General features: G+C 69.2%; 54 protein-coding genes and 1 tRNA gene. 31 read left to right on the top strand and 24 right to left on the bottom strand.

The features are described from left to right. The first annotated feature begins 128 nt into the window (after nt 1-128). On the top strand, nt 129-1532 hold the full coding sequence (locus tag ABZ824_RS28955; RefSeq protein WP_356966747.1) for a class II fumarate hydratase: 1404 nt from the start codon (nt 129-131) through the stop codon (nt 1530-1532). 79 nt (nt 1533-1611) lie between these two features. On the opposite strand, the gene ABZ824_RS28960 is transcribed toward ABZ824_RS28955, so the two are convergent. From ABZ824_RS28960 to ABZ824_RS28975, 4 genes are all read right to left on the bottom strand, one after another. After that, on the bottom strand, nt 1612-2469 hold the full coding sequence (locus ABZ824_RS28960; RefSeq protein ID WP_355078608.1) for an acyl-ACP desaturase: 858 nt from the start codon (nt 2467-2469) through the stop codon (nt 1612-1614). A 100-nt stretch (nt 2470-2569) separates the two neighbouring features. Next, nucleotides 2570-3151 (bottom strand): esterase, encoded by a 582-nt coding sequence (locus ABZ824_RS28965; protein WP_356966749.1) that lies wholly within the window; start codon nt 3149-3151, stop codon nt 2570-2572. Between the two features lie 188 nt (nt 3152-3339). Continuing rightward, nucleotides 3340-4725, bottom strand: coding sequence for a PhoH family protein (locus ABZ824_RS28970; RefSeq protein ID WP_355078606.1), 1386 nt, complete (start codon nt 4723-4725; stop codon nt 3340-3342). A gap of 266 nt (nt 4726-4991) precedes the next feature. After that, complete coding sequence (locus ABZ824_RS28975) at nt 4992-5360, bottom strand: DUF488 family protein (protein WP_355078605.1); 369 nt, start codon at nt 5358-5360, stop codon at nt 4992-4994. Nucleotides 5361-5446: 86 nt separating this feature from the next. Between ABZ824_RS28975 and ABZ824_RS28980 the strand changes: the two genes are divergently transcribed. Then, on the top strand, nt 5447-5719 hold the full coding sequence (locus ABZ824_RS28980; protein WP_039800723.1) for a hypothetical protein: 273 nt from the start codon (nt 5447-5449) through the stop codon (nt 5717-5719). A 7-nt stretch (nt 5720-5726) separates the two neighbouring features. On the opposite strand, the gene ABZ824_RS28985 is transcribed toward ABZ824_RS28980, so the two are convergent. Beyond that, on the bottom strand, nt 5727-6149 hold the full coding sequence (locus tag ABZ824_RS28985; RefSeq protein WP_355078604.1) for a limonene-1,2-epoxide hydrolase family protein: 423 nt from the start codon (nt 6147-6149) through the stop codon (nt 5727-5729). Nucleotides 6150-6172: 23 nt separating this feature from the next. Further along, the gene (locus tag ABZ824_RS28990) at nt 6173-6889 is read right to left on the bottom strand and encodes a TetR/AcrR family transcriptional regulator (RefSeq protein ID WP_356966752.1); all 717 of its coding nucleotides are present in this window, start codon (nt 6887-6889) and stop codon (nt 6173-6175) included. Between the two features lie 113 nt (nt 6890-7002). On the opposite strand from ABZ824_RS28990, the gene ABZ824_RS28995 reads away from it, so the two are divergent. The 5 genes from ABZ824_RS28995 to ABZ824_RS29015 all read left to right on the top strand — a co-directional run bounded on the left by ABZ824_RS28995 (nt 7003) and on the right by ABZ824_RS29015 (nt 11312). Next, entirely contained in the window at nt 7003-8199 is a 1197-nt protein-coding gene (locus ABZ824_RS28995; RefSeq protein ID WP_355078602.1) for an FAD-dependent monooxygenase, read from the top strand. A 199-nt stretch (nt 8200-8398) separates the two neighbouring features. Further along, nucleotides 8399-8785, top strand: a complete 387-nt coding sequence (locus ABZ824_RS29000; protein WP_356966754.1) for a hypothetical protein — start codon at nt 8399-8401, stop codon at nt 8783-8785. Continuing rightward, a complete protein-coding gene (locus tag ABZ824_RS29005; RefSeq protein ID WP_356966756.1) occupies nt 8782-9360 on the top strand; it encodes a DUF3558 domain-containing protein in 579 nt (192 codons plus the stop codon). The genes ABZ824_RS29000 and ABZ824_RS29005 overlap by 4 nt, the downstream gene beginning before the upstream one ends. Nucleotides 9361-9378: 18 nt before the next feature. Further along, the gene (locus ABZ824_RS29010) at nt 9379-10575 is read left to right on the top strand and encodes a hypothetical protein (protein WP_356966757.1); all 1197 of its coding nucleotides are present in this window, start codon (nt 9379-9381) and stop codon (nt 10573-10575) included. Then, nucleotides 10572-11312 carry an ESX secretion-associated protein EspG gene (locus ABZ824_RS29015; protein WP_356966759.1) on the top strand — a complete coding sequence of 247 codons (741 nt, stop codon included), beginning with the start codon at nt 10572-10574 and terminating at the stop codon, nt 11310-11312. The genes ABZ824_RS29010 and ABZ824_RS29015 overlap by 4 nt, the downstream gene beginning before the upstream one ends. Nucleotides 11313-11319: 7 nt before the next feature. On the opposite strand, the gene ABZ824_RS29020 is transcribed toward ABZ824_RS29015, so the two are convergent. Then, nucleotides 11320-11904 (bottom strand): TetR/AcrR family transcriptional regulator, encoded by a 585-nt coding sequence (locus ABZ824_RS29020; RefSeq protein WP_356966761.1) that lies wholly within the window; start codon nt 11902-11904, stop codon nt 11320-11322. Between the two features lie 69 nt (nt 11905-11973). Between ABZ824_RS29020 and ABZ824_RS29025 the strand changes: the two genes are divergently transcribed. Further along, on the top strand, nt 11974-12726 hold the full coding sequence (locus ABZ824_RS29025; protein WP_356966763.1) for an MBL fold metallo-hydrolase: 753 nt from the start codon (nt 11974-11976) through the stop codon (nt 12724-12726). Between the two features lie 12 nt (nt 12727-12738). Here the strand turns inward: ABZ824_RS29025 and glyA are convergent, their stop codons facing one another. After that, nucleotides 12739-14034, bottom strand: coding sequence for a serine hydroxymethyltransferase (glyA, locus tag ABZ824_RS29030; RefSeq protein ID WP_355078595.1), 1296 nt, complete (start codon nt 14032-14034; stop codon nt 12739-12741). Nucleotides 14035-14149: 115 nt separating this feature from the next. Beyond that, complete coding sequence (locus ABZ824_RS29035) at nt 14150-14728, bottom strand: TetR/AcrR family transcriptional regulator (protein WP_356966765.1); 579 nt, start codon at nt 14726-14728, stop codon at nt 14150-14152. A 93-nt stretch (nt 14729-14821) separates the two neighbouring features. Between ABZ824_RS29035 and ABZ824_RS29040 the strand changes: the two genes are divergently transcribed. Beyond that, entirely contained in the window at nt 14822-15283 is a 462-nt protein-coding gene (locus tag ABZ824_RS29040; protein WP_356966767.1) for a PaaI family thioesterase, read from the top strand. Nucleotides 15284-15294: 11 nt separating this feature from the next. Beyond that, complete coding sequence (locus ABZ824_RS29045) at nt 15295-15744, top strand: nitroreductase/quinone reductase family protein (protein WP_355078592.1); 450 nt, start codon at nt 15295-15297, stop codon at nt 15742-15744. A gap of 161 nt (nt 15745-15905) precedes the next feature. On the opposite strand, the gene ABZ824_RS29050 is transcribed toward ABZ824_RS29045, so the two are convergent. Beyond that, nucleotides 15906-17105 (bottom strand): DUF885 domain-containing protein, encoded by a 1200-nt coding sequence (locus ABZ824_RS29050; protein WP_356966769.1) that lies wholly within the window; start codon nt 17103-17105, stop codon nt 15906-15908. 181 nt (nt 17106-17286) lie between these two features. On the opposite strand from ABZ824_RS29050, the gene coaA reads away from it, so the two are divergent. After that, a complete protein-coding gene (gene coaA / locus ABZ824_RS29055) occupies nt 17287-18219 on the top strand; it encodes a type I pantothenate kinase (RefSeq protein WP_355078590.1) in 933 nt (310 codons plus the stop codon). Nucleotides 18220-18225: 6 nt separating this feature from the next. On the opposite strand, the gene ABZ824_RS29060 is transcribed toward coaA, so the two are convergent. Then, nucleotides 18226-18816: a hypothetical protein gene (locus ABZ824_RS29060; protein ID WP_356966771.1), complete on the bottom strand. Its 591-nt coding sequence runs from the start codon at nt 18814-18816 to the stop codon at nt 18226-18228. Nucleotides 18817-18877: 61 nt separating this feature from the next. After that, nucleotides 18878-19657: an isoprenyl transferase gene (locus tag ABZ824_RS29065; protein ID WP_355078588.1), complete on the bottom strand. Its 780-nt coding sequence runs from the start codon at nt 19655-19657 to the stop codon at nt 18878-18880. Nucleotides 19658-19952: 295 nt separating this feature from the next. Here ABZ824_RS29065 and ABZ824_RS29070 point away from each other — a divergent pair, with 295 nt between their 5' ends. Both ABZ824_RS29070 and ABZ824_RS29075 read left to right on the top strand, forming a co-directional pair. Further along, nucleotides 19953-20576, top strand: a complete 624-nt coding sequence (locus ABZ824_RS29070; protein ID WP_356966860.1) for a hemolysin III family protein — start codon at nt 19953-19955, stop codon at nt 20574-20576. A gap of 75 nt (nt 20577-20651) precedes the next feature. After that, complete coding sequence (locus ABZ824_RS29075) at nt 20652-22289, top strand: adenylate/guanylate cyclase domain-containing protein (protein ID WP_356966773.1); 1638 nt, start codon at nt 20652-20654, stop codon at nt 22287-22289. A 358-nt stretch (nt 22290-22647) separates the two neighbouring features. Here ABZ824_RS29075 and ABZ824_RS29080 read toward each other — a convergent pair whose 3' ends face one another. After that, a complete protein-coding gene (locus ABZ824_RS29080; RefSeq protein ID WP_356966775.1) occupies nt 22648-24699 on the bottom strand; it encodes a thioredoxin domain-containing protein in 2052 nt (683 codons plus the stop codon). 83 nt (nt 24700-24782) lie between these two features. On the opposite strand from ABZ824_RS29080, the gene ABZ824_RS29085 reads away from it, so the two are divergent. Beyond that, nucleotides 24783-25349 (top strand): GyrI-like domain-containing protein, encoded by a 567-nt coding sequence (locus tag ABZ824_RS29085; protein ID WP_356966777.1) that lies wholly within the window; start codon nt 24783-24785, stop codon nt 25347-25349. Here ABZ824_RS29085 and ABZ824_RS29090 read toward each other — a convergent pair. Then, complete coding sequence (locus ABZ824_RS29090) at nt 25343-26089, bottom strand: hypothetical protein (RefSeq protein ID WP_356966778.1); 747 nt, start codon at nt 26087-26089, stop codon at nt 25343-25345. The two genes, ABZ824_RS29085 and ABZ824_RS29090, sit on opposite strands and share 7 nt — an antisense overlap. Nucleotides 26090-26586: 497 nt before the next feature. Further along, nucleotides 26587-27162 carry a TIGR03086 family metal-binding protein gene (locus ABZ824_RS29095; protein ID WP_356966779.1) on the bottom strand — a complete coding sequence of 192 codons (576 nt, stop codon included), beginning with the start codon at nt 27160-27162 and terminating at the stop codon, nt 26587-26589. A 158-nt stretch (nt 27163-27320) separates the two neighbouring features. Here ABZ824_RS29095 and ABZ824_RS29100 point away from each other — a divergent pair. From ABZ824_RS29100 to ABZ824_RS29110, 3 genes are all read left to right on the top strand, one after another. After that, a tRNA-Arg gene (locus ABZ824_RS29100) sits at nt 27321-27390 on the top strand. A 269-nt stretch (nt 27391-27659) separates the two neighbouring features. Continuing rightward, a complete protein-coding gene (locus ABZ824_RS29105) occupies nt 27660-27812 on the top strand; it encodes a hypothetical protein (RefSeq protein ID WP_356966781.1) in 153 nt (50 codons plus the stop codon). A 38-nt stretch (nt 27813-27850) separates the two neighbouring features. After that, on the top strand, nt 27851-27982 hold the full coding sequence (locus ABZ824_RS29110) for a hypothetical protein (RefSeq protein ID WP_356966782.1): 132 nt from the start codon (nt 27851-27853) through the stop codon (nt 27980-27982). Here the strand turns inward: ABZ824_RS29110 and ABZ824_RS29115 are convergent. The 3 genes from ABZ824_RS29115 to mca form a co-directional block, all read right to left on the bottom strand. Further along, nucleotides 27964-29274, bottom strand: a complete 1311-nt coding sequence (locus ABZ824_RS29115) for an FAD-binding oxidoreductase (RefSeq protein ID WP_356966783.1) — start codon at nt 29272-29274, stop codon at nt 27964-27966. The genes ABZ824_RS29110 and ABZ824_RS29115 overlap by 19 nt on opposite strands. 154 nt (nt 29275-29428) lie before the next feature. Beyond that, nucleotides 29429-29707 (bottom strand): hypothetical protein, encoded by a 279-nt coding sequence (locus ABZ824_RS29120; RefSeq protein WP_356966784.1) that lies wholly within the window; start codon nt 29705-29707, stop codon nt 29429-29431. Continuing rightward, nucleotides 29704-30588: a mycothiol conjugate amidase Mca gene (gene mca, locus ABZ824_RS29125; protein WP_356966785.1), complete on the bottom strand. Its 885-nt coding sequence runs from the start codon at nt 30586-30588 to the stop codon at nt 29704-29706. Before mca ends, ABZ824_RS29120 begins: the two co-directional genes overlap by 4 nt. Before the next feature lie 102 nt (nt 30589-30690). On the opposite strand from mca, the gene ABZ824_RS29130 reads away from it, so the two are divergent. Both ABZ824_RS29130 and greA read left to right on the top strand, forming a co-directional pair. After that, nucleotides 30691-31155, top strand: coding sequence for a DUF4307 domain-containing protein (locus ABZ824_RS29130; protein ID WP_356966786.1), 465 nt, complete (start codon nt 30691-30693; stop codon nt 31153-31155). A 297-nt stretch (nt 31156-31452) separates the two neighbouring features. Then, on the top strand, nt 31453-31947 hold the full coding sequence (gene greA / locus ABZ824_RS29135; protein WP_028477722.1) for a transcription elongation factor GreA: 495 nt from the start codon (nt 31453-31455) through the stop codon (nt 31945-31947). 97 nt (nt 31948-32044) lie between these two features. On the opposite strand, the gene ABZ824_RS29140 is transcribed toward greA, so the two are convergent. After that, nucleotides 32045-33187: a cystathionine gamma-synthase gene (locus ABZ824_RS29140; protein ID WP_355078577.1), complete on the bottom strand. Its 1143-nt coding sequence runs from the start codon at nt 33185-33187 to the stop codon at nt 32045-32047. A gap of 228 nt (nt 33188-33415) precedes the next feature. Here ABZ824_RS29140 and ABZ824_RS29145 point away from each other — a divergent pair, with 228 nt between their 5' ends. The 3 genes from ABZ824_RS29145 (at nt 33416) to ABZ824_RS29155 (ending at nt 37252) form a co-directional block, all read left to right on the top strand. Further along, the gene (locus ABZ824_RS29145; RefSeq protein ID WP_356966788.1) at nt 33416-34591 is read left to right on the top strand and encodes an acyl-CoA dehydrogenase family protein; all 1176 of its coding nucleotides are present in this window, start codon (nt 33416-33418) and stop codon (nt 34589-34591) included. Between the two features lie 277 nt (nt 34592-34868). After that, on the top strand, nt 34869-36479 hold the full coding sequence (locus tag ABZ824_RS29150) for an HD domain-containing phosphohydrolase (protein WP_356966790.1): 1611 nt from the start codon (nt 34869-34871) through the stop codon (nt 36477-36479). Between the two features lie 293 nt (nt 36480-36772). Continuing rightward, complete coding sequence (locus tag ABZ824_RS29155; protein ID WP_355078574.1) at nt 36773-37252, top strand: DUF4254 domain-containing protein; 480 nt, start codon at nt 36773-36775, stop codon at nt 37250-37252. 60 nt (nt 37253-37312) lie between these two features. Here the strand turns inward: ABZ824_RS29155 and ABZ824_RS29160 are convergent, their stop codons facing one another. After that, nucleotides 37313-38701 carry a cystathionine beta-synthase gene (locus tag ABZ824_RS29160; protein ID WP_195082524.1) on the bottom strand — a complete coding sequence of 463 codons (1389 nt, stop codon included), beginning with the start codon at nt 38699-38701 and terminating at the stop codon, nt 37313-37315. 103 nt (nt 38702-38804) lie between these two features. Here ABZ824_RS29160 and ABZ824_RS29165 point away from each other — a divergent pair, with 103 nt between their 5' ends. The 3 genes from ABZ824_RS29165 (at nt 38805) to ABZ824_RS29175 (ending at nt 41524) form a co-directional block, all read left to right on the top strand. After that, nucleotides 38805-39266, top strand: a complete 462-nt coding sequence (locus ABZ824_RS29165; RefSeq protein ID WP_356966792.1) for a hypothetical protein — start codon at nt 38805-38807, stop codon at nt 39264-39266. A gap of 108 nt (nt 39267-39374) precedes the next feature. Beyond that, nucleotides 39375-40262: an SGNH/GDSL hydrolase family protein gene (locus ABZ824_RS29170; protein ID WP_356966794.1), complete on the top strand. Its 888-nt coding sequence runs from the start codon at nt 39375-39377 to the stop codon at nt 40260-40262. Between the two features lie 41 nt (nt 40263-40303). Further along, nucleotides 40304-41524, top strand: a complete 1221-nt coding sequence (locus tag ABZ824_RS29175; RefSeq protein WP_355078571.1) for an acetyl-CoA C-acetyltransferase — start codon at nt 40304-40306, stop codon at nt 41522-41524. Nucleotides 41525-41581: 57 nt separating this feature from the next. Here ABZ824_RS29175 and ABZ824_RS29180 read toward each other — a convergent pair whose 3' ends face one another. Continuing rightward, the gene (locus ABZ824_RS29180) at nt 41582-42433 is read right to left on the bottom strand and encodes a Bax inhibitor-1/YccA family protein (protein WP_355078570.1); all 852 of its coding nucleotides are present in this window, start codon (nt 42431-42433) and stop codon (nt 41582-41584) included. A gap of 134 nt (nt 42434-42567) precedes the next feature. Further along, nucleotides 42568-43719 (bottom strand): methyltransferase, encoded by a 1152-nt coding sequence (locus ABZ824_RS29185; RefSeq protein ID WP_355078569.1) that lies wholly within the window; start codon nt 43717-43719, stop codon nt 42568-42570. Between the two features lie 398 nt (nt 43720-44117). Here ABZ824_RS29185 and ABZ824_RS29190 point away from each other — a divergent pair, with 398 nt between their 5' ends. The 5 genes from ABZ824_RS29190 (at nt 44118) to ABZ824_RS29210 (ending at nt 53225) form a co-directional block, all read left to right on the top strand. Then, nucleotides 44118-44693: a hypothetical protein gene (locus ABZ824_RS29190; protein ID WP_355078568.1), complete on the top strand. Its 576-nt coding sequence runs from the start codon at nt 44118-44120 to the stop codon at nt 44691-44693. Between the two features lie 592 nt (nt 44694-45285). Further along, nucleotides 45286-45516, top strand: coding sequence for a hypothetical protein (locus ABZ824_RS29195; RefSeq protein WP_355078567.1), 231 nt, complete (start codon nt 45286-45288; stop codon nt 45514-45516). Nucleotides 45517-45603: 87 nt separating this feature from the next. After that, complete coding sequence (locus ABZ824_RS29200) at nt 45604-46215, top strand: DUF305 domain-containing protein (RefSeq protein WP_356966797.1); 612 nt, start codon at nt 45604-45606, stop codon at nt 46213-46215. Nucleotides 46216-46355: 140 nt separating this feature from the next. Further along, entirely contained in the window at nt 46356-46907 is a 552-nt protein-coding gene (locus tag ABZ824_RS29205) for a hypothetical protein (protein ID WP_356966799.1), read from the top strand. Nucleotides 46908-47057: 150 nt separating this feature from the next. Beyond that, complete coding sequence (locus ABZ824_RS29210; RefSeq protein ID WP_356966801.1) at nt 47058-53225, top strand: amino acid adenylation domain-containing protein; 6168 nt, start codon at nt 47058-47060, stop codon at nt 53223-53225. A 6-nt stretch (nt 53226-53231) separates the two neighbouring features. On the opposite strand, the gene ABZ824_RS29215 is transcribed toward ABZ824_RS29210, so the two are convergent. Together ABZ824_RS29215 and ABZ824_RS29220 are read right to left on the bottom strand one after the other, a co-directional pair. Then, complete coding sequence (locus tag ABZ824_RS29215; protein ID WP_356966803.1) at nt 53232-53555, bottom strand: hypothetical protein; 324 nt, start codon at nt 53553-53555, stop codon at nt 53232-53234. A gap of 104 nt (nt 53556-53659) precedes the next feature. After that, nucleotides 53660-55063 carry a three-helix bundle dimerization domain-containing protein gene (locus ABZ824_RS29220; protein ID WP_356966805.1) on the bottom strand — a complete coding sequence of 468 codons (1404 nt, stop codon included), beginning with the start codon at nt 55061-55063 and terminating at the stop codon, nt 53660-53662. A 448-nt stretch (nt 55064-55511) separates the two neighbouring features. On the opposite strand from ABZ824_RS29220, the gene ABZ824_RS29225 reads away from it, so the two are divergent. Continuing rightward, nucleotides 55512-56315 (top strand): SDR family oxidoreductase, encoded by an 804-nt coding sequence (locus ABZ824_RS29225; RefSeq protein ID WP_356966807.1) that lies wholly within the window; start codon nt 55512-55514, stop codon nt 56313-56315. The last annotated feature ends 14 nt before the right edge of the window (nt 56316-56329 follow it).

Below are 56329 nucleotides of genomic sequence, written 5' to 3' on the forward strand. Positions count from 1 at the left end.
GCTTTGAGCCGTGTGGGGCGGGGAACCGGACAACAGTTCGTATTCCCGAGCGAAGGCCTGCCGAGGTGTGCGAATGACCTCAGGCGTGGCTGCCCCACGGGCCGCTGCCGCGGCATAGGGTCGGGATCATGAGCGAGGAGACGCAGTACCGCATCGAGCACGACACCATGGGCGAGGTCCGGGTTCCGGTGGACGCTTTGTGGCGGGCGCAGACCCAGCGGGCCGTGGAGAACTTCCCGATCAGCGGACGCGGCTTGGAGCGGGCGCAGATTCGCGCGCTCGGCTTGCTGAAGGCCGCGTGTGCCACGGTCAACCGCGACCTGGGGCTGCTCGATCCCGTGAAGGCCGATGCCATCATCGCCGCGGCGAACGAGATCGCGCGTGGCGAACACGACGATCAGTTCCCGATCGACGTGTTCCAAACCGGTTCCGGCACCAGCTCGAACATGAACGCCAACGAGGTGATCGCCTCGCTCGCCAAGGCGAAGGGCGTCACCGTCCACCCGAACGACGACGTGAACATGTCCCAGTCGTCCAACGACACCTTCCCCACCGCAACGCATCTCGCCGCCACCGAAGCGGTCATCACCGATCTGGTTCCCGCGCTGGAGCATCTGCGGCTGGCGCTGCTGGACAAGTCGACGGAATGGCGCACCGTGGTGAAGTCCGGCCGCACGCACCTGATGGACGCCGTCCCGGTGACCCTCGGCCAGGAGTTCGGCGGCTACACCCGGCAGATCGCCGCGGGCATCGACCGCATCATGGCCACGCTCCCGCGGCTCGGCGAGCTGCCCATCGGCGGCACGGCGGTCGGCACCGGGCTGAACGCGCCCGAGGGTTTCGGCGCGAAGGTCGTCACGGAACTCGTGCGCGCCACCGACATCGATGCGCTGCGCGAGGCCGAGGACCACTTCGAGGCGCAGGCCGCGCGCGACGGTCTGGTCGAGGCGTCCGGCGCGCTCCGCACGATCGCGGTGAGCCTGACCAAGATCGCCAACGACATTCGCTGGATGGGCTCGGGGCCGCTCACCGGCCTGGCCGAAATCCAGCTGCCGGATCTGCAACCGGGCAGCTCGATCATGCCCGGCAAAGTGAACCCGGTGCTGCCCGAGGCGGTGACCCAGGTGGGCGCGCAGGTGATCGGCAACGATGCCGCGGTGGCGTTCGCGGGCGCGAACGGTGCATTCGAGCTGAACGTGTACATCCCGGTGATGGCGCGCAACCTGCTGGAGTCGATCCGCCTGCTGGCCAACGTCTCCCGGCTGTTCGCCGACAAGTGCGTGCGCGGCCTGGTCGCCAATGTCGAGCACCTGCGCACGCTCGCCGAGTCGTCGCCTTCGATCGTGACGCCCCTGAACTCGGCGATCGGCTACGAGGAGGCGGCGGCGGTCGCGAAGGAAGCGCTGCGGGAGAAGAAGACCATCCGCCAGACGGTCATCGACCGCGGCCTGCTGGACGAGAAGCTGACCGAGGAGGAACTCGACCGCCGCCTCGACGTGCTCGCCATGGCGAAGGTGAAGGAGCAGGACTGACCCGCGCCGAAACGAACGCCACCTCGGTAGCCGGAAGGCTGTCGAGGTGGCGTTCGTGCGCTGCGCCCGGGGATGCGGATCAGTCGCGCAAGTGCGCGAGCTCCTCGCGCGCCTGCTCCCCTTCCGGACCGAAATCGGTGCGAGTGAAGATGTTCCACCGCTTCAGCAGTGGGGCGAACACCAACTCACCCTCCTTGGCGCGGTCGTAGATGCCCGCCTCGGCGAGCACCACATCGCTGTCGCGGCCGTCCGGCAACGTCACCGTCGGGACCTCGAAGCCCGCGACCCGGTCGGCGATGGCCCGCACGGTCTGGTCCGGCGCCAGATCGAGCGCGGCGGAGACCAGGTCGGCGAAGAACACCGACTGCAGTTCGTCGTCCAGCGCGATGCGCTCGGCGATGGCGGTGACCAGGGGGTTCTCCTCGAGCGCCGCGATGTTGCGGTGCCGGATCGCGCTGGCGGCCTCTTCGAACGCGCAGGTCGCCAGCACGTCGAGCAAGTGCATCGCCGGGCGGCGGAAACCCTTGGTCATGTGCTCCATGCGCAGCCGCTCCAGCTCCACCGGATCGACGGACCTGGTCACCATGAGGTAGTTGCGGATGGTGATCTCGTGGCGGTTCTCCTCGGCCGTCCAGCGGCCGACCCAGCGCCACCACGCGCCGGTGCGCAGGTATTTGCCGATCTCGCGGTGATACGAGGGCAGGTTGTCGGCGATCAGCACCGAAACGGTCAACGCCAGCTTGGCGGTTTCGCCGAGCTCGGACTGCTCCGCCGCCCAGTCGGTACCGCCGAGGAAGGCGAAGTTGCGCCCGTCGTCCCACGGCACGAAATCGTGCGGCTGCCACCCATCGGCGGCGTCCACGTGCTTACGCAGCAGCAGTTCTACGTCCACCGCGAGCGATTCGAGCAATTCGCGATCGGTCAGGAGAGTTTGCACCGAGATAACCTAGCGGCTTGGCCCGCGGAGCGGGGCGGATGGATGGGATTCACAGGCAACCGAGACCACACCGCGATCCCGGACGCCGAGTATCTGGTTCCTACTTCGGCGTGACCGTGATAGTACCGTTCACCCAGGTGATGGTGCCGCCGGTGAAGTCGCTCTGCTTGCCGCCGGGGATGTCCTTCTCGTCGCTGATCGGGTAGCCGAGCTGTCCCTGCGCGCCGCCGTTGTCTTCCCAGGCCTTGCGGATCTCACCCCAGACGACGTGCGCTTCGCCCTCCTTGGGTTCGTAGATCGTGCCGCCCGTGAAGTCCTGGTAGTGCCCCTCGTCGGGTGCGTCCTCTTCGGCCTGCAGCGGTGCGCCGAGCGGACCGGTCGGGCCGCCGAGCTGCACATACTTGTCGTAGATGGCGCCGGAGACGGCGATCTCCCCCGCCGGGGTCGCGATCTTGGTCGTCGCCTCGGCCGCGCCCGTGGTCGTCGGGCTGGCGCCGGTGTGCGTGGTCATCCCGGCGGTGGTGGTGGGGCTCGCGATCGAGGTGACCATACCGGTCATGCTGGCCATACCGGTCTTGGCGCCGTTGTCTTTGTTGTCGTCGCCGCCGCAGCCGGCCAGGACCAGCCCTGCCGCGGCGAGTACTGCGGTGAATCCAGCCGTTCGTCGAGCGAAGTGGTGCATGTCCATCCTCTCGCTGTGGGCTGCCGGCGCACCACGGATTCCGTGACGACGCCGCGCATAGCCTCGGCCGTTGGTCAGACGATGACCCGGTGACCGACGAGCGGCCACCGGGTCATATCGAACTGCTATCGCGGCCGATGATACCCACCGGACATGCGGTGAAACACGCCGTCGGCCGCGTCGCGGGATCAGGCGTTGGGGCCGTACTCCTCCAGCATCTCGGTGACCAGCGCCGCGATCGGCGAGCGCTCGCTACGGGTCAGCGTGATGTGCGCGAAGAGCGGATGGCCCTTGAGCTTCTCGACCACCGCCGCGACCCCGTCGTGCCTGCCGACGCGCAAGTTGTCGCGCTGGGCCACGTCGTGGGTGAGCACCACCCGCGAGCCGGTTCCCAGACGGCTGAGCACCGTGAGCAGCACATTCCGCTCCAACGACTGGGCTTCGTCCACGATCACGAAGGAGTCGTGCAGCGACCGCCCGCGAATGTGGGTCAGCGGCAACACCTCCAGCATGTCGCGGCTGAGCACCTCCTCCATCACCTCGCGGCTGGCCAGCCCGTCGAGCGTGTCGAAGACCGCTTGTGCCCAGGGGCCCATCTTCTCGCTCTCGGTGCCGGGCAGATAGCCCAGGTCCTGGCCGCCCACCGCGTACAGCGGGCGGAAGACCACCACCTTGCGCTGCGTGCGCCGTTCCAGCACCGCCTCCAGGCCCGCCGTCAACGCCAGCGCCGACTTGCCGGTCCCGGCCCGGCCACCGAGCGAGACGATGCCGACGCTCTCGTCCAGCAGCAGGTCGAGCGCGATGCGCTGCTCGGCGGAACGCCCGTGCAGCCCGAACGCCTCGCGCTCGCGGACCAATTGCACCCGCTTGTCCGGCGTGATCCGGCCCAGCGCACTCGAGCTGACGCCGAGCAGCCGGACGCCGGTGTGGCAGGGCAGTTCTCGCGCTTCGTCGAGATCGATCACCGACTCGGCGTAGAGCTGATCGATGCGCGCCGTGCTGACGTCGAGCTCGACCATGCCGGACCAGCCCGAGGTCACCACGTCCTGCGCGTGGTACTCGTCGGCGTGCAAGCCCACCGCACTGGCCTTGACCCGCAGCGGAATGTCCTTGGACACCAACACCACTTCGCGGCCCTCGGCCGCGAGATTGAGCGCACAGGCCAGGATCCGCGAGTCGTTGGTGTCGGTGCGGAAGCCGACCGGAAGGACCGCGGGATCGGTGTGGTTCAGTTCCACCTGCAACGTTCCGCCCTCGGTGCCGATCGGCACCTGCTGATCCAGCCTGCCGTGTTGCAGGCGCAGATCGTCCAGATTGCGCAAAGCTTCTCGCGCGAACCAGCCCAGCTCGTGGTGGTGCCGTTTGGCTTCGAGTTCACTGATGACCACCAGGGGTAACACCACGTCGTGTTCGCCGAACCGCGTGAAGGAACCGGGATCCGACAGCAGGACGGAGGTGTCGATGACGAAGGTTTTGCCGGGTAATTGCGAGGGGCGGGCCCCCTTCGCGGCGGCTCCGCCTTTCGCGGAGCGGGAGTTCGCCGAGGGAGCGGAAACGGAGCGTGCAGCAGTCACGGTGGGCTCCTCTGTGTTCATGCGGCAGTCGCACGAACGATCTCGCTGGACCGGTCCGTCCTGATGGACCCGACGTTGCCGTCAGATGCCACGAGGGCCGGGCTCCGGCCCCCTCGTACTGAGTAGCTCAGTCACGGTCAGGACCTCCCGTACGAGCCACACCGCCGCGGCCCGCACACCCGACGCTACCTCCGATTACGGTGTCCGCGCTCGGGGACTGCGAGGCGTGTCCGTGAACATGTCGTAAACCCGCACGTCGCGAGGGTTCAGCGCAGCACGTCGAGCAACACCGGAACATGGCTGTGCGCCGGATCCTGTACGGCCGTGAGCAATGTCACCGGAGCTTCGGCTGCCAGGGCGCGTAAATCCCGCAAATCTTGCTGAACCTCCGGCGCGGCGAGTTCGGCACGGTAGCGGCGGGCGAATTCCGGGCCGCGCGCGTCCCGGTCGGCGTGGAACCAGCGCCGCAATTCGGTGGTCGGGGTGAGCGCCTTGGGCCAGCGATCGACCCGCGCTTGCGCTTTGGTGATGCCCCTCGGCCAGAGCCGGTCGACCAGCACCCGGGTGCCGTCGTCGGGGTCGGGATCGTCGTAGACGCGCTTGATCCGGAAGCCGGGCCGGGGTTGCGGTGTCATAGCGGTTATCGCAGCACGACGTCCGGGCCGGGACGGGATTCGCCACGCGGTCGCTGTCGCCCGATTCGGCGGATAGAGTCGCTGGTATGTCCGGTAACGAGGATTTGGAGAAGCTGTCGTCGAAGGAACTGCACGACCGGGCGATGAAGCTCGCCGTGCGGCGGGGGGATGTGAAGTTCCTGTGGCGGCTGCTCACGTCGATCCCGGCCGCGGAGGCCGCCGCGGGCAATGTCGGCGAAAGCGAGGCGGACATCAAGTACGTGCTGCCCATGCTCGACGACTACGTCCACGCCGGTGACGGCGCGGTCGCCGAGGTGCTGCGACCGGTCTATCTGGACTACCTGGCCCAGCACTCCTGAGACCAGGTCAGCGGCGGGTGAGCGCCGCGCGCCAGAGGCCGACAGCCGTGCCGCGCAGGAAGTTCGCCCAACCGAAGTGGTCGTGCCACAAGATGATTCGGCCGTCGCGTAGCCGGAAGGTGCCGGTCACCCAGAACCCGACGCGCACCGGACCGAAGCGCAGGTAGTCGGTGCGGTCGGTGAGCACGACCTCGCCGTCGGCGGCGATGTGGTGCATGTCCACTCCGAAGCCGAGCCAGTCGCGGCGCAGGCCGCGCAGCACGCCGCCGACCCGGCGGATGCCCTTCACATCGGGCAGCGAGGTGTTCTTCCAGACGATGTCGGGGTGCAACAGGTCGATCGCCTCCTCCGAGGCGCCCATTTCCAGCGCGGCGAAGAACTCCCGCACCGTGGTGGTCGAGTCCTGTTTCAGGTCGGGTTCGTCGGTCATGGTCCGAGCGTAGGCCGCTGCGGTCACCCGCGGCGCGCGATGAGCACGGCCAGTCCGTCGAGGATGCGCTCGATGCCGAACTTCAGCGCGCCGTCCCCGCCCGCGGCCGCGCCGCCCTCCGCGAACGCGGCGACCGCGGCCGGATATCGATCGGCCGCGGCGGCCACCATTTCGGCGAACTGAGCCGCTATCTGCTTCTCGAATTCGTCGGCGTCCGCCAGTCGCACCTGCTGCGCCAGGCTGCGGGCATGCCCGGTCAGCAGGACGATCGTGTCCAGCCGTTCGGCGGCGGTGAGCCCGGTCCCGGCGAGTGCGCCGAGCGCGGACTCCATCCATGCGACTTCATTCGGGCCGACCGGCCGCAAACCGACCGACACCTCCATCGACCAGGGGTGGGCGCTGAAGCGCGCGTAGATCGTCTCGCACCACACGCGCAGCAGGTCGCGCCAGTCGTTCTCCGACGCCTCCTCGCCCGCGCTCAGTTCCGGCGGCGCGCCCAGCGCCGTGTCCAGCATCAGTGCGACTAGTTCGGCCTTGCCCGGCACGTAGCGGTACAGCGACATCTTGGTGAAGCCGAGGCGCTCGGCCAGCCGCTGCATGGACAAGTTCGCCAGCCCTTCGGCGTCGGCCAGCGCGAGGGCCTCCGCGACGATCCGCTCCAGCGACAGCGCGGGCTTCGGTCCGCGCTTGGGCCGCTGACCGGTCCCCCAGAGCAGTTCCAGTGTGGTCGGTGTCGGCATGCCCGAAATCCTTCCGGAGAACGTCTTGACGTGAAACTGTGTCTACCATACGCTAATCAGCGTCCATCGGATACAGTTTCCATTGGACACAGATTTGAGACGAGGAGAACTCCATGCGCAACACCACCGTGCTCATCTCCGGCGCGAGCGTCGCCGGACCCGCGCTGGCCTACTGGCTGCACCGCTACGGCTTCGCGGTCACCGTCGTCGAGCGCGCTCCGGCGTTGCGCCCCGGCGGTCAGGCGATCGACTTCAAGGGCAGCACCCACCGCACCGTGCTGGAACGGATGGGCGTGCTGGACGACATCGAGCAGCGCAAGACGGGCACGACCGACACCGTCTTCGTGGACGAGCGGGGCGCCGAGCTGGCGCTGATGTCGGGTGATTTCACCGGCGGCGATGTGGAGATCCTGCGCGGCGACCTTGCCGAGATCTTCTACCGGCGCACCGCCGACCGTTGCGAATACCTGTTCGGCGATTCGATCACCGCGCTCACCGAGACCTCGGCCGGCGTGCACGTCGAGTTCGAGCACGCGGCCGCCCGCACCTTCGATCTGGTCTTCGGCGCCGACGGCATCCACTCCCGGGTTCGCAGGTTGGCGTTCGGTCCCGAGCGGGACTTCGTGAAGCACCTGGGCTACTACTACGCCGTCGCGGGCGCCAGCCCGTGGAGCGGCAAGACCACCGGACCGCGCGAGCGGGTGGTCGCCCGCGGCCACAACGCTCCCGGCCGACTCGCGGTCAGCGGCGGACCGAAGGCACAGCAGATGTACATGTTCGCCGCGCCCGAGCTCGACTACGCCCGCGACGACATCGCCGCTCAGCAGCGCATCCTCGCCGAGACCTTCGCCGGAGTCGGGTGGGAGGTGCCGCGAATGCTCGCCGAGCTCACCGAATTCGGCGACTTCTACATGGACTCGATCAGCCAGGTCCAGATGCCCGACGGTTACACCAAAGGACGTGTCGCGCTGGTCGGCGACTCCGGGTACGGGAACACCCTCGGCGGCTTCGGCACCGGGCTCGCCGTGGTCGGCGCGTACGTCATCGCGGGGGAACTGGCCTTGGCGGGCGGCGACCATACTGTCGCCTTCGCTCGCTACGACGAGCACATGAAGCGCTACGCGAAGATCGCGGGCAACAGCAACGCCGGTCGCTTCCTGGCCCCGAAGACCGCGCGGGGCATCAAGATGCGCAACTGGTTCCTCGGTTCCCGGATGTTCGCGCTGATGGCGAAATTCGGCGACAACGCCGCCAACGACATCGATCTGCGGGACTACCCCGCGCTGGTCGCCGCGGCGAACGCGCGCTGATCGCTCGTCAGCGGCCTTGACAGCGATCGGCCCCGCCGCACCCGCCGGAGCCCGGCACAACATCCCAGTTGGGAACCGTCGCGCGGCCGACGACGAGCGGCGCGACGGGGCGACCAGAGGATTCGGCTGTGCTTCGATGGAACCGGAGCGAGACGGGTTGCGTCTATAAGGTCAGACGGCACTGACGGAAGGGGCGGCAATGGCGGACAGCCCGTTTCCCGGGTACATCGAAGCTGCGAAAACCGGGGCGTTGCGGGTGCGGATGCACCCGCAAGCGTTCGTGGACATCGACCGGGCCTGCCAGGAGTTGATCGACACGCTCGTCGCGGCACAAACCGACGCGCGCGAGCTCGGTGAGCGGCAGCACTGGGGGCTGGGCGAAGGCAATCCGAAGCTGACCTCCGCCCTCGAACTGGTGCGGCTGTTCCGCGAAAAGGCCTTCGGTGGCCCGAACAACGCCTTCGACACCCTCACCGAGTACATCTCCGTGGCGCAAGAGATCAAATCCATGTTCGAAGCCATCCGCGACGGCTACGTTCGGACCGATACGGAATTCGCGGCGGCACTGCGGGAGCTCAGCGTATGAAGGCCGGAACAGCCTTTCGGGCAATCGGATTCGTCGCGGGAGCGGCGAGCTCGGTCCTGCTCTCCGGATGCGGCGGGACGACATCGAACGATCCGGCCACATCGGCCACCGGCGCGACCGAGTCCCGTTCGAGCGCATCACCACAGACGAACGCACAGCCCGCGTTCGATCCCTGCACCGCACTGACACCCCATTTGCTCGCGCAGCGCCAGTGGGACTCGAGACCCCCGGAACCCAAACAGGACAGCCAGGGCGGCGTCACCTGGCGGGGGTGCCGGTACGTCGCGCGGGCCGGGTACGGATTCGTCGTCGAGACCACCAACGGCACCATCGAACAGGTACGCAGCAAATACCCTGCTGCCGTGGATATCTCGGCGGGCGATCGGAAAGCCGTCCGCTACGAAGCCCGTCCGGACGTACCGGGCGGCTGCACGATCAACGTCGAAATGAGATCCGGCTCGCTCTACATCCTGACGAATGTGCCGCAGACGTCGGCGAACAAGCACCTCGTCGCCTGCGATATCGCCACCGATATCGCCAGAGCAGTCGCACCGCTGCTGCCCGCGGGCAGCTGAACACCGGGGGAAGCGATCATGAGACAGACCGACGGACGCGCGATCACCGATCCGGAGAACGCGCAGAGTTTCTCGCACGCGGAGATCAAACAGGCTGCCGAGGCGATGAATCCGGCCGCGCTCGACGGTGCGTTCGCCGCGTGGTCGGCCATCGCCGCTGCGGTGACGAACGCGGGCCAGCGCTTCGAGGACGCGATCAAGAACGCGGTGGAGCAGCACTGGGAGGGGGCGGCGGCCGACAGCGCGGTCCGCGGCGTGCGAGATTACGCGGCGCGGGTGGGCGAACTCGGTGACGCACTCGGCGCGCAGAGTCTGCCGCTGTCGGCGGCGGCGGACGCCGCGGCGAAGTTCAAGCTGTCGGTGCCGGATCTGCTGGACACCTCGACTGGCACGGCCGATCCGGCACAGCGCAATTCGCGGGAGGAGCAGGCCCGCGACGAGATGAACACCCAGTACATCCAGCCGTACGTGGCCACCGCTCCGGCTATCCCGACGCTCCCGCCCCCGGTCGCTCCGGCCGCCGCGGCGCCGATCGGTGCCGAAACCGGCACGGGCGTGGAGACGAGCGCGGACGTCGGCTCGCAGGCCGTGGCGGGCGCCCGGTCCACGGACAACTCCCCATCCGGCAGCGCGCCTTCGGCCGCGGACACCGCCTCCCCCGCCGGTTCGGCGGACGACGGCGAGCAGGCGGGCCAAGCGCAGCCGGAAGCCGAGAACACACCGCAAACCGTCACCTCTCAGGCGGTTTCCCAGAGCCAGGACGCCACGCCGACCACTCCGGCATCCACCGCCGCGAGGACGCCGACGTCCACTTCGGCCACATCGGTCGCGCCCTCCTCCTCGCCGCCGCAAACGACGCCCACCACCGTCGTCCCGACCTCGTTCAACGGCAGACCGAACGGCACGCCGAGCAAGCCGGCCACCCCGGGCACGACCGGAACCCCGAACGCCTCGGACAACCAAGCGCGCCCGGGCACCTCTCGGCCCGCCCAGCCCACCGTCCCCGCCGCGGCGAACGGGCAACCCGCCGCACCGGGGCGCCCGGGAGCGACGGGCGCTTCGGGGTACCCGGGCATGATGCCGCCGGGGATGCGCGGCAGGCGCACGGACGACGACGAGCACAAGTCGCCGAAGTACCTGCGCACCGAGGAGCACGCGAAAGAGTTGCTCGGCGAGGTGAAACCGACGGTGCCGCCGGTACTCGGTGAGCAATGACGGCGCAGTGGTCACTGTCGGCCGAGCAGTTCGCCGCGGCGTGGTTCGCAACGGGCTTGGACCGCATGCCGTTTCCGTTCCGGTTCACCAGCCGCTTCCCCGGTCTCAACGAGTACCAGGCGTATCAGCAGCAGTTCCGCGCCGAGCTCGGGCGAGACGAACGGCTGCCACTGCGCAGCGCGATCAGCACGCTGGCCGTTCCGGACTGGCGTATCGAGCTGTTCGGCTACGACAACACGCGTGCGGGCGTCGAACTGCGCGCCGTCGCCTGCGGCACCCGTTCCGGCTCCGGCCTGCTCGCCGTGCAGTCGCCCGCGCCGGACGGCGGCCGAGTCCGGTTGCGCCGCTGCCGGGTCGATCAGCTCGCCACCGAAGTGGTGCGCTTGCTCCCGGACGCCACGGCGGGAACGGTGGGTGAGAAGAGCTTCCTGCTCGACGATCTCAACGACGAGCGCCCCGATGTGTTCGGCAACGCGCCCGCCAGCCAGGCGAAAGAGCGTTACCGGCGCTTCTGGCGGCAGTCGTGCGCCACCCGCGGCACCGCCGTCGTGCTGCTCGGGCCGCGCAACGCCGAACCGCTGCGCACCGGCCGCCTCCGCTGGATCGACACGCCCGACGGCCGCTACTGCGAAGTGCCCGCGAACCGCGCCCTGATGATCCGGCCGGGTACCAGCGCCGATATCGCCCGTTACCTGGACGAGGCGATCGTGCGGGCGAAGGCGCGCATGGACAGGTAGTACCGGATCACCGCGCCGCGAGGTGGGCGGTGACGAGGGTGTCGAGCAGCACGTCGAGATCCGGCCACGGAAAGCTCGGGCGATCCTGGCGCAGCATCACCAGACCGTGCAGGGCCGCCCACAGGCAAGCCGCGGTAGCGGTGGGATCGGCGCTGCCGGTGGCCGCCACCGCATCCACCAGGTGACGAAAAACCGGCAGGCCGGGCAATTGAGCGTCGGTCGGTTCCCAGCCCGGGGTGCCCGCGGTCGCGAACAACACGCGGTAATGGCCGGGATGGTGCAAGCCGTATGCGCAGTAGGCCCGGCAGATCTCGCGCAGCCGAGTGGCAGCATCGCCGTCCGGCAGGGCCGTCAGCACGGCGCCGAACTCGGCGAAGCGAGCCTCATAAACCGCGGTCAGCAGTTCCCGTCGATCCGCGAAGTGCAGGTAAATGCTCTGCGGCGCGATGCCCACCGCGCGCGCGACGGCGCGCATCGACAGCGACTCCTGACCGTCCAGCGTCTCCAGTAGGCCACTCGCGGCCTCGATCAAGTCCTCGCGCAGTTTGCTTCCCGCACCGCGGGGGTTTCGATTCCTCTTCGGTGGCGGCACCTTGACAGATTAACAAGACGGGTGTCCACTAACAACTGTCAGCAGACACCCGTCTAGTCAGGAAATTCGATGTCGGTCACTGTGACTCGCGTAGTGCATGCCAGCGTTCTGCTCGACTTCGGGGGAGCGAGAATTCTCACCGACCCGTGGCTGTCCGAGCGGCCCTTCTATCGACAGGGTGAGCCGCGCAGCATTGCCACCGCCGCGGACCTGCCCGAACTGTCGGGCGTCGTGATCAGCCACGGCCACTACGATCACTGCGATCTCGGCGCACTGGCGGCCTACCCCGACAAGTCCGTCCCGTTCGCGGTCGTCCGCGGCCTCGCATCCCGGGTCCGTGCCGCCGGATTCCGCAATGTCGTCGAGTTGGATCCGTGGGAGCAGACCCACCTCGGCCCGATCGAGGTCACCGCGGCGCCCGCACGCCACGGCGTACCCGAGATCACCTTCGTCCTGCGCGCCGACAACACGAGCGTCTTCTTCGGCGGCGACACTTTGCGCATCGCCGAATTGGACGAGGTGGCCGTGCGCTATCCGGAACTCGACCTGGCGCTGCTACCGGTCAACGGTTTGCGCATCCGCCCCGCGTTCAACCGGCAGGTCGTCATGGACGCCGCGCAGGCCGCCGAACTCACCCGAGCCCTGCGCCCGCGCCTTGCCGTGCCCATCCACTACGCGTTCACCAGCGGCCCGATCGGCGACCGCGTGATGACGAAGGCTCAGCGCGACCCCGGGCTCTACGTCGACGCATCCGCCGCTATCGCGCCGGAGACGTCCGTCCACGTCCTAGCCCCTGGACAACCGTTGATCGTGTCGTCCTGAGCGCTCGGCGATTCAGCCCAGCAGGCGCCAGTCCTCCAGGCCGTCGTACAGCGGGACGTCCTTGGCCAGCTTGCTCACCCGGGCGCGCAACGCGTCCAGGTCGGCGCCACCGGCCAGCGCGCTCGCGATGATGTCGGCGACCTCGGCGAACTCGGTGTCGCCGAAGCCGCGGGTGGCCAGCGCGGCGGTGCCGATGCGCAGGCCGGAGGTGACCATCGGGGGACGCGGGTCGAACGGAACGGCGTTGCGGTTCACCGTGATACCGATCTCGTGCAGCAGGTCCTCGCCCTGCTGGCCGTCGAGTTCGGAATTGCGCAGGTCGACCAACACCAAGTGCACGTCGGTGCCGCCGGTGAGCACGCTGATGCCCTTGCCCTTGACGTCGGCGGCGGTGAGCCGCTCGGCCAGGAGCTTCGCGCCGGACAGGGTGCGCTCCTGGCGATCCTTGAACTCCGCGCCCGCGGCGATCTTGAACGCGACGGCCTTGGCTGCGATGGCGTGCATGAGCGGGCCGCCCTGCTGGCCCGGGAACACCGAGCTGTTCAGCTTCTTGGCGTACTCCTGCTTGGCCAGGATCAAGCCGGAACGGGGACCGCCGAGGGTCTTGTGCACGGTCGAGGACACCACGTCGGCGTAGGGCACCGGCGAGGGGTGCAGACCGGCGGCGACCAGACCCGCGAAGTGCGCCATGTCCACCCAGAGGTAGGCGCCGACCTCGTCCGCGATCGAGCGGAACGCCGCGAAGTCCTGGTGGCGCGGGTAGGCCGACCAGCCCGCCACGATCACCTTCGGACGCGCCTGCAAGGCGATGTCGCGCACCTCGTCCATGTCGACGCGGTGGTCTTCCTTGCTCACTCCGTACGAGTGCACCTCGTAGAGCTTGCCGGAGAAGTTCAAGCGCATGCCGTGGGTGAGGTGACCGCCGTGCGCGAGGTCGAGACCGAGCAGCTTGTCGCCCGGGTCCATCAGCGACATCAGCACCGCGGCGTTCGCCTGCGCACCGGAATGCGGCTGCACGTTGGCGAATTCGGCGCCGAACAGCGCCTTGGCGCGGTCGCGCGCCAAGGTCTCCACCACGTCGACGTGCTCGCAGCCGCCGTAGTAGCGCCGCCCCGGGTAGCCCTCGGCGTACTTGTTGGTCAGCACGCTGCCCTGTGCCTGCAGCACCGCGCGCGGCACGAAGTTCTCCGAGGCGATCATCTCGAGCGTGTCGCGTTCGCGGGCGAGCTCGCCTGCCATCGCGGCAGCGAGCTCCGGATCGAGCTCACCGAGAGACTGGGAATTGACAGAGGCGGTCGTCTGCGTCACGTGCCTCAGTCTATGGGCCGTCGGCGTTGTCCTCGAGCAGGGGGTTCACCCCTCTCGGTCGGCACAGGCTCGGCACGCGGTCCGCCGGACCACACTCGATCCGGTGGACAGGCGCTCAGCGGGACGCGCCGCCCTCCGGCAAGTAGTTCTCCAACAGCACCGCGAGATGCCGCTGGGCGTCTTCCAGCGGCCGGGTGGACTTCATCGCCCGCGACTGGACGATGGCTCCCTCCAGCGCGCTGAACACGAAACTGCCGAAGGAGCGCGCCTCTTCGGCGGACATACCCGCATCGGCGAGCGCCGAGCCGAGCCGCTCGTGCCAGTCGGCGAACACTTCGCCCGCCGCGGCCTGCACTCGCGGCTCGGACTCGGCCAGCGCCGCCCCGAGGATCGGGCACCCGGCGCGGTATCCGGTCTGCTCCAGTGTGGTGACCCACCAGCCGAGCAACGAATCGAACCAGCCCGGGGGCGGCGCGGCGGTGATCTTCTCCACCACTCCGGCGATCCGGGCTCCCGCGACCCGGGTGGCGGCCTCGACCAACTCACCTTTTCCTGCGGGAAAGTGCTGGTAGAGCGAGTTGCGCGAGGCGTTGCCGCGTTCGAGTAAGGCGGCCAGTCCGGCGGCGTGCACGCCCTGCTCGCGAACGAGTTCGATGGCGCTTTCGATCAGCCTGGTGCGCGGCCCTGCGGTCATGCGAATTCCTTGCTCACTGTTGCGTGAACCGATCGGTCCATGTTGCAATCATGTCAGATGTGGACCGATCGGTTCATCGAAAGGATGCGATTCATGTCCGAAACCACCGTCGACCCGACTCAGCTGTCCGGTCTGGAACTCCTGCGTATCGCGATGACCAGAACGGATCGCCCGCCGTTCATCGGTGACTTGCTCGGCATGGAGGTCGATGAGCTCGAGCACGGCAAGGTGGTCTTCGCGCTGCGCACCCGGCCCGATTTCGCCAACCCGCTCGGCACCACACACGGCGGCATCTGCGCCACCCTGCTCGACTCGGTGATGGGCTGCGCGGTGCACACCACCCTGGAGCCAGGCGTGGGCTACACGACGCTGGAACTGAAGATCAACTACATCCGGGCCGTGCCCACCGACGGACAGCGGCTCACCGCCACCGGCACCACGATCCACCTCGGGCGCACCACCGCGACCGCCGAGGGACGCGTGGTCGACGAGCAGGGCCGCCTGGTCGCGCACGCCACCACCACCTGCGCCATTTTCCGCCCACATCGATCCTGAGGAGGACTGTCATGGCGGGACGAACACCGAGCGCCGCGGTACGCAAATTCCGGCGCGAACGCCTCATCGGCCGCTACCTGGTGAACCCGGCCGTCGGCCTGCTCGACCGGCTCGGCATCCGGTCGTCGCTGATCGCCGAACTGGAGACGGTCGGCGCGAGATCCGGTCAGCCGCGGCGGGTGCCGGTCACCGCGTCGATCGACGAGACCGGCGCGTGGCTGATCTCGCAGCACGGTTATCGGTCCGGCTGGGCCCGCAACATCGCCGCCGACCCGCACATCAGGCTGCGGCTGGGCACAGAGTGGCGCACCGGAACGGCCTCCTTCGTGCCCGAGGACGATGTGGTGGCTCGCTCGCGCACCTTCGCCAAGGGCCGCGTCTCGGCCGCCGTCGCCGAACGAACGATGAAAGCGCTGGAGAGCGATCCGATCTCGGTGCGCATCACCTTCGCCGGAGCTTGACCGCGCACCGGAAATCCGCGACCGCTCGACAGACGCGGCGGCCGTGCGCGGACGATCGCGCCGAGGCCGCGACGTACGGCCGGGCCACCGATTCGGTTTCCGTGGTGAGAGTTCGCAGCATCTCCACGGGCGGACAGGGCTGCGCGGCGATCCGGTAGCCCTCACGCCGCCGCGCGTACCGCCCCGGGAGTGAGTGGCTCGTCGAGCAGCCTGCGGAAACGGTCGGCCCGGTCCTCGGCGTCGGCCGCGCGATCGAGCCAGCCGCCCAGCAACCGGTATCCCTCGACGTAGGTGGAGATGTAGGCCCGCCACAGCGGCGAGGACAGGAAGCGCAGCGACTGGCGCGCCCGCTCCGGCGTCGTCAGGCTCCAGGTCTGCAAGAACTCCGCCACCTCGTCGTGCGACCGGCCCCGGTCGTGCAGCAGCAGCGCGGCGTCCTGGCGCACGCTCAGCAGGTCTGCCGAGGCGTTCGAAAGGCGTTCGGCACGTTCGCCATCGAAGCGCAGCCCGAGATCCGCGTAGATCTCCTGCGCCCACTTGCCCCAGCCGGGGCCGACGATCGAACGCAACGCCAGATCGGCGAGCCCCTCGGCCATCAGGCACTGCGGCGTGTTCACCAAGAACAGCGTCTGCTCGGCCTGACCGGCGGCGACCAGCCCGGCTTCCTTGCGGCAGTGCTCGGTGTGGTGCCCCGGGTAGGACTCGTGCGCGATCAGCTGCGGCAGGTGCGCCATGTGCTGCTTCAGGTCGGAGTTGATCGCGACCCGGGAGTGGTAGTTGCCCAAGTAGTAGTTGAACCCGGACCAGGGCTTGTCGCCGACCACCTCGTAGGTGACGTGCTCGTGGTCGGGTAGCGGGTAGCGAGCGCGAACCAACTCGCGCAACGCGCTGGAGAACGCCTCGACGCACACCGCCAACCGCTCCGGCGGGATCTCGTCGGCCTTGCGATGGGCGGCCACCCGCTCGGCCAGCGGACCGTCCCCGGCGAGCACCTCGTCCATCCGCCGGTGCGCGTCGCGGTAGTCGTCCACGTCACCGGGCGCGATGTCGACGTCGAAGTAGGCGCGCACCTCCTCGATGAAGCCGATGTCATCGCCCGCGAATTTCCGTCCGGAGCACTCCAGCGCGCGCAGGTGCACGTCGAGGAACTCGGCGCGCTCGGGCGCCAATCCGGCCTCCGGCACCGCGGCGCGCAACTCGGCGGCACGGCGAGCCAGCTCGCGCGGCTGCGGTGCGGGCGCGTTCCGCACCTCGCGGCGCAGCGCCGGATCACCGGTGTAGGCGTCGACGAATCCTTCCTCCAGCCGGTCGAACGCGAGGCCGAGCCGCAGGTATTCGGTCACGAGCGGATGCGCTTCCATGCCAGCCGACATTAGCGGCTCACACCTGTGTCATCGAGTCGGTTACCAGCCGGTAGTGGTACCCCGCTCGGCCCACGATGCTGACGCAGAGCAGAATTCGCCTATGCGGCGACAGCTAGACCGAATCTCACCGGATCCGCACGGTAACCGTGCGTGTTTGCTGAAACGGAGTGTCGGGTAAATGGCACGAATGAGCGAGCCGAGTCCCTACGTGGAATTCGACCGGAAACAGTGGCGGACCCTGCGTAAATCGACTCCCCTGGTGCTCACCGAGGAAGAACTGATCGGCCTGCGCGGTCTCGGGGAACAGATCGATCTCGAAGAAGTCGCGGAGGTGTATCTCCCGCTCGCTCGTCTCATCCACCTGCAGGTGGCCGCTCGTCAGCGACTGTTCGCCGCGACCGCGACATTTCTCGGCGAAACCCATCCCGACCAGCAGGTACCGTTCGTGATCGGCGTCGCGGGCAGCGTCGCGGTCGGCAAGTCCACCACCGCGCGCGTACTGCAAGCGCTGCTGGCGCGCTGGGATCACCACCCGCGGGTCGACTTGGTCACCACCGACGGATTTCTCTATCCCACCGCGGAACTCACCCGGCGCGGCCTCATGCACCGCAAGGGTTTCCCGGAGAGTTACGACCGCCGCAGCCTGCTGCGATTCGTCACCGAGGTGAAATCCGGTGCGGCCGAAGTCTGCGCCCCGGTGTATTCGCACATCTCCTACGACATCGTGCCGAGCAAGCTGCACTGCGTGCGCCAACCCGACATTCTGATCGTGGAGGGGTTGAACGTGCTGCAGACCGGTCCGCGCCTGATGGTGTCGGACTTGTTCGACTTCTCGATCTACGTCGACGCGCGTATCGAGGACATCGAGAAGTGGTACGTGCGACGGTTTCTCACCTTGCGCAAGACCGCATTCGCCGACCCGAACGCGCATTTCCACCACTACTCCGGATTCACCGACGAGCAGGCGACCGCCGCCGCGCAGGAGATCTGGAACAACACCAACCGGCCGAATCTGGTGGAGAACATTCTGCCCACCCGCCCGCGCGCGACCCTGGTGCTGCGCAAGGACGCCGACCACAGCATCAATCGGCTGCGGCTACGGAAATTGTGATTCCGATTACAATTTCCACGCCTCGTCGAGTCGCTGCGCGACATCGATATCGCGGACCGCGGCGATGTGCGGCTTACGGATCTCCGCGGAGATATAGCGGGCGACGAAACGCCTGATCTCGTGATCGACGCCGGCGAGGACGCGCAGCAGTTGCCCGCGCCGCGTGGCGGCGGCGACATCGATGTGCACGTCGGCAGGCCGCGGCTCCGCGATATCGATCACCACCCGCAGGGGCGCCGCCGTGCGTACCGTCAGGTGCAGGTGCACGGTGCCCTGTACGTGGAACCGGTGCCGGTCGACCGCCAGGTGCAGCAGCAGATCGACCTCCAGCGGGATTATCAATTCGAACGCGATGGTCTCGTCGTCGCGACGGCTCAGCCTGGACGACCCGAGCCTGACCTGGGCGGTCACCTTGGCGAGTCGGCCGGGACCGACCCCGATGGGGCCGAAATCGAATGCGCTGCCGGTCAGCTGGTCGAACGCGCCCGCGATGCGCGCTTCGGAGGCGGCGTACTCCAGGAAGCGTCTACCGAAGTCCGCATAGCTGATCGAGTCGTCCGGTTCGCCCAGCGCGGGCCGGCGGTCGAACGAGCTCATGAGACCGGACGGTACGCGAGAAGAACGATACCGGAGCGGGATTCAGCGCACCGACATCGAGTCAGACGCCGAAACGGCGATGACGCGCGGCGAAGTCGCGCAGCGCCCGCAGGAAATCCACCCGGCGGAACTCCGGCCAGTACGCCTCGGTGAACCATATCTCCGAGTATGCGCTCTGCCACAGTAGGAACCCGGACAGCCGCTGCTCGCCGGAGGTGCGAATCACCAGGTCCGGGTCCGGTTGGCCGGAGGTGTAGAGGTGCTGGCCGATGGCGTTCACGGTGATCGACTGGACCAGGTCCTCGCCGGTCTCGCCCGCGGCGATCTCCTGGCGGACCAGCGAGCGCACCGCGTCGGTGATCTCCTGCCTGCCGCCGTAGCCGACCGCGACATTGACGTGCACTCCGTTGCGGCCGTCGGTGCGCTCGGCCGCGGTGCGCATCCGCTTGGCGATCAGTTCGGGGAAGCCGTCGAGCGAGCCGACGATGCGCACGCTCCAGTTCTGCTCCGGCGCCGACAGCTCCTCGACCACGTCGGTGATGACCTCGAACAGCGTCTCCAACTCATCGGGATCACGCTGGAGATTCTCGGTGGACAGCAGGTAGACGGTCACCATCTCGATGCCCTCGGCCGCACACCAGCCGACCAGCTCGGCGATCTTCAGCGCGCCGACCCGATGGCCGTGACTGACGTCGGTGAAACCGTTCTCCCGCGCCCATCGGCGATTGCCGTCACACATCACCGCGACGTGCCGGGGATGCTGCTTGCCGGCCAGCTGCCTGGACAGCCGGGCCTCGTAGATGCGATACGGCAGACCCCGCACCTGACTCGGAAGTTCCACGCGGGCAACCCTACGCCTCGGCGACACGAACGCGGCATCGACCGCGATACGCCGGTACAGTGGCCAGGAGCACGCAAGTTACGGTTGCGTAGGTTACTGGCGGGTTCAACTACCTCGTCTCCACTCGGTCCGGCGTTGGGCCGCGGAAAGACTGCTCCGGCTGTTCCCTTAGGAGGTACTCGTGTCCGAATCGGTCGGCGCCGCCGATGCGGCAACGGTCACACCAGCCCCAGCCCCAGCCCCAGCCCCAGCCACGGCGGGCGAAGCACTCGCCGGGGCGCTGGTCAAACCGCGCATGCGGGGCTGGATCCACACCTGGGCCGTCGGCGTCGCGGCGATCGCGGCCGTCGTGCTGATCGCCACCGCCGGCACGGTCTCGGCGACCGCGGGATGGTCGACGCTGATCTATGGGCTCACCGTGTGCGGGCTGTTCGGCGTCAGCGCGGTCTACCACCGGGTGACCTGGCCGACCGCCCGCGCTCGCATCCGGATGAAGCGAGCGGACCACTCGATGATCTTCCTGTTCATCGCGGGCAGCTACACCCCCTTCGCCCTGCTCGGCCTGCCCGGACGAACCGGGCAGACGCTGCTGGTCGTGGTCTGGGCGGGCGCGCTGGCCGGAGTGGCGCTCAAACTGCTGTGGCCCGGCGCTCCCCGCTGGGTCGGCGTTCCGCTCTATCTGTTGCTGGGCTGGGCCATCGTGCCGGTGGCCGGACAACTGAACGGCCAGATCGGCATCGCACCGCTGATTTTGTTGCTGATCGGCGGCCTGTTCTACAGCGGCGGCGCGATCCTCTACGCCACGAAATGGCCGAACCCGTGGCCGGGGGTTTTCGGGCACCACGAGTTCTTCCACGCGGCCACGGTGCTCGCGGCGTTGACCCACTACGCGGCGGTCTGGCTCGTCGTCCTGCGCTGAGCGCATAGAGTCGACCCGGAGGGCGGACGAGAGGGCGGCGCAGGCGATGGAACGGTCATCGAGATCGCGAGCCCTATGATCGCGAAGCTCGTCGTCTGGGCGCTCAAAGCGCGGGGTGGCCTGGCCGCTCTGGTCACCACGGCGAATCTCAGCGGCCTCGCGGTGATCGTCACCCAGCTGTGGCTGAACGGGTTCCTCGGCAGGCTGGGCACGGATTGGCTACGGGCACTGGCCTTCGTCGGCATCTATCCGGCGGCGGGATTCCTGGCGGGCATCGTCCTGGCGGTGCGCGACCGCAAGGTGTACTTCGGCTGGCTCGACGCCGGGCGCAAGCCCACGGAGGTGGAGGCGCGGCGCTTGCTGCACCTACCCGTCGCGATCAGCATGCGCGCGATCGCGCTGTGGATTCCGGGGGTGATCGTGGCGACCGCGGTCTTCGCGCGGCTGAGCCCGGACAACGACCCCGGCGTGACGGCGTCGCTGTTCACGATCGGCGCCTTCGAGTCGGCGGCGGTCACCTTCCTGATCGTGGACCGGTTGATCCGGCCGACGATCCCGGTGGTCGCCCGGGTGCTCGGCTGGACCATGCACTGGAGTTCCTCTGTGCTGGTGCGGGTCGTGCTGACCTGGGCGGTGGCGGCCGCGCTTCCGCTGCTCATGCTGATCGTCGTGCTGGCCGACCCGGTAGCGGCCGCGCCCGACCGGGTCCGCACCGCCATCTACCTGTCCGCGGTCGGCATCGGAGTGGGTGCGCTGGCCACGGCGTTCCTCGCCCGCGCGGTCGCCGCGCCGATGCGCGTCCTGCGTCGCGCGCTGGACCGCATCGCGCAAGGCGATCTCGGCGTCCGGGTGCCGATCGGCAGCACCAGTGAGATCGGCCGGTTGGAGCATTCGGTCAACGAACTGGCGGCGAACCTGCGCGAGCGCGAGCGGATGCGTGAGGTGTTCGGCAGGCACGTCGGGGCCGAGGTGGCCGAGCGCGCGCTGGCTCGCGGGGCGGATCTCACCGGCGACGTGCGTGAGGTGTCGGCGCTGTTCGTCGACGTGACCGGGTCGGTGGAGCTGTCCACCGGGTTGCCGCCGCAGGAGTTCGTGGCCAAGCTCAATCGGTTGCTCGCGATCGTCGTCGCGGCGACCGAGGAGAACAACGGACTGGTCAACAAGTTCGAGGGCGACGCGGCACTGTGCGTCTTCGGAGCGCCGATCGCGTTGGGCGACAACGCGACTCCGGCACTGCGGGCGGCGCGCCGCATCCGGGACGAGGTGCTCGCCACCGGAGAACTCGACATCGGGATCGGCGTCGCGCGCGGCGGGGTCTTCGCGGGCGACGTCGGCTCCGACACCCGCCTGGAATTCACGGTGATCGGCGACGCCGTCAACGAGGCCGCCCGCCTCACCACGGCGGCCAAGGAGGTGCCGCGGCGAATCCTGGTGAGCCAAGCGGTGATCGAAGCCGCTACGGAACACGAGCGCGCCAAGTGGACGTTCTACGACACCATCGTGCTACGCGGCATGAAGGACCCCACGTTCTGCTGGACCGACATCGACTCCTCCGGCGCCCGGCCCGAACGCATCGAAACCCGCACCGATCAGCTGGACGGCCACGACCTGCCCGCCGACACCAACCCGGTCATCGAAATCCACACCGCCGCAGAGCCGCCCCGTGGCACCGAGTTGCCGGACGCCGAGTTCGACGCCCCGCCTCGGCGCTAGTCCACTCAGCTGGGTGAACAGCGAAGCACCCTCGGCACGGCGGTTCAGCGGCCGTCTCGATGGCGACATGACCGAACGCGCGTGCACCGACCGCATCGGGCCCGCTCGGTTGCGTTCGGCGGCACGAACGTCGTCGTGCGCCCACCTGGCATCGTGTCGCGTGGTCTCGGCCGTCTCACAGCCGCGTGATCGAGCGCCTCAGCTCCGATCGTTGTCTCCTTCCCGCACCCACCGGGCCGCCGGTGCACCGCCCGGGCCGCAAGGGCCGACCACACTCCCGGCTACGCCCTCCGTCGACGAAGCGTCCGACTCGAACCGTCTATCGCCAACCGGCCGATGGTGGCCGGAGGTGCTGTCGTCAGTTTCGCCGAAGCGCCATCAGGAGCTCGTCGGGCGTGGAGACCGGGAGGTCGCAGACGGAGCCGCGGCAGACGTACGCGGCCGCGGCGTTGCGGACCAAGGGCCGATCGGCCAGCAGCGGGACGGCGTTCGGGGCCCCGGCAAGGACGACGGAGCCGCCGGGGGCGGCCGCACGGGCCGCGGCGAGCAACTCGGTGGGCTGGGCCGCCGATTCGGCGGCGATGGCGACCTGCAGCGGGCCGCGCAAGGCCGCCTCGGCGACGGTGAGCCACTGGCCCGCCGAGCGCGGCGCGCGTGCCAGCACAATCGCGCCGCGCTCGAGGGTGCGGTCGGCCAGTTCCCGGTAGCGGGCGGCGCCTTCCGGGTCGCTCGCGGCCGCGGCGGTGAGCAGCGCTTCGGCCAGCGCGGAGGCGCCTGCGGGGGTGGCTCCGTCGATCGGGTCGCGGGGGCGGGCGACGAGGGTTTCGGCGTCGTCGGCGGTGTCGAACCAGCCGCCCGGCTGATCGGGGTCGGCGAAGTGTTCGATCGCGGTATCCAGCAGGCGTTGGGCGTCGTCCAGCCAGCCGAGGTCGCCGGTGGCCTGGTGCAGCGCTAGCAGGCCGGTGACCAGCCAGGCGTGGTCCTCCAGGATGGCGGGCGCCGCGCCGACGACGCCGCCGAGCGATGCACGTCGCAGCCGACCGTCCACCACGTGCTCGGCCAGCAGGAATCGCGCGCATCGGACGGCGGCGGCGGTCCACTCCGGTTCGTCCAGCGCGCCCGCGGCCTCGGCGAGCGCGGTGATCGCCATACCGTTCCATGCGGTGACCACTTTGTCGTCGCGTTCGGGTTGTGGGCGTCGATCGCGGGCGGCGACCAACGCGGCACGGACGTGTTCCAGCCGCGCGTGGTCCTCCGCCGTGGCGGGTTCGGCGTACCTGGTCAGCACCGAGGTGCACTGTTCGAAGTTTCCGGCGGTGGTGACGCCGAAGAACTCGGCCGCCCACGCCCCGTCGATCGGACCGAGCACGCCGGCCAGCTCGGCGGGCGTCCACACGTACGTCGCGCCTTCGACACCGGGCTTACCGGGCTCCAAGTGCGTGTCGGCGTCCAGCGCCGAGGCGAAACCGCCCTGCGGGGTCCCGAGGTCATCGAGGAGAAACCGCACGATTTCCCGGGTGACCCGGTGCGACAACGATTCCGGAAGCTCGGACCTGCTGCGGCGGGCGAGGTGCGCGTAGGCGCGTAACAGCTGCGCGTTGTCGTAGAGCATTTTCTCGAAGTGCGGCACCACCCATGCCGCGTCGACCGAATACCGCGCGAACCCGCCGCGCAGCTGGTCGTAGATGCCGCCGCGCGCCATGGCCTCGGCGGTGCGGGCGACCACCTGGAACACCGCCGGGTCACCGGTCCGCTCCCAGTGCCGCAACAGTCCCTCGAGCAGCGCCGAGGGCGGGAATTTGGGAGCGCCGCCGAATCCGCCGTGCTCGGCGTCCTCGTCGCGCAGCACGGCGGCGACGGCATGGGCGAGCAGCTCCGGGGTGATCGTCAGGTCCGCGTCGGGCAGTCCCGCCGCCTGGTCGCGCAGCGCAGCAGCCACCTGCGCGGAGGCCTGATTCACTTCGTCGCGCCTGGTGCGCCAGGTCTCCGTGACCGCCGTGAGCAGCTGGGTGAAGGACGGCATGCCGCCGCTCGGGAGCTTCGGGTAGTAGGTGCCGCAGTAGAACGGTTCGCCGTCCGGCGTCAGGAAACAGGTCATCGGCCAGCCGCCTTGCCCTGTCATCGCGACCGTCGCATTCATGTAGACCGCGTCCAGGTCTGGTCGCTCCTCCCGGTCCACCTTCACACAGACGAAGTTCTCGTTCATCTGATCGGCGGTGGCCTGGTCCTCGAACGACTCGTGCGCCATCACGTGGCACCAGTGACAGGACGCGTACCCCACCGACAGCAGAACGGGCACGTCCCGCTCCCGCGCTTCGGCCAGTGCCTCCGCATCCCACTCCCGCCAGTGCACCGGGTTGTCCGCATGCTGCCGCAGGTACGGGGACGTCGCCTCTCCGAGCCGGTTCATGGCTCCACCGTACGACCCTTCCCGCCGCCGTGTGGGTACGTCGTCCTTGACTCTCCCGCGGCGGGAGACGACACGGTCGAGGAATGAAAATCGATCTGGCCCGAACCGATGGCCACTACTACGGAGCGAGCACGCGACCTGTGGTCCGGACATTCAGCGCATACGACTACGTGACGGTCGAAGGAATCGGGGACCCTGACGGCCCGGTCTACGCGGCGGCGGTGCAAACGCTCTACCGGGCCGCGTACGGCGCGAAGAAGGCGGTGAAAGCCGCAGGGCAGGACTTCGTCGTGCCCAAACTCGAGGGCCTGTGGTGGGTCGATTCCGACGCTCCGCCACTGACGGTGCCACGCGACCAATGGCACTGGAAACTGCTGATTCGCATGCCGGAAGTGGTGACCGCCGACATGGTGACCGGCGCGTCCTTCGAACGACTCACCGAGGGCGAGGCGATCCAGGTCCTGCACCTGGGCCCGTACGCGACCGAGCCCGAGACCCTGGCTCGCATGGACGCCCTCATGGCGGTCGAGGGATGGGCGCACCACGGCCGCCACCACGAGATCTACTTGTCCGACCCGCGCCGGACACCGGACGAGAGGACGAAAACCATTCTGCGTCAACCGGTTCGCCGCACGCTCACATCTCAGTAAGGAGCCGGCGCGCTCGGCTCGGCACGCCACGGCCCCGACGGGCCGGGGCCGAACGTCAGAGCCAGGTCGAGCAGATGCCGGTCCCACGAGCGGACCGCGAGGTCGGCCAGAACGCCGGAAACCGTGATGGTGTCGCGCCTGGCCGGCGCGGCAAGCGTCTGGTTGTCGCCGTGCTGGGGCTGCTCGCTCCAGACGGGTACGCCGAACGGGACCGGACTCGTCTCCAGCAACGACATCCACGTCCCGTCGGGCGCGCGCGTCACCGCCGTGAGCGCGTACGGCGCGAAAGGCACCTGCCAGCCGCCGGTCTCGAGCACCATGACTTCGCCGCGCTCGGTCGCCGCGAGCGCCATCTCCCCGAACCAGCGGGCGAAGGCGCTTCGCGCGTCCTCGCTCACCGCTGCTTTCGCGGTGGACTCGTCCACTCGGGTCAGCTCGACCGCGTCACCGGATACGCCACCTTGCGGGTCGCGGAAGCGGGCCGCCAAGAACAAGGTGCCGAACCTGCCGGTCGGATGCAGGTGCAACATACCCGCCTCCCGGAAACGTCTCTCTCCCACCGGCGTTCGCGCTATCCGGCCGATACCGGCACACCCGCGCACGATCTCCGGCTGGTGCACGCGCCAGTACGAAACCCCTTCGCCGTCCCGCCACAACGGCATGTGCTCGCCGATCATCGGCCCGAGCATCGTCGTTTCCATAACATCCCCAGGCGAGACCGCCGCCCCCACGTTCGTCATGCCGACGATGCTATCGGCAACAGAGACGCCGCCCGGAACAGCTACCGGCCGAGCCGGTGCTCTTCGGCGTCCGTACATCTGCGTCGGCCGTCATCGGCGCAGAAGGCCACCGCCACCATCGGCCATACGCCGCCCGGTTTTCGGTTCCATAGCAAACTGAGCTGCGCCGGTGGCATAGGACCGATTGCAGTTCTACCCGAACCGGGTGCGCAGGCAACGGATACTTCCGATACACGCGATCGGTTGCGGGTTCGAGCCGGATCGTTTCGATCCTGTGGCTCAATTGGTAGAGCAGTCCACGGCAGGGTTTCCGGATCCACAGGGCTCGGTTAGCTCGAGCCGGTATACCCGTCGCCGCCCAGAACTCGGGCGCTCGAACTTCGCGCGGGAAGCGGCTGGGCATATCGTCTGCTTTCCGCGGAACTGCCTGCCGGAATGACTCGTCGAAAATCTTCGGCACAGTTGAAGGTTTCGACACACCCGCCGAAAACGACGGACTACGTGCGCGCCAGTACCTCGCGTCCGACGTACGCCAACAGTCTGCGGTGTGCCGGTTCGTCGTCGGCGACCAGCACCTCGGGACCGAAAATGCCGGGTGCGCGGAAGGAATCGATGCCACCCGCGGCCTGCATGGTGGCGAGCAATTCGCCACACAACCCGTCGTCGGCCAGATCCGGCCGATCTATGGCCACCGCGATATCCACCCCGTGCACCAGAATCTCGGTGAGATGCACCAGCGCGGCCGCGGGGCCGGGCAGTTCACCGAGCGAGATGCCCACCGTGCCGTCCAGCGCATCGGGCCGGTGCCAGGCCGCGCGGTCCACCTCGGCCGCCGCGGCGTACGCGCCCTGCGGATCACCGCCGAGCCAGTCGGATTCGTGGTCGGCGCCGGTATCCATGCCGCTCAGGGCCGCCGCGAAGATGTGCATACCGCCGACCGTGTGGTTGAGAACGGTGCGGACATCCCAGTCCCGGCACGGCGTCGGCGTCGTCAGATCCGCTCCTCCCACGGCGGCGACGATCGCTCCGGTCGCATCCAGTGCACGGTCGATCTGTCCGATCACGTTGTCCATGAGCTTCCTTCGGTCGAGCGGTTTGGCTGAATTGGTAACACAGGACACCGACAAGCGCGCGGCAATGCGAACTCCACCTTGCGTCGAGATAGTTGCCGACAGTGTGCTTCTCGTGACCGCGAAGGAAAATGCGCGGGCCGGACGGCCCCGCTCCCCTCGGTGGTGCGCCCGGTGCGCAGGCACTTCCACTTCTAATGGACAGGTTGCGGGTTCGAGTCCCGCCCGGATCCCATGGTCCGGTAGCTCAATGGCAGAGCGGTACATTCCGTCGCCGAATTTCATCTCGGGCGCACTACCGCCGAATTCGCGCACCCGCGAAGCGGACCGTCTCGCTCGGGCGAAGATTCGGCGCGTCTCCGGTGCGCAGGCGACGGTTACGTCGGGTTCAATTCCTGTCGAAACCATTTCGGTCGCTCGATACGGCGAGCAGCCCGTCGCCGCTTTTCCTCGGACATTCCGCTCCGAAAAATAGGGTGCCGCAATTTCTTTCGTCTCGGGTGCCGCTCTACACGTGGAACCTGGCCGGATACCGCTACGGGCACGCCCCCAGCGGCACCCCGCACCGGCACGCCTTCGGCGGCCTGACCGACGCGGCGTTGCGGATGACCCGACTGTTGGAGGCGGGACGCGACGCCGACTGGCCGTTCTGAACGGCGGCGGGGCCGAGATCGCCTCCCGACCTCGGCCCATGGGTCCACCGGACCACCGGCACGCGCTCGGCGGCCTGACCGACGCGGAGCTCCGGACCATCCCGCTGCTGGCAGCGGGACGCGACGCCGACTGGCCGTTCTGCTCCGCGGCCTACCCGAACACCGGATAGTTGGCCCGGATGACGCCGTGCGGGTCGCGGGCGCGCTTGATCTCGCGCAGCCGGTTCAGCGTCGCGGCGTCGAAAGCGGCGTCGGCCGTCTCGCCGGGCGTGAGGAAGGTATACGGCTTGTGGCCGCTGATCTGCCCGCTCACCGCGTCGACGATGGCGGTGCGCCGCGCCTCGACCGCATCGCGCAGGTGCGGCAGCCCGAGACCAAGGCAGTAGAGCAGGTACGGCTCCGCGATCGGGCCGCGCGCGCCACCATCGGGCCGGGCCTCGGCCAGGGCGCCGCCCAGGTGCCGGATCTGCACATTGGCCAGCGGGGCGACCGGTTCCTCGATCAGGGTCTTGACCACGGCGTCGCCGAGATCGGTGAGCTGCTCCGCACGGGACAGCGACGGGCTCGGGTCCGTGGGTTCGGCGGTGACCGCGCCGATGTCGGCGGCCCCGAACACGCCGCGCTTGTCGAGAATGAGATCTCCGATGGCGTCCAGCGCGGTCAGCAGCGTCCGTCCACGATCAGGATCACCCAGATACACCGCGTCCACGCCGACCATCGGCGGTGCGTCCGGGATCTGCAAACGCTGGAACCACACCGACAGTTCGTCCGGAGCCGCCGCGGTGATCTCCTGGAATGCGTCGAACACCTCGCGAATCCGCGTTTGCGGCCACAGCATGCGGCCGCCGAACAGCTCCGGCGCGGGATACAGATCGAACTCGAGCGCCGTCACGACGGCGAAGTCGCCGCCACCGCCGCGCAACGCCCAGAACAGGTCCGGATCGTCCTCGGCGCTGACCCGGCGCGCAGCGCCCTCCGCGTCGACGATCTCGAACGCGCGCACCGCGTCGGCGGCCCAGCCGTGCTTGCGGCCGAACCAGCTCATGCCGCCGCCGAGGGTGTAGCCGGTCACGCCGACGACCGGATTGCTGCCCGCGAGCCCGGTCAGCCCGTGCCTGGCCGCGGCCGCCTGCACCCGACCCCACGACACTCCGGCGCCCACGCGCGCCACCCGACGCCGGGGATCGATCTCGATGCCGTCCAAATACCCGGTGCGCAGCAGGATCGCCTCGGGCACGCCACCGGACGCGCCGTGTCCGGTCGGTTGGGTGACCACCGGCACGCCCGCGCGGCCCGCGTACCGGACCACGGCCGCGACGTCACCGGCGTCTCCGGCCCGCACCACGGCGGCCACCGGCTGGTCGACGGTCGTCGTCCAGGGCCGCGCCGCGGTTTCGAAGCCCTCGTCACCGGCCACCAGCACGCGGCCGGGCAGCGTGGCCCGCAGTTCGTCGAATGTCATTGCTCGTCCTGACTCTCAGCGTTCGGAAGCAGACGCGCGCGGGAACCGGGGTGTCGGCTTTCGACGAAAGGCCGTGGTTCGCGCCGCGACTACCTCATTGACGAAAGAGAGCGCGGAAAGGTAACAACGAGCAGGTCAGCGAGGGTTTCGCCGCTCAGCCGGATTCGGCTCGCCCTTCGGGGTCGGCGCCCTTCGATTCCTCGGCACGGCGGGTGATGCCGTGCTCGGTGCCCTCGTCGGCCTCCTGGTCCGGTTCCGGGTGCTCGGGCTCGAAGGTCGCAGGCAGGCCCTTGATGTGCCGGTTCATCGACCGGACCAGCAGGAAGGTGCCCGCGAGCAGAATCAGGATGATGACCAGGCCGAGCGGCGACGCCTTGCCGAACTCGGGGCCGGTCGGCGTTCCGGGTGTCTGGGCGAGCAGGACGAACGTCACGACCGCTCGTCCTCGATGCCCGCGAACAGGTCGGTCTCCGGCAGCTCGGTGCGCACGCGGGTCTTGGCCAGCTCGAACTCCTCGGTCGGCCACAACCGCTGCTGCATCTCCATCGGAATGGCGAAGAACGCGCCGTTCGGATCGATCTGCGTCGCGTGCGCGCGCAAGGCGTCGTCGCGCTGCGGGAAGTACTTGGCGCAGTCGATCTGGGTGGTGATCCTGGCGAACATGTCACCGCGCTCGGCGGCGTACTTGCGCATCCGGTCCAGCCACTCCTGCAGCGGAAACGGTTCGCCGAGGCGCTCGTACTCCGCGGCGAAGATCTCCATCCGCTTCATGCTGAAGCCGTGGTCGTAGTACAGCTTGAGCGGCGTCCACGGCTCGCCCGCGCCGGGAAAGCGCTCGGGGTCGCCCGCCGCCTCGAACGCCGCCATCGACACCTCGTGGCAGCGGATGTGGTCGGGGTGCGGGTAGCCGCCGGTCTCGTCGTAGGTGGTCATCACGTGCGGCTTGAACTCGCGCACCACGCGCACCAAGGCCTCGGTGGCCTCCTCCAGCGGAACCAGCGCGAAGCTGCCCTCGGGCAGCGGCGGCAGGGGGTCGCCCTCGGGCAGGCCCGAGTCGACGAAACCGAGCCAGTGCTGGCGCACGCCGAGCGCACGGGCCGCGGCGGCCATCTCCTCACGGCGGATCTCGTGGATCCGCTCCAGGACGCCGGGCGTGTCCATGGCCGGGTTCAGGATGCTTCCACGCTCTCCGCCGGTCAGCGTCACGACGAGGACGTCGTGTCCTTCGTCGGCGTAACGGGCGGTCGTCGCGGCACCCTTGCTGGATTCGTCGTCTGGGTGGGCGTGCACCGCCATGAGGCGAAGGCCACTCACGTCTCGTTCTCCGTCGCTCTCGGTCGCGGGTGTCGGGGCTTCGTTACCTATAGTTCCATTCGACCCACATTTGTTCCGACGTACCCCCCGGGAGCGACCACGATGAGCCAGTCCGCGCCGGAGAGCGGCGGCGACGCGAAGGCGGCGTCTCCCGGCGGACCCCCGCCCGACCGCTACGGCACCGGGCCACGCAAGCCGCGCCGCTGGATCGTGCCGGTGCTCGGCGTGCTGGTGGTGCTCGCCGGACTCGGCGTGGCCTACCTGGGCTATCAGAAGTACGGGCCGGAGGACATCGAGGCCGAGCAGCTCGGCTACGTCGTCGTCGACGACTCGACCATGACCATCCACCTCAAGGTCACCCGGGCCGACCCGCAGCAGCCGGTGGTGTGTTTCGTCCGCGCGATGGCTCGCGACGGCTCCGAACTCGGCCGCAGGGAAGTGCTGATCGAGCCGTCGAGCAGCGGGACGGTCGAGTTGACCACCGTCGTGCGCTCGTCCGCGCGTCCCGTGTCGGGCAGCGTGTACGCGTGCAGCGATCGGGTACCCAGCTATCTGCGAGTTGGCTGATTTCCGCGCATAAACCGGCGATTTGCCCGCGAAATTAACTCCGACCTGCACATTTGTGAATCATGCTAAAATGGCGTGATACACGGTTCCGGAGCTCGGAGCCGTGTTTGCTGCATTGGCGGCCAGCGCTGAGGGTTCGGGCTTGCGATTTCGCCCGTGACCGGGGCCTGTCGGGGTTCGATGAACTTCCCAGGATCGCTCTAGCCGTCGACTGGCGCGTGCCCGCTTCCGGGTGGGCACACGCCGGTGCTCAGGGAATCCCGGCCTGCCGGGAACAACTACTAGGGAGTGATCGAGATGACTGAGACGCAAGTGACCTGGCTGACCCCGGAGTCGCACGACAGGCTCAAGAGCGAACTCGACGCGCTCATCGCCAATCGTCCGGTCATCGCCGCCGAGATCAACGAACGCCGGGAAGAGGGCGACCTCAAGGAGAACGGCGGGTACCACGCCGCGCGCGAGGAGCAGGGTCAGCAGGAGGCGCGCATTCGCCAGCTGCAAGAGCTGCTGAACAACGCCAAGGTCGGCGTCGCACCGACCAAGTCCGGCGTGGCGCTTCCCGGGTCGGTCGTCAAGGTCTACTACGACGGCGACGAGACGGACACCGAAACCTTCCTGATCGCCACCCGCGAGGAGGGTCTCCGCGATTCCAAGCTGGAGACGTACTCGCCGAACTCGCCCCTCGGCGGCGCGCTCATCGACGCCAAGGTGGGCGAGACCAGGGAATACACGCTGCCCAATGGGAACACGATGAAGGTCACCCTGCTCAGCGCCGAGCCCTACCACAGCTGACGCTCTCGGTCGCGCCGCCACGGCAGGCCGATACCCCCGCGGACACGAGCGGCCGCGCCCGATCATCGGGTGCGGCCGCTTCCTCATGTCCGTGAACCTAGCTCAATGCCTGCTCGATGTCCGCAAGCAGGTCGCTGACATCCTCGATGCCGACCGAAAGCCGCACCAAGTCCGCGGGCACCTCCAGCTCGGAACCTTCGGTGGAGGCGTGCGTCATCGCGGCCGGATGCTCGATCAGCGACTCGACACCGCCCAGGGACTCGGCGAGGGTGAAGACCTCGGTCCGCGCGCAGAACTTCCGCGCGGCTTCGACGTCACCATTGAGGCGCACCGAGATCATCCCGCCGAAGCGCCGCATCTGCTTCGCCGCGACGGCATGGCCCGGGTGCTCCGGCAGGCCGGGGTAGATCACATGCGAGATCGACGGGTGCCCGGACAGGAACTCCGCGATGGTCTCGGCGTTGTCGCAGTGCCGATCCATCCGCAGGGCGAGGGTCTTGGTGCCGCGCAGCGTGAGGAACGCGTCGAACGGGCCGGGCACCGCGCCCGCACCGTTCTGCAGGAACGCGAACGCCGCGTCGAGTTCCGGATCGTCGGTGATCAGCGCGCCGCCGATGACGTCGGAGTGGCCGCCGAGGTACTTGGTGGTGGAGTGCACCACGATGTCGGCGCCGAGCAGCAGCGGCTGCTGCAGGTAGGGCGTCGCGAAGGTGTTGTCGACGACCAGTTTCGCGCCCGCCGCGTGCGCGACGTCGGCCAGCGCGGGGATGTCGCCGATGCTCAGCAGCGGGTTGGTCGGGGTTTCGATCCACACCAGCTTGGTGTTCGGCCGGATCGCGGCGCGCATCTCGTCCACGTTGAACACGTGCGCGGGCGAGTGCTCGATCCCCCACTGGCTGAAGACCTTGTCGATCAGCCGGAAGGTGCCGCCGTAGGCGTCGTCGGGGATCACGATGTGATCACCCGGACGCAACGTGGCCCGCAGCGCACAGTCGGTCGCGGCCATGCCGGACGCGAACGCCCGGCCGTAGCGGCCCGATTCCAGCGCGGCGAGGTTCGCTTCCAGTACCGACCGCGTCGGGTTGCCGGTGCGGGCGTATTCGAAACCGCCGCGCAACCCGCCCACGCCGTCCTGGGCGAACGTCGAACTCGCGTAGATGGGCACATTCACCGCGCCGGTCTGCGGATCGGGTTCATACCCGGCGTGCACGGCCCGTGTGGAGAATCCCAGCTCGCTCATGGGGCTCAGCCTAATCGGGGCGATTCCCGGGCAACTTCCCGGTGTAGGCATATCGCCGCTGCGTACGCAGGCGAAACGGACGAATCCGCACAACGGCGTTGGCATAGCGGGACAGCGCCCCTCGATACGATCGAATTACACCGACGTCACCACCAGCACGGAAATCTTGCACCGAAGCAGGGGCGTGAGTTCGGTCTCACTATTTCGCCGCCCCTTTAGGCTGAGTCCATGGTCACTGTGGAAGAACTGTTCGCCACCGACACGCTGCTGTCCGACGACGAGCGCGAGATCCGGGACACCGTCGCGAGCTTCGCGACGCAGCGACTGCGCCCGCACGTCGCGGAGTGGTTCGAGGCGGGCACCTTCCCGGCCCGCGAGCTCGCCCCTGAGCTGGGCGCGCTGGGACTGCTCGGCATGCATCTGGAGGGGTACGGCTGCGCGGGCATGTCGGCCACCACCTACGGTCTGGCCTGCCAGGAGCTGGAGGCGGTGGACTCCGGCATCCGCAGCATGGTCTCGGTCCAGGGGTCGCTGGCGATGACCGCCATCCACAAATTCGGCTCCGAGGAACAGAAACAGCAGTGGCTGCCGGAGCTGGCCGCCGGCCGCGCGCTCGGCTGTTTCGGGTTGACCGAGCCGGACTTCGGTTCGAATCCGGGCGGCATGCGCACCCGGGCGAAGCGCGACGGCTCCGATTGGGTGCTGAGCGGCTCGAAGATGTGGATCACCAACGGCTCGGTGAGCGATGTCGCGGTGGTCTGGGCGCAGACCGAGGACGAAGGCAGGCAGGTGATCCGCGGATTCCTGGTCCCGGCCGGGACGCCCGGGTTCACGACGCGGGAGATGCACCGCAAGCTGTCGCTGCGCGCGTCGGTCACCGCGGAACTGGACCTGGACGAGGTTCGCCTGCCCGCGGACGCGGTGCTGCCGGGGTCGAGGGGACTGGCCGCGCCGCTGGCCTGCCTGAGCGAGGCGCGCTTCGGCATCGTCTTCGGCGCGCTCGGCGCGGCGCGCGAGTGCCTGGCGGCCACCATCGAGTACGCCAGGACCCGCGAGGTGTTCGACAAGCCGCTGGCCGCCTACCAGCTCACCCAGGCCAAGCTGGCCGACATGGCGCTGGAGTTCGGCAAGGGCCAGCTGCTCGCGCTGCACATCGGACGGCTGAAGGACCGCGGCGCGGTCACGCCGGAGCAGGTGAGCGCGGGCAAGCTGAACAGCACGCGCGAGGCCATCGCGATCGCCCGCGAGTGCCGAACCATCTTGGGCGCCAACGGCATCACGCTCGACTACCCGGTCTTGCGCCATGCGAACAATCTGGAGTCGGTGCTCACCTACGAGGGCACCGCGGAGGTACACCAGCTCGTGCTGGGCCGGGCGTTGACCGACGCGAACGCTTTCCGCTGACGAGCCGTTCGGCGGCGGAGCCGCGTAGCGACCGCGCGCTCCGCTGACCCGCCCCGTCCCGGCGTGATGCCGCCGGGCGTGGTGCGGAACGCGGCGAAAAGGGTGCGGATGGATTGCGGGATGCCGTTCGCCGACGGCATCCGAGCGAATCCGCCCTTTCCGCGCCGGACCACCGTTCTGTAGCCGATCGGACGCCGACTCGGTCGCGACGCGGATCACGATCTCCGAGAACGGATTCGGGTCTGCGCGAGCCGCGCACGGACACTACTGTCGGTGCATGTCGTCGATCCGCGCCGCCGAGATTTTCGCGGCACTGTCGCTGACCACCGATCTCGCCGCCGGTATGCCGTTCGAGAAGGGGCTGGCCACCTGCCTGGTCGCCACCGACCTGGCCGCGCGGATCGGGCTGCCGGAAGCCGATCGCCGCGCGGTCTTCCATGCCGCCCTGCTCGGCGATCTCGGATGTACCGGCCGCGCCTCGGAGAACGCGCAGGCGTATGCCGACGACATCGCCTTCCAACGCGCCTGCCACGTGCTGGATCCGGGCGATTCCGCCGTCTTCACCGAGCAACTGCGCCGATTCGGCGGCTGGGCGCCCGCCGCCCAATCGGCGCTGCGCAATCGGTTCGTCGCCCGGTTGCGGTCCGGCGCCACGCAGGCGCTGCGCTCGTCGAGCGAGGTCGTCGAGGCGCTCGGATCGCACCTGGGTCTGCCGGATGCCTCGGTCCGCGCCCTGACCGAGGTGGAGGAACGCTGGGACGGACTGGGTGCGCCGAACCGGCTGCGCGGGGAATCCATTTCGATCGCGGGCCGCGTTCTGCACGTGGCCGAACAGGCGGTGCTCGCGCTGGACGCGGTCGGCGATGAACTCGCGACCGTCTCGGGCCACGGCAACGCGCATCCGGCCGCCCCGCACGACAGAACACGCTCCGCTCTGGGCACTGTGGCGAGACGGCAGGGCGTCGTTCTCGACGAGTTGCGGCGCCGGGCCGGCGGCCATCTCGACCCCGACCTGGTGGCCGTCTGCGATGCCGATGCCATCCGCGCGGTGCTCGACGTTCCCGACCTGCTGGCCGCCGTCCTCGCCGCGGAACCGGGGACGCGGTCTTCGATTCCGTCCGCCGAACTCGACCGGCCCGGTCTGGCGCTGGCCATGATCGTCGACTTGAAAGGCCGTTATCTGCTGGGGCATTCGGCGCACGTGGCCGGGCTCGCCGATGCCGCGGCCGTCCGGATGGGCGTGCCCGCCGACGAAAGAGCGGCACTGCGCGCCGCCGCCCTGCTGCACGATCTCGGCCGGGTCGCGGTGTCGAGCGCGGTCTGGGACCGTCGCGGCCCGCTGGGACCCTGGGACTGGAAACGCGTTCGGCTGCAGAGTCTTCGGACCGAGCGCATCCTGCGCCGCTGCCCCGGGCTGGCGGCGCTGGCCGATCTCGCGGCGGGTCACCACGAACGACTCGACGGCAGCGGCTACCCGCGGGGCAAGCGCGACCTTCCACCCGGTGCTCGATTGCTCGCGGCCGCCGATGTTTTCGCGGCCTGCACCGAAGCGCGGCCCTATCGCCCCGCCGCCCGGCCCGAGGAAGCCACCGCCCAACTGGCGGCAGAGGTCGCGGCGGGCCGACTGGACGGCGATGCCTGTGCCGCCGTCGTCCGTGCCGCCGCGGACGACACCACCATCCCCGCTGTCCACGGCCTGTCCGAGGCCGAGACCGACATCCTCCGGCTGAGGGCCCGCGGCCGCTGCGGCCGGGAGATCGCCGCGGAACTGCTGTTGCCCGAGCGCGCCGTCACCCACCATCTGGCCGAAATCCGCTCCAAGACCGGCCGCCACACCCGGGCGGGCGCGGCCGTCTTCGCGATGACCCACCAGATCCTCCCCGGCTGACTCGCTCGCGCACGGATACGTCCGCGCACCCGCGACGACCTGTGCTGAGCTGCGCCGGGCCCGCGAAACCGCACCTCACAGGCGTGTGCGGGCGGAAGCTAGCGCATTGTTACGTCTTGTCATTCAAGTGCCATGTGGGTGTCACCGGTAGGCCAGCGAAAGCGCGCATCCTTTAGAGGGACCCGGCATTGGGGCGATGCCTCCACCACCACACCATCGGAGGTGCACGATGCACAGCTTGTCGATCGACCGCGGCGTACGGCGGTCCGTTCCGAATGCACTGGGAGCCTGCCATGTTCGTGCGTGACCATCTGCCACGACGCTCGCACGGCGTCGTACGGCCGCTGCCGGATCAGCGCGAACTGGTCGCCGCCTTCGGCGGGCACCCGAGCGAGTCGGGCGAAGACCACCCCCTGGTCGGCTGGGCCAGGACGCTGGCAGCGCTGCACCGGCAGCGCCACTCCGATCCGCTGGCCGCCGCTGGAATAGATTGCCGCCGCGCCGAACTGGTGGCCACGATCGATGCGTGGGTGGTCGACCGACTGCCCCGAAGGCGTGCGACCGACCATTTGCGCAGCGAATCCATCGGCGCCACGGTCGACCGCATGGCCGCCGCCCACGTCCACGCCAGCCATCTGCTGCACACCGCCGAGAAAGTGTCCGACACCCGGGTGCACGCGGCCTGGTACCGACTGGCGCTGCTGGCCGACGAATGGACCGACCTGATCACCGGCGGCGTCCGCGAAACGGTCCGCGGCAGGAGACCGGCATAGGCGTTCGGCCGGAAGCCGCCGTGACTCGGCTTCCGGGTTCGCCGCTCGCCGTGGTCTCGTCTACTTCCCGATGTTGCCCGTGCTGAGGAAACCGAGCAGGTCGTGGCGGGTGATCACGCCGACGGGCTTGCCGTCCTCGACGACCATCAGCGCGTCGGTGTCGGAGAGCGCCTTCGTCGCGGCGGAGATGGGCTCGCCCGAACCGATCAGCGGGAACGAGGGGCTCATGTGCTGGGCCACCGAATCGGTCAGGTTGGCCCGGCCCTCGAAGACCGCCGACAGCAGGTCGCGCTCGGACACGCTGCCCGCGACCTCGCCCGCCATGACCGGCGGCTCGGCGCCGACCACGGGCATCTGGGAGACGCCGTACTCGCGCAGGATCTCGATCGCGTCGCGCAGCGTCTCCGACGGGTGGGTGTGCACCAGGTCCGGCAGCTCGCCGGACTTGCCGCGCAAGACGTCGCCCACGAGCGGTTCGGCCGTGCCGTCCAGCCGTTCACGCAGGAACCCGTAGGAACTCATCCACTCGTCGTTGAAGATCTTCGACAGGTAGCCGCGTCCACCGTCGGGCAGCAGCACCACGACCACCGCGTCCGGGTCGCGCCGCGCCACCTCGACGGCCGCGACGACCGCCATGCCGCAGGAACCGCCGACCAGCAAGCCTTCCTCGCGGGCGAGCCTACGGGTCATCTCGAAGGAATCCGCGTCGGAGACCGCGATGATCTCGTCCGGCACGGCGGGGTCGTAGGCCGACGGCCAGAAGTCCTCGCCGACGCCCTCGACCAGGTACGGCCGCCCGGTGCCGCCCGAGTACACCGAACCCTCCGGGTCGGCGCCGATGATCCGCACCTTCCCGCCGGAGACCTCCTTGAGGTAGCGGCCGGTGCCGGTGATGGTGCCGCCGGTGCCGACACCCGCCACGAAGTGGGTGACCTTGCCGTCGGTGTCGCGCCAGATCTCCGGGCCGGTCGTCTCGTAGTGGCTTTCCGGGCCGCCCGGGTTGGAGTACTGGTCGGGCTTCCACGCGCCGTCGATCTCACGAACCAGGCGGTCGGAGACGCTGTAGTAGCTGTTCGGGTGGTCCGGCGGCACGGCGGTCGGGCAGACCACGACGTCGGCGCCGTAAGCCCGCAGCACGTTGCGCTTGTCCTCGCTGACCTTGTCCGGGCAGACGAACACGCACTTGTAGCCGCGCTGCTGCGCGACCAGGGCGAGGCCGACGCCGGTGTTGCCGGACGTGGGCTCGACGATGGTGCCGCCGGGCCGCAGCTTCCCGGACCGCTCGGCGGCGTCGATCATCTTCACCGCGATCCGGTCCTTGGAGCTGCCGCCCGGGTTCAAGTATTCGATCTTGGCAGCGACCAGCCCCGCGTTCGGTCCCACGACCGAGTTCAACCGGACCAGCGGCGTGTTGCCGATGAGATCCACGACATGATCCGCGATGCGCATGGCCCCCATAGTTGCAGACGCACTAACTGTGAGTTCGCGCACGCCGTGTGCAGCGGCCGCGGACTACCGGCGAACCGGCGCCCGCGGCCTTAGGATCGCTGCCATGAGGCAGCCGAACATCGCCCGCGCCGCAATGCTTCTGGCCGGATCGGCAGTGGCCCTAGTGGTCGGATCCGGCGCTCCAGCGGAGGCGGCCACCGTCGAATTCCCGCAGGTGCCGACGCTCGCGCGCGGCGGCCTGTGCTGGACAAGCATCCGCACCTGGGCCGACACCGGCCCGGAATGGCCCGGGCGCGCCATCCTCAACGTGCGCGCGCTGCCCGTGAACGGCATCGGGCCGGGCTCCTACCCGCTGGCGCCGCTGTGCGAGGTCCGCACCACCGTGGCGTGGCGCAACGTCACCACCGGTGCGACGGGCAGCTACGACAACATCGTGGTCACCGGCATCTACGGCAGCATCCAATACGCGCTGTTCCAGGACACCGGCCCCGGCCTGGTCGAGGTCACCATCTCCACCGACGCGGCGAGCATCCCGGCCCGCGGCAGCTTCGTCGTACCGGGCTGACCTCGGCGGATCGTCGACGCACCCGCGACGCCTGGAAGCCCGCAGCGGCTGCCGGTGCGCCTATGTTCGCCGCTGGTCGACTCGGCGGATTTTCGTAAAATTCCTGGCGTGAGCGCACCTCGGTTTCGCTGGCGCGCGGCCGCGCTGACCGGTGCCGCGGCCGTGCTCGCCGGTTCCGGCGCGGGGACCGCGTGGTGGGCGACCTACCGTCTGCTCATGGCGCAGGCTGGCGTCGCGCGCGGAGTGATCGGCCGGGACACCTCGAAGCCGCCGGAAGCCGACGGCATCTACACCGCGGGCTGCGCGGAGCCCGAGCCGTGGCGTGCGGGCAAGCACGCCGACCTCCATCTGATGATCTTCGGCGACTCCACCGCGGCGGGCCTCGGCTGCGCGGTGGCCGACGAGGTGCCGGGCGTGCGCCTGGCCCGAGGACTCGCCGAGGCGACCGGGCAGCGGATCCGCCTGAGCACCAAGGCGATCTCCGGCGCCACGTCCAAGGGCCTGGCCGGGCAGGTGGACGCGATGTTCGTCGCGGGCCCGCCGCCGGATGCCGCGGTCATTCTCGTCGGCGCCAACGACGTCACCAAGAAGCACTCGATCCGCGCCTCCGCGCGCAGGCTCGCCGCCGCGGTCGCCCGGTTGCGCCGCGCCGACGCGGTGGTGGTGGTCGGCACCTGCCCGAATCTCGGCACTGTGGCGGCCATTCCCCAGCCGCTGCGCACCGTCGTGCAGAACTGGAGCGTGCGGCTGGCCAAGGCGCAGCACGTGGCGACGACGGTCGCGGGCGGGCAACCCGTGCGCATGGGTTACCTGCTCGCCCCCGAGTTCCGCGCCGCGCCGGAGCTGCTGTTCGCCGCCGACGGCTTCCACCCGTCGGCGGCCGGCTACGAACTGGCCGCAGCGCAATTGCTCCCGGCGCTGCTGGAGGCACTGGGCGGGACAGGCGCTTTCGGTCCTCGGCGACGGGACGTAGATTCGGTACGAACCCGTGAGTAACAACTCCGGTTCGCCAGAACCGTCCGACCCAAGGAGTCCTCATGCCTGAGGCCGTCATCGTTTCGACCGCACGCTCCCCGATCGGCCGGGCCCGCAAGGGTTCGCTGGTCGACCTGCGGCCCGACGACCTGACCACGCAGATTGTGCGGGCAGCGCTCGACAAGGTGCCTGCCCTGGACCCCGCCCAGATCGACGACCTGATCCTGGGCTGCGGCTCGCCTGGCGGTGAACAGGGCTTCAACATCGCCCGCGTCGTCGCCGTCCAGCTGGGCTACGACTTCGTGCCGGGCACCACGGTGCACCGCTACTGCGCGTCGTCGCTGCAGACCACCCGCATGGCCTTCCACGCGATCAAGGCGGGCGAAGGCGATGTGTTCATCTCCGCGGGTGTGGAGACCGTGTCGCGCTATGTGAACGGTTCCGCCGACAGCTGGCCCAACACGCAGAACCCGCTGTTCGCCGAAGCGCAGCAGCGCACCGCGAAGACCGCCGAGGGCGGCGCGGGCATCTGGCACGACCCGCGCGAGGACGGCCTGATCCCGGACGTCTACATCGCGATGGGCCAGACCGCCGAGAACGTGGCGACCTCCACCGGCATCACCCGCGAGGACCAGGACCGCTGGGGCGTACGGTCGCAGAACCGCGCCGAGGAGGCGATCAAGAACGGTTTCTTCGAGCGCGAGATCACCCCGGTGACGCTGCCCGACGGCACCGTGGTCAGCAAGGACGACGGCCCCCGCGCCGGGGTCACCTACGAGGCGGTGTCCGCGCTGAAGCCGGTGTTCCGCCCGGACGGCACCGTCACCGCGGGCAACTGCTGTCCGCTCAACGACGGCGCCGCGGCGCTGGTCATCATGAGCGACACCAAGGCCAAGGAGCTGGGCCTGACGCCGCTGGCGCGGATCGTTTCCACCGGCGTGTCCGGTCTGTCGCCGGAGATCATGGGTCTCGGCCCGATCGAGGCGTGCAAGCGCGCGCTGGCGCTGGCGGGCAAGACCATCGACGACATCGACCTCGTCGAGATCAACGAGGCGTTCGCGGTGCAGGTCCTCGGCTCGGCACGGGAGCTGAAGATCGATGAGGACAAGCTGAACGTCTCCGGCGGCGCGATCGCGCTGGGCCACCCGTTCGGCATGACCGGCGCCAGGATCACCACCACGCTGCTCAACAACCTGCAGACCTACGACAAGCAGTTCGGTCTGGAGACCATGTGCGTCGGCGGCGGCCAGGGCATGGCGATGGTCATCGAGCGTTTGAGCTGACCCGCGGACGAAAGGGCGGTCGCCGGATATCCGGCGACCGCCCTTTCGTCGTATCGGCTAGTCGTTCTGGAAGTAGCTCAGCAGCCGCAGGATCTCCACGTACAACCACACCAGGGTGACGGTGAGGCCGAGTGCGACGCCCCAGGCCGCCCGCTCCGGAGCCTGCGCGCGGATCAGCTGATCGGCGGCGTCGAAGTCGAGCAGGAAGCTGAACGCGGCGATGGCGATGACCACCAGGCTGAACACGATCGCCAGCGGACCGCCGTCGCGCAGGCCGAGGCCGCCGTCGATGAAGAAGCTGGCGACGAGGTTGCCCAGCATCAGGACCAGGATGCCGATCATGGCCCCGACGATGATCCTGGTGAATCGCGGCGTCACGCGGATGGCGCCGGTCTTGTAGACCACGAGCATGCCCGCGAAGACACCGAAGGTGCCAAGCACCGCCTGACCGATCAGCGCGCTACCGCCGACCCCGCCGAACTCGATATTGGTGAACATGAACGACAGGGCGCCGAGGAAAAGGCCCTCCGCGACGGCGTAGGACAACACGATCGCCGGGTTGTCCATCTTGTTCGCGAAGGTCGCGATCAGCACGAGCACCAAGCCGACCAGGCCGCCGCCGATCACGAACAGCGGCGCGAGCGAGGTGTTGGCGTTGGTGAGGCCGTAGGAGACGATCGCGGACAGCGCGAGCACCGCGAGGGTGATGCCCGTCTTCGTCACCACGTCGTCGATGGTCATCGAGCGCGTGGTGGGGGGAGCCTGCTGGTACTGGCCGTACTGCTGTGGGTATTGGCCGTACTGGTTGCCGAACTGGCCGGCGGAGGTCACGCCGGAACCGAAGCTGGCGTATCCACCGCCCTCCTGCCTTGGCAGGTTCCTGAAAACCGGATTGCTCGTGGTACGCATGTGAACGGCGTCCCTTTCTGGAGTCGTTGCCGCTGTTCATCGAGTCGCTTCACTCGATATCCAACTGCCCTGTCCAACGTTTGTCATCCGTCGCGAGTTCCCGGGGAGTCGCACAGAGCCGGACAATTCGGACTCTACCTTTGTCGCGGGTCGTGCAGACCACGCACCGACCGAGTCACGGTGAATTTCCGGTTGCGGCCCATCACTTCGGTCCGGCCCACCATCCGTTCGACTACGGCCCGATAGTTCAAATGCGAGTTGTACACCGTCCACAGCTCTCCACCCGGGCGCAACACCCGCCCGGTCTCGGCGAACATTTTGATGGCCGATCCGGTGTGCACGGCCGCGCCGATATGGAACGGCGGATTGCACAGCACCAGGTCGGCGCTGTTGTCCGCCGCCGAGGACATGGCGTCGTCGCGCACGACGCACACTCGGTCGGCGACCCCGTTCGCCTCGGTGGTGGCCCGCGCCGAGGCGACCGCGGCGGCGGATTGGTCGGTGGCGATCACCTTGATACCCGGCCGCGCCTTGGCCAGCGCGACGGCAAGGATGCCGGTGCCGCAGCCGAGATCGATGGCGTCGCGCGCGTCCGGCTTCATCAGTCTCAGGTGCTCGAGCAGGAACCTGGTGCCGATGTCCAGGCGGGCCCCGGAGAATGCCGCGCCGTGCGCGACCACGTCGAGACCGAGTTCGTCCAGCCGGTCGCGCACCGGGAACGGCCGACCGGCTACGGGTTTGGGTCCGGCCACCAGCAGGGTCCGCGACTTCTGCCTGCCGCGGCTGGCGCGCACCTCGGAGAACGACTGCGCCAGCACGTCGTTCATCGACTTGGTCAGATATTTGTCCCGCCCGCCCGCGAACACCTCGACCGCCGGATCCGCGTAGCGCGCGATCGTGTCGGCGACCTCGGCCAGACCGGCCAGCATCCGGGGCAGGCGAAGCAGGACCACCTGGGCATCACGCAGCAACTCGGGGCCGAGCGGGTGCGCGGTGTAGCGATCCGACAAGCCCACCGCGCGGGCGTTGTTCGCGAGGGCGAGTTCGCCGGTGAGCAAGTCCTGATGTACCCGGACGTCGCGCAGATCGTGTCCCGCGATAGCGCCGAGGGTCAGTGCACCATAGGCGTCACCGATGATGGCTACTTTCCCGCTATCCACAGTCGCGAGGGCGTCGGCCGCGACGTCGAGGATCAGCCGATCGGCGGCGTCGACGGCGTAGAGGTTCAGCGCCTCCACGTCCGGATACCGCCGCAACCGGCCAAGTACGTCCTCGACATTTCCCACGCCTCAAGTGTGCTAGATCGTTGCCGCATGGTCGCGCCCACCCCGCCCTATCGATCCCGCTGGATTCCCGGCACGGCGATCCGCACGCTGAATCCGGTCAGGACAAGCGGTTTCGCGGACGCATCGGCGAATACGGCATTCGATCAACCGCCGATCCTCTCTGGCTCGACGGAGGGGCGATCCGGCGCCGGCGCTCACTCCGCCGGCGACGGCAGGACTCTCGCACACAGGACATGAAACATGGCAATCAAATAGCAATTAATCGGGCTCGGCAGGCCGACCATTCGAGGTGCACGAGTGTTCGCACCTCCGCGCGGCTTGCGGCGGGCCGATGGCGAATGCGCCGCAACGCTCTCCGGTTACGCCGCCCGAGGCCTTTCGCTGAGTAGCATCGGGCCATGCGCAACAGGATGGTGCTCATGGTCGCGGTCGCGACGGCACTGCTCGCGGGCTGCGGGGACGGCGAGTCGGCACCGGGCCCACCGGCCGCGTCGAACACCGCCACGTCGGTCGAGGTAGCGCAGGCCCCGGCCCCCGGGGACACCGCACCGAAGCAGGGCAAGCCTTCCGGCGACGCCGCGCTCACGGTGACCGATGTGCGGCTGGGAAGTCAGCCCGGTTTCGATCGCGTGGTCTACGAACTCGGCGGGGCGGGCACGCCCGGTTGGATCGTCCGGTACACCGACCGGGCGGTGCAGGACGCCAGTGGCAATCCGGTGGACGTGGCGGGCCGGTCGATTCTGGAAGTACGAATCCTGGGCTCGGCTTACCCGTTCGACAGCGGCGTGACACCGTACGAGGGCCCGGACCCGGCCGTCGACGCGGCGGTCTCCGGCATCGCGGGCGTCTACCGGACGACGGTGTTCGAGGGCGTGACGCAGTCGTTCATCGGCGTGCGGGCCGACCGGCCCTCCTTCACCGTCACCACGCTGTCCAACCCGACCCGATTGGTCGTCGACGTCGCGAGCTCCTAGATACCGGTACCGCCAACGGGTATATCGAGAGCGGGGGCTAGACTCGGTACTCGTGGTCGACCGCCGCGCACTTCCCGCCGCCGGGCTCGCCCAGCTCCTAGGGGTGCTGGCGTTGGTCGCCGGGGTCGTCGCGATGCATTCGGCGGTCTTCGGCCACGCCAACGCGGTCGGCGTGCACACCCTCGCGGCCGCCTCCGACGCGGGAGCCGACGGACTCGAACGAGCTGCCGCCGCGCCCGGGTTTCCTCATCGACACGCGACACCGCAATCCTCGGGCGGCGCTCCGAGCGGCCACGATCGACCTCAGGACAGGGCGCACCGCGACGACCGGCAACGCGGCCAGGAGTTATCGGGCACACCGGGCGCATCCGCACCGGTGGTCGCTTCCCGCGAATCGTCTACCCCGCCAGCCGTCCGGGCAACCCCGGGCGCATCCGCACCGGCCGTCACTTCCCGCGACTCGTCTACCCCGCCAGCCGTCCGGGCAACCCCGGGCGCATCCGCACCGGTCGTCGCTTCCCGCGACTCGTCTGCGCCTCAAGCCGTCGAGGCGACCTCAGGCGCGTCATGGCACGCGACCGTCGCGGCGAAGATGTCCCACTGCGCGGGCGGCGGGTGCGACGGCGAGCACAGCGCACTGCACGGCTGTGTGTTCATCTTGGCCGCCTCCATCGCGTTGGCCGCGTTGGTGCTGCTCCGCCGATTGGCGTTCGATCGCCCCGGCGGCGGTGCGGCACGACCGCGGCACTGGCGGGCGCGGCGTGCACGACCGCCGCCGTGGACCGTGCTCACCTTGGCCGAACTGGCGATTCTGCGGATCTGACAACTCCGTCGCCGCCGTGTGTCCGAACCACGGTGGCGGCGCAGTCCACTCCATCCTCAGACTTCGCACTTCGCAAGGAGCGACCCCATGTTCATCACTCGCACCCGATCGGCCCTCGTTCTCGCCGCGGCGGCCGCGGTGAGCCTCGCCGGATGCGGCGACGCCGACACCGGGCACACCACCGAGCACGGCACCTCGACCACCACCGCGGCCGTCACGACCGCACCCGCCCGTGCGGCGCACAACAACGCGGACGTGATGTTCCTCCAGATGATGTATCCGCATCACGCCCAAGCTGTCGAAATGGCGCGGCTGGTGCCGACGCACACCGACAACCAGCAGCTGCGTGCGCTCGCCACGCAGGTGGAGCAAGCACAGGCGCCGGAGATGCAGCAGATCACCACCCTCTTGCAGAGCTTCGGCCAACCGGCGCCCACCCCGAGCGAGGGGCACGGCGGCCACGAGATGCCCGGCATGATGTCCGCCGAACAGATGGCGGCGCTGGACGCGGCATCGGGTCCGGACTTCGACCGTCAATGGCTGACCATGATGATCGAGCATCACGCGGGCGCGATCGCCATGGCCCAGACCGAGTTGGCCGAGGGCGAGAGCACCGACGCGAAGGCGCTCGCTCAGCGGATCATCGCCGCCCAGCAGGCCGAAATAGCGCAGATGCGAGCCATGCTCGGCCAGAGCTGAACGGCTCCCCCGCGCCGATATCGGTTGGCCATCGTTATCGGCGCGGGCTCGGCGTGGCGGGTCCCCGCGACGTACCTTCGGATTGTCCGGCTCCGTTCATCCGTCCCGGCCGGACTTCCGAGGGGAGCGAGGGACCGACCATGCGACGACTCGAACGCGCGGGCCTGCTGGTGGCCGCGACGGCCACCGCTGCGGGCGCGCTGACCATCGGCGCCTGCGCACAGCAGATCTCCGGCACGGCGGAGGTCAACCGGACCGACCTGGCCGCGTACGCCTCCGAGGTCACCTCCTCCTCGGCCGCCGCCTCGTCGGCACGGGCCGCCGCCGCCGAACGCGCCACCAAGTCGGCCTGTGACGCCTTCCTGGCCGCGAACGGCAGCTCGGTACGCGCGTTCAACGACTACATCGATGCAAGCAACACGAAAGGCCGCGGCGATCCCGATACGAACGGCAAAGCCGACGCGGCTGTCACGACGCTGCGGAACAACGGGCGCTCGGTGGACCAGAGCGTGACCAGAGAAGTGCCGTCCGGGATCGCCACCCCGCTGCGCGCCTACCGCGACGACACCAACGCCTTGGCCGACACGCTGGCCCGCCGCGCCGACACCGACACTTTGAACGCCGCGATCGACCGGTTCAACGCCACGAAGAACACCGCGCTGACCGCCTGTCAGGGGCACGGCACCCGCTGAACCGTACCGGTCGCGCTCACGCATGTGCCCGACGGCTCGCGGCACACGCCGCCGTTCGACCGGAGCGGTATCGCCTTCTCATCGTTGAGGAATCCCGCCGTGCGGCTGTAGCATCTGGCCGTTTACTGCCACGCGGAACGGGACGATTACATGACCAGCGGTATCCGGGATACTCGTCCACCCGCCCGGAAAGGCCGCCGCCGCAGATCCGCCGAATCGGCCACGCCGACGTTCGCCGCGCTGCTGGCCGCCGCCGCGGAGCACAATCCCGACGGCGTCGCCGTGGTCTGCGGCGACAGCGAGATCACCTACCGCGACCTCGACGCGCGCTCCTCGCGGCTGGCCCGCACGCTGATCGCCGCGGGCGCGGGCCCCGAAACAGCGGTGGCGGTGGCGCTGCCGCGTTCGCTCGATTCGGTGCTCGCGGTGTGGGCGATCGCGAAGTCCGGTGCGGCGTTCGTCCCGGTGGATCCGGCGCTTCCCCTGTCCCGCATCAAGTTCCAGGTCATCGACAGCGGTGCCGCGCTGGGCCTGACCCAGGCCGCCCACGCGGCGACACTACCCACCGAGGTGCGCTGGCTCGCGCTGGACGATGCCGAAGTGATCGCACAGGTGGCGGCGAATCCCGCGAGCCCGATCGCGTATTTCGAACGCCCCGTTCGACTTCGCGCCACCCACGCGGCCTACGTGATCTACACATCGGGATCGACCGGACGCCCGAAAGGCGTCGCCGTGACCCATGCCGGGCTCGCCCCGCTGTGCGCCGAACTGGCCGCGCGGCAGGCGCTGGACAAAGACGCGCGGGTGCTGCACTTCGCGTCACCGAGCTTCGACGCCTCGGTGCTGGAGTTGCTGCTCGCGATCTGCTCCGCCGCCACGCTGGTGATCGCCCCACCGACCCTGTACGGCGGCACCGCACTGGTGGAACTGCTCGCACGGCAGGCGATCACCCACGCCTTCCTCACTCCGTCCGCGCTGGCCACCATCGAGCCGACCGGACTGCCCGCCCTGCGTTCGGTCATGGTCGGCGGCGAGCCGTGCCCGCCGATGTTGCCCCGGCACTGGGCGGCCGACGGCCGTCTGTTCCAGAATGCCTACGGCCCCACGGAATCCACCATCATGGCGACGCTGAGCCCGCCGTTGTCACCGGACGCACCGGTCACCATCGGGTCGGCTGTGCCGGGTATGCGCTGCCAGGTACTCGATCACCGGTTGCGCCCGGTCGGCGTCGGCGTCGTCGGCGAGCTGTACGTGTCCGGGCCCGGGGTGGCGCGGGGGTACCACGGACGCCCGGATCTGACCGGACAGCGGTTCCTCGCCGATCCGTTCGGACCGCCCGGCTCGCGGATGTACCGCACCGGCGACCTCGTCCGGCGCACAACCTCGGGCCATCTGGACTATTTCGGCCGGGCCGACGACCAGGTCAAGGTCAGGGGTTTCCGGATCGAACTCGGCGAGATCGACGCCATCCTGTCGACACAGCCCGGCGTCCGGCTGGCCGTGACCGTCGACCGCAAGACCGCCGCGGGCGAGACCACGCTGGCCGCCTTCGTCCAACCGGAACCGGGCCATGCCCCTGACCCCGCCACGCTGGCCGACGCGCTGGCCGCGCTGCTGCCGAAGTACATGGTGCCCAACACGATCACGGTCGTGGATCGGATCCCACGCACCCCGACGGGCAAGGCCGATCGGCCCGCGCTGCGCGTGCGCGCCCTGGACGAGCCGGACTACCGGCCCGCCGTCGACCTCGGTGAGGAAACGGTCGCCGAGGTCTTCGCACGCGTGCTGCGCCGAGAGCGGTTCAGCGCGGATGCCGATTTCTTCGCGGCGGGCGGCAACTCGCTGCTGGCGACGCAGGTCGCCGCGCGCCTGAGCGAAACATGGCGGCTGCGCATCCCACCCCGGCTGGTGTTCGACCATCCGACGGTCGCCACCTTGTCCAAGGCGATCCGCTCGCAGCAATTCGACACCGCACGCCCGGTGCTGCGCGCACGGACCAGGCCGGAGCGCATCCCGCTGTCGCCGGCCCAGCTGCGGTTCTGGCTGCGCAACCAGTTCGACACGACGTCCTCGGTGGACAACATCGGCTTCGCGCTGCGGCTGTCGGAGCTGGATATTCCCGCCTTGCGCGCGGCATTCGCCGACACGGTCGAGCGGCACGAGTCGCTGCGTACGAGTTATCCCGCCGACGCGAACGGACCGCGGCAACTCATCCTCGGCACCGAGCAGGTGGTCGACGATTTCGCGGTGGAGGAACTGTCCGACGACGCGGTACCCGACCGCGTCCGCGCCATCCTGCGGCACGGGTTCGACGTGTCGGCCGAGGTGCCGCTGCGCGTCCGGCTGCTGCGCACCCCCACCGAGTACGTCCTGGTCTGCGCCCTCCACCACATCTGCGCCGACGGATCCTCGCTGGCGCCGCTGGCCCGCGACGTCGCTTTGGCCTACGCCGCCCGCAGCGCGGGAGCCGCCCCGGCCTGGCTGCCACCGGATGTGCAGTACGCCGACTACGCCCTGTGGCAGCAGGATCTGCTCGGTTCCCGCGACGACCCCGATTCACCGCTGTCGCGGCAACTGGCGTACTGGACCGGCGAGCTGGCCGGTCTGCCCGACGAACTCGACCTGCCCGCCGACCGGCCGCGCCCGCCGGTGGCCACACTGCGCGGCTCGGCCACTCAGCGGACGGTGCCCGCGACCTTGCACCGCGACCTGCTCACCGTCGCACGCGCCCACCGATCGACGCTGTTCATGGTGATGCGCTCGGCGCTCGCCGTGCTGCTGGCCCGCCTGTCCGGAAGCTACGACATCGCGATCGGCGTGCCGATGACCAACCGGGCCGAGCCCGCACTCGCGGATGTCGTCGGCATGTTCGTCAACACGACCGTCTCCCGGACCAGGATCGAGCCCGCGGAGAGTTTCACCGCTCTGCTGCACCGCACCAGGGAACGGGATCTGGTCAACTTCGCGCACTCCGAGGTGCCGTTCGAGCACGTGGTCGACGCCGTCGATCCGACCCGATCACCCGGACGCCACCCGCTCTACCAGGTCGGCTTCGCTTTCCAGAATTTCACGCAGGCCACCCTGGACCTGTCCGGGCCCAGCGTGTCGTTCCTCGACGTGGACGCCGACACGGCGAAAACCGATCTGCACATCGGCGTGGTCGACATCCGCGACGACGACGGCGAGCCCGGCGAGATCATCATCCGATTCGGTTACAGCACAGACCTGTTCGACGAGCACACGGTGCAGCGCTTCCTCGACGGCTACATCCGCACCCTGCTGCGGGTCGCGGCCGAGCCCGACGCCGTGGTCGGCGACATCGACATCATGGACCCGGTCGAGCACAAACGCATCCGCTCCTGGGGCGCCGGAGCCGAGCACGACGTGCGGGCCGAGCCGCTCACCGCCGCGACGGCGCGGCAGGCCGCGGCGACGCCGGACGCGATCGCGGTGGTCTGCGGATCCGAGACGCTCACTTACGCGCGACTGCTCGAACGATCCGCGCGGCTGGCTCGCTGGCTGATCGAACGAGGCGTCGGTGCGGAGACCGTCGTCGCGGTGGCGATGCGGCGGTCGATCCAGCAGGTCGTCGCGCTGCACGCGATCGTGGCGGCGGGCGCGGCCTGGGTGCCGATCGACCCGGGCCACCCGGCCGAGCGCATCCGGTACGTGCTCGAATCGGCGGCGCCCCGGTGCGTGCTGACCACCGCGGCGGACGGTTTCACCGCGGCCGAGGCTTACGACATCGACACCCTGGACCTCGACCGCTTCGGCGCGGAACCCGTGCTCGACGCCGAGCGCCGGACACCGTGGCACGCCGACCACCCCGCCTATCTCATCTACACCTCCGGCTCGACCGGCCGCCCCAAGGGCGTGGCGATCAGCCATCGGGCGATCGTGCACCAGCTCGCTTGGATGCAGGCGGAATACGCTGTCGACGCCACCGACGTCTATCTGCACAAAACTCCCGCGACCTTCGACGTGTCCCTGTGGGGCTACTTCCTGCCGCTGCGCGCGGGCGCGCGGATGGTGCTGGCCGGACCGGACGAGCATCGCGACCCGGCGGCGCTGTCCCGGCTGATCGCCGAGCACCGGGTGACGCTCACCGATTTCGTTCCCGCGATGCTCACGGTATTCGCCCAGCAGGCAACGGCGGACGAACTGTCCTCGCTACGAGCTGTTTTCGTCATCGGAGAGGCGCTGCCGCCGGAAACCGCGCGTGCCTTCGCGAACGTGACCACGGCCGAGTTGCACAACCTGTACGGACCTACCGAGGCCGCGGTGAGTATCACGCGACACGCGGTCTCGGCCGCCGATCGCACCGCGGCCGGCGTTCCCATCGGTGTGCCGGAATGGAATTCGCGCTGCCACGTGCTGGACGACCGGTTGCGGCCGGTTCCGGTGGGAGTGGCGGGCGAGCTCTACCTCGGTGGCATTCAGCTGGCCCGCGGTTACCATGGCGCGCCGGGTCTGACCGCGGCCCGGTTCGTCGCCGATCCGCTGCACCCGGGCGAACGGATGTACCGGACCGGTGACCTGGTGCGCTGGAACCGCATCGGCACCCTGGACTATCTGGGCCGCACGGATTTCCAGGTCAAGGTCCGCGGCCACCGCATCGAACTCGGTGAGATCGAAGCGGCTTTGCTGGCCGACCCTGCGGTGGGCCGGGCCGCGGTGGCGGTCAAGGGCTCCGATGCCGGGGACCGGCTGGTCGGCTACGTCGTCGCGGCGCCGGGGGCCACGGTCGACCCGGATGTCGTGCGTCAGTCGGTCGCTCGCGTGCTGCCCGGTTACATGGTGCCGTCGGCGGTGCTGGCGCTCGACGCGTTCCCGGTGAACACCAGCGGGAAGCTCGACCGCGCCGCGCTACCCCAGCCGGTATTCGCCGCACGCACCGGTGCGCAGCCCGGCACCGCACTGGAGCGCGCGGTCGCGGACGTCTTCGCCGACGTGCTCGGCGTGTCCCCGATCGGGGTGGCCGACGACTTCTTCGAACTCGGCGGGTCGTCACTACTCGCGTTCACATTGCACCAGCGGCTGTCGGAGCGGCTCCGCCGCGACGTGCCGATGTCGGCGATCCTCGCGACCCCGACCGTCGGCGGCCTCGCGGCGCGACTGGCGGGCGGGTCCGCCCCCACCGCGGCGACGCCGGAACGCGACGCCGTGCTGGAGCCGGAGATCGGCATCGGCGGATGCGAGCCCGCGCACACCGGTCCGCCACAGGAGATCCTGCTGACCGGCGCGACCGGCTTTCTCGGCGTACACCTGCTGCAAGCCCTGCTGGATCGCACCGAGGCGAGGGTGTGGTGCGTGGTGCGCGCCGCCGACGCCGAGGAAGGCATCGACCGAATCCTCGGTGCGCTGAGCCACTACCGGCTCTCCGGGACCACCGCCGCGGAGCGGATCGTCGTCGTCGCGGGCGACCTCACCGCACCGCGCCTCGGCCTCGACCCGGCCGACTACGACCGATTGGCCGACAGCATCGACGTGATCTATCACAACGGCGCGCGCGTCAATCACGTCGATCCTTATGCCCGGCTACGGCAGGCCAACGTCGAGGGCACCCGCGAGTTGTTGCGGCTGGCGACGGCGCGGCGGGTCAAGCCGTTCCACCTGGTCTCCACCATGGGCGCGGCCGTCGCCGCGACGCCGGATTCGCCGGTGGTCACCGAGGACATCCGCCTACCCGCGGGGCAGGTGTCCGGCAACGGCTACCTCGCCTCAAAATGGGCCGCCGAGGAACTGGTCCGCCAAGCAGGCGAACGTGGTGTGCCCATCGCCATCTACCGTCCGAGCACCATCTGCGGTTGCCCGGACATCGGCGTGAACAGCCCGCAGGATTCGCTGTGGAACATGGTGCGAGCCGCCGCGCTGCTCGGCATGGCGCCCGACGTGGGCGAGGCGACCGTTTCCTTGGTTCCGGTGAGCTATGTGGCGGGCGCGATCGTGGAGATCTCGGCTCGTCCGCGCTCGGAAACCGTCTATCACCTGGTCAATCGGGCCCCGGTAGCGGTCGGGGAGATCCTCGCCAGTCTGCGCGCGCACGGTTTGCCGGTGGCGACGATGCCGGAGGACACGGTGCGCGCGGGCCTGGCCAGGGAAGCGCGGCGGCGCGACGCGCTCGGCGACGATTCGCTGGTGCGCGCGGCCCTGCTGAGCCACGACTTCGCCGGACTCGCCGGTCACCTCGACTGGGCCGACGAACACACCCGCGCCGCGCTCGCGGACACCGGCATGGCCTGCCCGGAGATCGACCGTGCGGTGGTGGACACCTTCGTCCGGGAGTTCATCGAGTCGGGCTTCCTGCCCCGGGATTGACGCTCCTCAGTACCCCGGCGGCACGGTGGCCCGTTCGGCGGGCTGTGCGGCGTGCCTGCGGGCCCGCACCTGCTCCAGCACGATCAGGCCCACCCCGATCAGCAGGAAGACGACCGTGATGATCGCGGCCACGACCGAGAGCCTGCCGAACCCCCAGCCGGCGAGCACCGCCGCGGTTATCGCACCCGCCGCGGCGACCAGCAGCAACCCGTACCCCGGCCAGTTCCTGGTGTCGGCCATCGTCGCTCCCGGCGGCGGCGCGGAGTCGCGCGCGATATCCGGGGCGTCATCGATCGGAGGAATCTCCCATGGGCCGTCGTCCGTTGTCACTGGTCGTTCCTCCCGCCGCGATACCGGCCGTTGTTCCGGTATCTGATGCGAAAAGGGTGCCCGGATACTCCCCACCGAAACGCGAGCGGCGATCCGCCCCGTGTTCAGTTGTAGGACTTGGTTACTCCGTCGAGCAGGTGCTCCAGGGTGTCGTAGGTCGGGGTGGCGACGACGTCCAGCAGGTCCGGGGCCACCGGGACGTTGCGTTCGGCGACGACCTTCGCGAACTGGGCGCCGTCGTTGGTGCGGAAGCCGTGCTCGGCGGCCAGGCGCTGCAATTCCGGGTCGGTGGACAGCAGGCGCCCGAGCCGGTCACCCGTCGCGCCGAACGGCACCAGCGTGTGCCGGGACAACACCGTCGGTGACGGGTACAGCAGCGTCATCTCGGGCTTGATCTGGCCGCGCACGGTCGCCTCGACGTACTGCGCCTCGTAGATCCAGGCCATCGGCGTCGGGCCCATACCCGTGGCGAGGTAGTTGTTGAACGGGCCCTCGGTGGTGTTCTCGGTGTAACCCTGGCCCACGAAAAGGCGCGACACCGCGGGGAGGACGGCCTGCTCGGCGTTCTGCCCCTGCACGATCGTGTTGTTGTTCGCGACGTAGCTCGCCGCGGCCAGATACATGGCCGCGGAGTTGGAGCTGCGCGGGTCGGTGGTGGAGATCAGGATGTTCTTGCGCACCGGGTAGGCGGTGTTGTCGGGCAGTTCGTCCCAGCGGGTGCCGTTGCGCACCAGCTCGAGGTAGCGGCGCAGGTCGAGCGTCGGCACCTGGCCGGGGCGCACCGCTCCCGCCCGGGTGAGCAGCTCGGTGATCGGCGCGAACGTCGCGACGGCCATCGGCGAGGAGAACGGCGTGTATTTCGCGGTCACGTTGCGCTGCCGCTGGATTCGCTCGGCGGCCGGTTCGCTGGACGGGAAGGCGAAATCGAATTTCGTGAGATCGATGGACGTGGCGATCTGCCGCGAACCGGCGGGCTCGACCTCGACGCGCACGCCGTTGCGCGCCAGCGCGTCGATCACCTTGGGGTCGGAGAAGAACGGCATCTTCTCCGAGCCGACCACACCGTGGACGACCGTGAGCGCCGCGGCGGGCGCGGGAGCGGCGGCGGGCGCCTCCGGAGCGGGTTGCCGCACGGCGAGAACCACGGCGATCACCGTCAGAACGACGACGGCGCCCACGGCGTACGGTGCGAAACGCTTCTTGGACGACAAAAGCTCACGGATCTCCGACAATTTCCCGGGAGCGGCGGCGGGGGCCTGCGGCGACTTGTCCATCGGGACCGCGGTGGGTTGCACTTCCGCCTCGGGAGACTTCTCCAATTCCCGCCGCACCAACCGCTCGATCAGAATCGGAACGAACTGCCGCACCGGGCGGCCCTCGAATTTCCGCCGCGCCGCACCGACGGCGCTCTCGATATGGTCCGGAGAATAAGTCTCGGTGTAGTTTTCGACCAGCCGCTCCGTCATCTGACGGATCGCCTGTTCCTCGCGGACGGTATCGACAACCACCACAATCTCCTCGGCGTCGGGGGTAACGCGGCAGCGTCTCCGGCCTGCACCGCGCCGGCCAACACTAGCCCCATCCCTCCACCGCCGACATCCGGAACGACTTCCCTCCGGTGAACGATTTCGACTGCGCCGGTGCGCATCCCACGTCGCCATGCACACCCGTCCGCCCAGCTCACAGGCCCGCGAACCACGCGAGCGCGGCACACACGACAGCCCGCCGACGCCACGTCCGGGCTCGAACCCGCCATGCAGAATTCAATGGGCAATATCCGAGCCGCCACCACGTGTTGTACTCCCGTTTCCCACCGCCATTGGGCCGGGCGGGCATCGACGCCGCGTTCGTCGTGCGGTCGGCTCCGCAGCACATCGACGGCACCGAAGTTACTTTCTGGTAGCACAGGGCGAGAGCTGACGATATCGTCAGCATGTTGCCGTCGAAAGGAGCGTTATGTCTCGCGTCGCTGTGGTCACCGGTGCGTCGTCCGGAATCGGGAAGGCTACGGCCGCTGCGCTGGCCGGGCGGGGGTATCGGGTGATCGGCACCAGCCGCAATCCCGACGCCATCGGTTCGGACGCCGTGCTGCCCGAGGTCGAGTACCGCGCGCTCGACCTCACCGATCCGGCTTCGATCGAGGCCTTCGCCGCCGGTCTGGACCACGTCGACGTGCTCGTGAACAACGCGGGCGAGAGCCAGGCGGGACCGCTGGCCGAGTTGCCCACCGACGCCGTCGAGCGACTGTTCAAGCTGAATGTGCTCGGCCCGATCGCCCTGACCAAGGCGGTGCTGCCCGGCATGCGGGATCGCCGCTACGGGCGCGTCGTCATGGTCGGGTCGATGCTCGCCAGCTTCCCCATGCCCTACCGCTCCTCCTATGTCGCCACCAAGGCGGCGCTGCGCGGCTTCGCGGTCGCCGCCCGCTTCGAGGAATCCCCCTTCGGCGTCTGGATCACCGCCGTCGAGCCCGGCCAGATCGACACCGGACTCCGCGAACGCCGCACCAAGTACCTCACCGACGGCTCCCCCCACACCGCCGATTTCACGACCTTCATGGCGAAACTCGACGAAAACCAGTCCAAGGGCATCACCCCCGAAAAGGTCGCCACCACGATCGTCAAAGCGATCGAAGCCCCGCGCCCCCAACCCCTCTACGCCGTAGGCAGCAACGCCCCCGCCCTCTTCACCCTCCGCCGCCTCCTCCCCCGCACCGCCATGGAACGCATCATCGCCCGCGCCCACGGACTCTCACGCTGACCTTCCAGAGCTAC

The organism is Nocardia sp. NPDC047038, from assembly GCF_040644075.1.
Lineage (GTDB): Bacteria > Actinomycetota > Actinomycetes > Mycobacteriales > Mycobacteriaceae > Nocardia > Nocardia sichangensis.

Bases quoted from the DNA above. Each gene is read 5' to 3' on its own strand.
- ABZ824_RS29140 (WP_355078577.1), bottom strand. From the start codon at position 33,187: ATGAGCGAGCTGGGATTCTCCACACGGGCCGTGCACGCCGGGTATGAA.
- ABZ824_RS29090 (WP_356966778.1), bottom strand. From the start codon at position 26,089: ATGACGAACGTGGGGGCGGCGGTCTCGCCTGGGGATGTTATGGAAACG.
- ABZ824_RS29025 (WP_356966763.1), top strand. From the start codon at position 11,974: ATGTCGGTCACTGTGACTCGCGTAGTGCATGCCAGCGTTCTGCTCGAC.
- ABZ824_RS29175 (WP_355078571.1), top strand. From the start codon at position 40,304: ATGCCTGAGGCCGTCATCGTTTCGACCGCACGCTCCCCGATCGGCCGG.
- ABZ824_RS29085 (WP_356966777.1), top strand. From the start codon at position 24,783: ATGAAAATCGATCTGGCCCGAACCGATGGCCACTACTACGGAGCGAGC.
- ABZ824_RS29130 (WP_356966786.1), top strand. From the start codon at position 30,691: ATGAGCCAGTCCGCGCCGGAGAGCGGCGGCGACGCGAAGGCGGCGTCT.
- ABZ824_RS28980 (WP_039800723.1), top strand. From the start codon at position 5,447: ATGTCCGGTAACGAGGATTTGGAGAAGCTGTCGTCGAAGGAACTGCAC.
- ABZ824_RS29210 (WP_356966801.1), top strand. From the start codon at position 47,058: ATGACCAGCGGTATCCGGGATACTCGTCCACCCGCCCGGAAAGGCCGC.
- ABZ824_RS28995 (WP_355078602.1), top strand. From the start codon at position 7,003: ATGCGCAACACCACCGTGCTCATCTCCGGCGCGAGCGTCGCCGGACCC.
- ABZ824_RS29145 (WP_356966788.1), top strand. From the start codon at position 33,416: ATGGTCACTGTGGAAGAACTGTTCGCCACCGACACGCTGCTGTCCGAC.
- ABZ824_RS29195 (WP_355078567.1), top strand. From the start codon at position 45,286: ATGTCCCACTGCGCGGGCGGCGGGTGCGACGGCGAGCACAGCGCACTG.
- ABZ824_RS29010 (WP_356966757.1), top strand. From the start codon at position 9,379: ATGAGACAGACCGACGGACGCGCGATCACCGATCCGGAGAACGCGCAG.
- ABZ824_RS29080 (WP_356966775.1), bottom strand. From the start codon at position 24,699: ATGAACCGGCTCGGAGAGGCGACGTCCCCGTACCTGCGGCAGCATGCG.
- ABZ824_RS29005 (WP_356966756.1), top strand. From the start codon at position 8,782: ATGAAGGCCGGAACAGCCTTTCGGGCAATCGGATTCGTCGCGGGAGCG.
- ABZ824_RS29095 (WP_356966779.1), bottom strand. From the start codon at position 27,162: ATGGACAACGTGATCGGACAGATCGACCGTGCACTGGATGCGACCGGA.
- coaA (WP_355078590.1), top strand. From the start codon at position 17,287: ATGGCACGAATGAGCGAGCCGAGTCCCTACGTGGAATTCGACCGGAAA.
- ABZ824_RS29000 (WP_356966754.1), top strand. From the start codon at position 8,399: ATGGCGGACAGCCCGTTTCCCGGGTACATCGAAGCTGCGAAAACCGGG.
- ABZ824_RS28985 (WP_355078604.1), bottom strand. From the start codon at position 6,149: ATGACCGACGAACCCGACCTGAAACAGGACTCGACCACCACGGTGCGG.
- ABZ824_RS29155 (WP_355078574.1), top strand. From the start codon at position 36,773: ATGTTCGTGCGTGACCATCTGCCACGACGCTCGCACGGCGTCGTACGG.
- ABZ824_RS29180 (WP_355078570.1), bottom strand. From the start codon at position 42,433: ATGCGTACCACGAGCAATCCGGTTTTCAGGAACCTGCCAAGGCAGGAG.
- ABZ824_RS29115 (WP_356966783.1), bottom strand. From the start codon at position 29,274: ATGACATTCGACGAACTGCGGGCCACGCTGCCCGGCCGCGTGCTGGTG.
- ABZ824_RS29110 (WP_356966782.1), top strand. From the start codon at position 27,851: ATGGGTCCACCGGACCACCGGCACGCGCTCGGCGGCCTGACCGACGCG.
- ABZ824_RS29165 (WP_356966792.1), top strand. From the start codon at position 38,805: ATGAGGCAGCCGAACATCGCCCGCGCCGCAATGCTTCTGGCCGGATCG.
- ABZ824_RS29060 (WP_356966771.1), bottom strand. From the start codon at position 18,816: ATGAGCTCGTTCGACCGCCGGCCCGCGCTGGGCGAACCGGACGACTCG.
- ABZ824_RS28955 (WP_356966747.1), top strand. From the start codon at position 129: ATGAGCGAGGAGACGCAGTACCGCATCGAGCACGACACCATGGGCGAG.
- ABZ824_RS29225 (WP_356966807.1), top strand. From the start codon at position 55,512: ATGTCTCGCGTCGCTGTGGTCACCGGTGCGTCGTCCGGAATCGGGAAG.
- ABZ824_RS29200 (WP_356966797.1), top strand. From the start codon at position 45,604: ATGTTCATCACTCGCACCCGATCGGCCCTCGTTCTCGCCGCGGCGGCC.
- ABZ824_RS29045 (WP_355078592.1), top strand. From the start codon at position 15,295: ATGGCGGGACGAACACCGAGCGCCGCGGTACGCAAATTCCGGCGCGAA.
- ABZ824_RS29015 (WP_356966759.1), top strand. From the start codon at position 10,572: ATGACGGCGCAGTGGTCACTGTCGGCCGAGCAGTTCGCCGCGGCGTGG.
- ABZ824_RS28965 (WP_356966749.1), bottom strand. From the start codon at position 3,151: ATGCACCACTTCGCTCGACGAACGGCTGGATTCACCGCAGTACTCGCC.
- ABZ824_RS29040 (WP_356966767.1), top strand. From the start codon at position 14,822: ATGTCCGAAACCACCGTCGACCCGACTCAGCTGTCCGGTCTGGAACTC.
- ABZ824_RS29190 (WP_355078568.1), top strand. From the start codon at position 44,118: ATGCGCAACAGGATGGTGCTCATGGTCGCGGTCGCGACGGCACTGCTC.
- ABZ824_RS29035 (WP_356966765.1), bottom strand. From the start codon at position 14,728: ATGACCGCAGGGCCGCGCACCAGGCTGATCGAAAGCGCCATCGAACTC.
- ABZ824_RS29075 (WP_356966773.1), top strand. From the start codon at position 20,652: ATGATCGCGAAGCTCGTCGTCTGGGCGCTCAAAGCGCGGGGTGGCCTG.
- ABZ824_RS29070 (WP_356966860.1), top strand. From the start codon at position 19,953: ATGCGGGGCTGGATCCACACCTGGGCCGTCGGCGTCGCGGCGATCGCG.
- ABZ824_RS28975 (WP_355078605.1), bottom strand. From the start codon at position 5,360: ATGACACCGCAACCCCGGCCCGGCTTCCGGATCAAGCGCGTCTACGAC.
- ABZ824_RS29150 (WP_356966790.1), top strand. From the start codon at position 34,869: ATGTCGTCGATCCGCGCCGCCGAGATTTTCGCGGCACTGTCGCTGACC.
- ABZ824_RS28990 (WP_356966752.1), bottom strand. From the start codon at position 6,889: ATGCCGACACCGACCACACTGGAACTGCTCTGGGGGACCGGTCAGCGG.
- greA (WP_028477722.1), top strand. From the start codon at position 31,453: ATGACTGAGACGCAAGTGACCTGGCTGACCCCGGAGTCGCACGACAGG.
- ABZ824_RS29050 (WP_356966769.1), bottom strand. From the start codon at position 17,105: ATGGAAGCGCATCCGCTCGTGACCGAATACCTGCGGCTCGGCCTCGCG.
- ABZ824_RS29160 (WP_195082524.1), bottom strand. From the start codon at position 38,701: ATGCGCATCGCGGATCATGTCGTGGATCTCATCGGCAACACGCCGCTG.
- ABZ824_RS29205 (WP_356966799.1), top strand. From the start codon at position 46,356: ATGCGACGACTCGAACGCGCGGGCCTGCTGGTGGCCGCGACGGCCACC.